Annotated in this window: 41 protein-coding genes and 2 pseudogenes (1 of these 43 running past the window's edge); 28 read left to right on the forward strand and 15 right to left on the reverse strand. The window is 59.3% G+C overall.

The window, feature by feature from the left end; genetic code table 11:
* Positions 1 to 464: 464 nt before the first annotated feature.
* Together HPO_RS15405 and HPO_RS15410 are read right to left on the reverse strand one after the other, a co-directional pair.
* Positions 465 to 2,231 carry an ABC transporter ATP-binding protein/permease gene (locus HPO_RS15405; RefSeq protein ID WP_051612670.1) on the reverse strand — a complete coding sequence of 589 codons (1,767 nt, stop codon included), beginning with the start codon at positions 2,229 to 2,231 and terminating at the stop codon, positions 465 to 467.
* 33 nt (positions 2,232 to 2,264) lie between these two features.
* Entirely contained in the window at positions 2,265 to 3,335 is a 1,071-nt protein-coding gene (locus HPO_RS15410; protein WP_035600670.1) for a sulfotransferase domain-containing protein, read from the reverse strand.
* A gap of 416 nt (positions 3,336 to 3,751) precedes the next feature.
* Here HPO_RS15410 and HPO_RS15415 point away from each other — a divergent pair, with 416 nt between their 5' ends.
* The gene (locus tag HPO_RS15415; RefSeq protein ID WP_157532875.1) at positions 3,752 to 4,990 is read left to right on the forward strand and encodes a radical SAM protein; all 1,239 of its coding nucleotides are present in this window, start codon (positions 3,752 to 3,754) and stop codon (positions 4,988 to 4,990) included.
* A gap of 180 nt (positions 4,991 to 5,170) precedes the next feature.
* Entirely contained in the window at positions 5,171 to 6,052 is an 882-nt protein-coding gene (locus tag HPO_RS15420; RefSeq protein WP_157532877.1) for a hypothetical protein, read from the forward strand.
* Here the strand turns inward: HPO_RS15420 and HPO_RS15425 are convergent.
* A complete protein-coding gene (locus HPO_RS15425) occupies positions 6,038 to 6,652 on the reverse strand; it encodes a 2OG-Fe(II) oxygenase (RefSeq protein WP_035600679.1) in 615 nt (204 codons plus the stop codon). The genes HPO_RS15420 and HPO_RS15425 overlap by 15 nt on opposite strands.
* 90 nt (positions 6,653 to 6,742) lie before the next feature.
* Between HPO_RS15425 and HPO_RS15430 the strand changes: the two genes are divergently transcribed.
* Complete coding sequence (locus HPO_RS15430) at positions 6,743 to 8,146, forward strand: FAD-dependent oxidoreductase (protein WP_035600680.1); 1,404 nt, start codon at positions 6,743 to 6,745, stop codon at positions 8,144 to 8,146.
* A 50-nt stretch (positions 8,147 to 8,196) separates the two neighbouring features.
* Positions 8,197 to 8,649 (forward strand): VOC family protein, encoded by a 453-nt coding sequence (locus HPO_RS15435; protein WP_277813440.1) that lies wholly within the window; start codon positions 8,197 to 8,199, stop codon positions 8,647 to 8,649.
* A gap of 112 nt (positions 8,650 to 8,761) precedes the next feature.
* Here the strand turns inward: HPO_RS15435 and HPO_RS15440 are convergent, their stop codons facing one another.
* Positions 8,762 to 11,248 carry a hypothetical protein gene (locus tag HPO_RS15440; RefSeq protein WP_157532879.1) on the reverse strand — a complete coding sequence of 829 codons (2,487 nt, stop codon included), beginning with the start codon at positions 11,246 to 11,248 and terminating at the stop codon, positions 8,762 to 8,764.
* 305 nt (positions 11,249 to 11,553) lie between these two features.
* On the opposite strand from HPO_RS15440, the pseudogene HPO_RS20360 reads away from it, so the two are divergent.
* From HPO_RS20360 to HPO_RS15475, 6 genes and pseudogenes are all read left to right on the forward strand, one after another.
* A pseudogene (locus tag HPO_RS20360) lies at positions 11,554 to 11,664 on the forward strand (transposase); the annotation flags it as partial.
* A gap of 693 nt (positions 11,665 to 12,357) precedes the next feature.
* Positions 12,358 to 13,209 carry a hypothetical protein gene (locus HPO_RS15455; protein ID WP_035600691.1) on the forward strand — a complete coding sequence of 284 codons (852 nt, stop codon included), beginning with the start codon at positions 12,358 to 12,360 and terminating at the stop codon, positions 13,207 to 13,209.
* Positions 13,210 to 13,364: 155 nt separating this feature from the next.
* The gene (locus tag HPO_RS15460; RefSeq protein ID WP_051612671.1) at positions 13,365 to 13,631 is read left to right on the forward strand and encodes a helix-turn-helix transcriptional regulator; all 267 of its coding nucleotides are present in this window, start codon (positions 13,365 to 13,367) and stop codon (positions 13,629 to 13,631) included.
* Positions 13,624 to 13,950 carry a hypothetical protein gene (locus tag HPO_RS15465; protein WP_035600694.1) on the forward strand — a complete coding sequence of 109 codons (327 nt, stop codon included), beginning with the start codon at positions 13,624 to 13,626 and terminating at the stop codon, positions 13,948 to 13,950. The genes HPO_RS15460 and HPO_RS15465 overlap by 8 nt, the downstream gene beginning before the upstream one ends.
* Complete coding sequence (locus HPO_RS15470) at positions 13,943 to 14,707, forward strand: helicase HerA-like domain-containing protein (protein WP_035600697.1); 765 nt, start codon at positions 13,943 to 13,945, stop codon at positions 14,705 to 14,707. The genes HPO_RS15465 and HPO_RS15470 overlap by 8 nt, the downstream gene beginning before the upstream one ends.
* 557 nt (positions 14,708 to 15,264) lie before the next feature.
* Complete coding sequence (locus HPO_RS15475; RefSeq protein WP_035600699.1) at positions 15,265 to 15,564, forward strand: hypothetical protein; 300 nt, start codon at positions 15,265 to 15,267, stop codon at positions 15,562 to 15,564.
* Between the two features lie 174 nt (positions 15,565 to 15,738).
* Here HPO_RS15475 and HPO_RS15480 read toward each other — a convergent pair whose 3' ends face one another.
* The 5 genes from HPO_RS15480 to HPO_RS15500 all read right to left on the reverse strand — a co-directional run bounded on the left by HPO_RS15480 (position 15,739) and on the right by HPO_RS15500 (position 30,323).
* Positions 15,739 to 17,154 carry an HlyD family type I secretion periplasmic adaptor subunit gene (locus HPO_RS15480; protein WP_035600703.1) on the reverse strand — a complete coding sequence of 472 codons (1,416 nt, stop codon included), beginning with the start codon at positions 17,152 to 17,154 and terminating at the stop codon, positions 15,739 to 15,741.
* Complete coding sequence (locus tag HPO_RS15485; protein WP_035600706.1) at positions 17,151 to 19,334, reverse strand: type I secretion system permease/ATPase; 2,184 nt, start codon at positions 19,332 to 19,334, stop codon at positions 17,151 to 17,153. The genes HPO_RS15480 and HPO_RS15485 overlap by 4 nt, the downstream gene beginning before the upstream one ends.
* A 64-nt stretch (positions 19,335 to 19,398) precedes the next feature.
* Positions 19,399 to 19,878 carry a toxin-activating lysine-acyltransferase gene (locus HPO_RS15490; RefSeq protein ID WP_051612672.1) on the reverse strand — a complete coding sequence of 160 codons (480 nt, stop codon included), beginning with the start codon at positions 19,876 to 19,878 and terminating at the stop codon, positions 19,399 to 19,401.
* 58 nt (positions 19,879 to 19,936) lie between these two features.
* Complete coding sequence (locus tag HPO_RS15495; protein ID WP_084324364.1) at positions 19,937 to 29,104, reverse strand: calcium-binding protein; 9,168 nt, start codon at positions 29,102 to 29,104, stop codon at positions 19,937 to 19,939.
* Positions 29,105 to 29,117: 13 nt separating this feature from the next.
* Positions 29,118 to 30,323 carry a TolB-like translocation protein gene (locus HPO_RS15500; RefSeq protein ID WP_035600714.1) on the reverse strand — a complete coding sequence of 402 codons (1,206 nt, stop codon included), beginning with the start codon at positions 30,321 to 30,323 and terminating at the stop codon, positions 29,118 to 29,120.
* 275 nt (positions 30,324 to 30,598) lie between these two features.
* Between HPO_RS15500 and HPO_RS15505 the strand changes: the two genes are divergently transcribed.
* Positions 30,599 to 31,198 carry a putative periplasmic lipoprotein gene (locus HPO_RS15505; RefSeq protein WP_157532881.1) on the forward strand — a complete coding sequence of 200 codons (600 nt, stop codon included), beginning with the start codon at positions 30,599 to 30,601 and terminating at the stop codon, positions 31,196 to 31,198.
* Positions 31,199 to 31,205: 7 nt separating this feature from the next.
* Here the strand turns inward: HPO_RS15505 and HPO_RS15510 are convergent, their stop codons facing one another.
* Positions 31,206 to 31,484 carry an Abi family protein gene (locus HPO_RS15510; RefSeq protein WP_035600792.1) on the reverse strand — a complete coding sequence of 93 codons (279 nt, stop codon included), beginning with the start codon at positions 31,482 to 31,484 and terminating at the stop codon, positions 31,206 to 31,208.
* Between the two features lie 571 nt (positions 31,485 to 32,055).
* On the opposite strand from HPO_RS15510, the gene HPO_RS15515 reads away from it, so the two are divergent.
* From HPO_RS15515 to HPO_RS15540, 7 genes and pseudogenes are all read left to right on the forward strand, one after another.
* Positions 32,056 to 32,673 carry a type IV toxin-antitoxin system AbiEi family antitoxin domain-containing protein gene (locus HPO_RS15515; RefSeq protein WP_035600719.1) on the forward strand — a complete coding sequence of 206 codons (618 nt, stop codon included), beginning with the start codon at positions 32,056 to 32,058 and terminating at the stop codon, positions 32,671 to 32,673.
* Positions 32,666 to 32,782 (forward strand): annotated as a pseudogene (locus HPO_RS20585) (nucleotidyl transferase AbiEii/AbiGii toxin family protein); the annotation flags it as partial. The gene HPO_RS15515 and the pseudogene HPO_RS20585, both read left to right, overlap by 8 nt.
* 102 nt (positions 32,783 to 32,884) lie before the next feature.
* A complete protein-coding gene (locus tag HPO_RS15520; protein WP_035600722.1) occupies positions 32,885 to 33,133 on the forward strand; it encodes a type II toxin-antitoxin system ParD family antitoxin in 249 nt (82 codons plus the stop codon).
* Positions 33,130 to 33,435 (forward strand): type II toxin-antitoxin system RelE/ParE family toxin, encoded by a 306-nt coding sequence (locus tag HPO_RS15525; RefSeq protein WP_035600724.1) that lies wholly within the window; start codon positions 33,130 to 33,132, stop codon positions 33,433 to 33,435. Before HPO_RS15520 ends, HPO_RS15525 begins: the two co-directional genes overlap by 4 nt.
* 243 nt (positions 33,436 to 33,678) lie before the next feature.
* Positions 33,679 to 34,146 carry a hypothetical protein gene (locus tag HPO_RS15530; RefSeq protein ID WP_035600728.1) on the forward strand — a complete coding sequence of 156 codons (468 nt, stop codon included), beginning with the start codon at positions 33,679 to 33,681 and terminating at the stop codon, positions 34,144 to 34,146.
* A 99-nt stretch (positions 34,147 to 34,245) separates the two neighbouring features.
* Positions 34,246 to 35,256, forward strand: a complete 1,011-nt coding sequence (locus tag HPO_RS15535; RefSeq protein ID WP_035600731.1) for a MarR family transcriptional regulator — start codon at positions 34,246 to 34,248, stop codon at positions 35,254 to 35,256.
* A 129-nt stretch (positions 35,257 to 35,385) separates the two neighbouring features.
* Complete coding sequence (locus HPO_RS15540; RefSeq protein ID WP_206742170.1) at positions 35,386 to 36,036, forward strand: hypothetical protein; 651 nt, start codon at positions 35,386 to 35,388, stop codon at positions 36,034 to 36,036.
* A 354-nt stretch (positions 36,037 to 36,390) separates the two neighbouring features.
* Here the strand turns inward: HPO_RS15540 and HPO_RS15545 are convergent, their stop codons facing one another.
* Positions 36,391 to 36,735, reverse strand: a complete 345-nt coding sequence (locus tag HPO_RS15545; RefSeq protein WP_035600733.1) for a hypothetical protein — start codon at positions 36,733 to 36,735, stop codon at positions 36,391 to 36,393.
* Between the two features lie 593 nt (positions 36,736 to 37,328).
* On the opposite strand from HPO_RS15545, the gene HPO_RS20590 reads away from it, so the two are divergent.
* Positions 37,329 to 37,868 carry a hypothetical protein gene (locus tag HPO_RS20590; RefSeq protein ID WP_157532882.1) on the forward strand — a complete coding sequence of 180 codons (540 nt, stop codon included), beginning with the start codon at positions 37,329 to 37,331 and terminating at the stop codon, positions 37,866 to 37,868.
* Between the two features lie 207 nt (positions 37,869 to 38,075).
* Here the strand turns inward: HPO_RS20590 and HPO_RS15555 are convergent, their stop codons facing one another.
* Both HPO_RS15555 and HPO_RS15560 read right to left on the reverse strand, forming a co-directional pair.
* Positions 38,076 to 38,990, reverse strand: coding sequence for a nucleotidyl transferase AbiEii/AbiGii toxin family protein (locus HPO_RS15555; RefSeq protein WP_035600740.1), 915 nt, complete (start codon positions 38,988 to 38,990; stop codon positions 38,076 to 38,078).
* A 13-nt stretch (positions 38,991 to 39,003) separates the two neighbouring features.
* Entirely contained in the window at positions 39,004 to 39,651 is a 648-nt protein-coding gene (locus HPO_RS15560; RefSeq protein WP_035600744.1) for a type IV toxin-antitoxin system AbiEi family antitoxin domain-containing protein, read from the reverse strand.
* Positions 39,652 to 40,288: 637 nt separating this feature from the next.
* On the opposite strand from HPO_RS15560, the gene HPO_RS15565 reads away from it, so the two are divergent.
* The 3 genes from HPO_RS15565 (at position 40,289) to HPO_RS15575 (ending at position 44,358) form a co-directional block, all read left to right on the forward strand.
* Entirely contained in the window at positions 40,289 to 42,421 is a 2,133-nt protein-coding gene (locus tag HPO_RS15565; RefSeq protein WP_051612673.1) for a TonB-dependent siderophore receptor, read from the forward strand.
* Between the two features lie 127 nt (positions 42,422 to 42,548).
* Positions 42,549 to 43,319, forward strand: coding sequence for an SDR family NAD(P)-dependent oxidoreductase (locus HPO_RS15570; protein ID WP_035600746.1), 771 nt, complete (start codon positions 42,549 to 42,551; stop codon positions 43,317 to 43,319).
* A gap of 169 nt (positions 43,320 to 43,488) precedes the next feature.
* Positions 43,489 to 44,358 carry a pirin family protein gene (locus tag HPO_RS15575; RefSeq protein WP_035600749.1) on the forward strand — a complete coding sequence of 290 codons (870 nt, stop codon included), beginning with the start codon at positions 43,489 to 43,491 and terminating at the stop codon, positions 44,356 to 44,358.
* 53 nt (positions 44,359 to 44,411) lie between these two features.
* Here the strand turns inward: HPO_RS15575 and HPO_RS15580 are convergent, their stop codons facing one another.
* Positions 44,412 to 47,267, reverse strand: coding sequence for a TonB-dependent receptor (locus HPO_RS15580; RefSeq protein WP_035600752.1), 2,856 nt, complete (start codon positions 47,265 to 47,267; stop codon positions 44,412 to 44,414).
* A gap of 218 nt (positions 47,268 to 47,485) precedes the next feature.
* Positions 47,486 to 49,330, reverse strand: coding sequence for a potassium/proton antiporter (locus HPO_RS15585; RefSeq protein ID WP_035600755.1), 1,845 nt, complete (start codon positions 49,328 to 49,330; stop codon positions 47,486 to 47,488).
* A 304-nt stretch (positions 49,331 to 49,634) separates the two neighbouring features.
* Here HPO_RS15585 and HPO_RS15590 point away from each other — a divergent pair, with 304 nt between their 5' ends.
* The 6 genes from HPO_RS15590 to HPO_RS15615 all read left to right on the forward strand — a co-directional run.
* Positions 49,635 to 51,068 carry an efflux transporter outer membrane subunit gene (locus tag HPO_RS15590; protein WP_035600758.1) on the forward strand — a complete coding sequence of 478 codons (1,434 nt, stop codon included), beginning with the start codon at positions 49,635 to 49,637 and terminating at the stop codon, positions 51,066 to 51,068.
* A gap of 4 nt (positions 51,069 to 51,072) precedes the next feature.
* Positions 51,073 to 52,218, forward strand: a complete 1,146-nt coding sequence (locus HPO_RS15595; RefSeq protein WP_035600760.1) for an efflux RND transporter periplasmic adaptor subunit — start codon at positions 51,073 to 51,075, stop codon at positions 52,216 to 52,218.
* Between the two features lie 4 nt (positions 52,219 to 52,222).
* The gene (locus HPO_RS15600; RefSeq protein ID WP_035600763.1) at positions 52,223 to 55,351 is read left to right on the forward strand and encodes an efflux RND transporter permease subunit; all 3,129 of its coding nucleotides are present in this window, start codon (positions 52,223 to 52,225) and stop codon (positions 55,349 to 55,351) included.
* 126 nt (positions 55,352 to 55,477) lie between these two features.
* Positions 55,478 to 56,005 (forward strand): thioesterase family protein, encoded by a 528-nt coding sequence (locus tag HPO_RS15605; RefSeq protein WP_035600766.1) that lies wholly within the window; start codon positions 55,478 to 55,480, stop codon positions 56,003 to 56,005.
* Positions 56,002 to 56,934, forward strand: a complete 933-nt coding sequence (locus HPO_RS15610) for a nucleoside hydrolase (RefSeq protein WP_051612674.1) — start codon at positions 56,002 to 56,004, stop codon at positions 56,932 to 56,934. Before HPO_RS15605 ends, HPO_RS15610 begins: the two co-directional genes overlap by 4 nt.
* Positions 56,931 to 57,671, forward strand: the 5' portion of a protein-coding gene (locus tag HPO_RS15615) for a ribokinase (protein ID WP_035600768.1). The gene runs 102 nt beyond the window's last position; 741 of the gene's 843 nt are visible here — the first part of the coding sequence; its start codon is at positions 56,931 to 56,933; its stop codon lies off the right edge, out of view. Before HPO_RS15610 ends, HPO_RS15615 begins: the two co-directional genes overlap by 4 nt.

Raw genomic sequence — 57,671 nt, forward strand, 5'->3', positions numbered from 1 at the left:
CACCTATGTCTCAGGTCGCTCACAATGCCTTACCGGAAGCACCACATTTCCACAGAAGTACGTGGAAGCACGGTGGAAGCACGAACTTAGAAGCCAGATTTCTACGGCTCCTTTGCTTTTCCGGTCGGCCGCCCCGAAACTTCCCCCCCTTTCGACGAGTTGGCATGCCTGCCAGTGTTCGCAGCGAAGTCGGTGAATTTAAACGCAGCCGCCGGGTTAGCAAATCTGGTGGACCACTGCTGAGGGGCAGGCCATGCTGAGCCCGTGCATGCCGCTCTCGGCGGCACCGTTAAGACAGACTTTCCATTCAATGCGGGACCGGTTGGGCCTCGGGTTACGGAACATCTCGATGCAGTCAAACACGTCATGGCGTGCTTCTTCGCGGGTCTTGCAGCATCTTCTCACCGGGTTACTCGCCACAGGAAGGCTCGATCAAACCGCGCTCCCGGGAAACGCTGTCCAGTTCATGCAACAGGCTGCGCGTCCAGCAGCTTCCTGTCCTTCAGCCACAATGTACGCTCATGAAATTTCGCGACAGTCTGCCTGTGCGCCACGGATATGACGGTGGCGTCCGGCAGGCTTAACTTTATTGCCGCGTAGGCGGCCTCTTCAAACTCCGTATCCAGCTGACTTGTTGCTTCATCGAGGACAATCACCCGCGGCCTGTGCAGCAGGATGCGCGCAAAGGACAGGCGCTGCACCTCTCCTCCGGAAAGTATCTGGAGCCAGTCCGTTTCCTTGCTGGACGCCGAGAGAAGATCTGTCAGCCCCGTCAGTTCAAGGACTTTTTCAATTTCGGCTTCAGTTACCTCCAGGCTGAAATCTGGATAGACCAGCGCATCCCTCAGGCATCCCACCGGAACATAGGGCTTCTGCGGCACGAACATGACCGCATTCGACGCTAGGGAGACCCTTCCCTGCGCATGTGGCCACAGGGTGGCAATGGTTTTCAGAAGCATGGTCTTGCCTGAGCCAGAACGGCCGCTCACCAAAACCCATTCCCCCTCATTGACAACAAGATCTGCCTTGTCGAGGAGGACCTCGCCATCCGGACGAAAGATGCTGAGCGCTTCACATCTTATGGCGACCGGGGATTCTTCTGCCATACGCGTAACACCGCGGGGATACTTCCCGACAGACGCAACGGAGCGTTCAAATCCCGACAGGCGGTCGACCGTTGCCGCAAACGCAGCAAGCACGACGTAATTGTCCACGATCCAGGACAGGTTCTCCACCACCTTGTTCAACGCATTTGCTGTCTGAAAAACTCCTCCCAGCGGTATGGCACCGGAAAAATAGGCCGGGGCAGCTATTATCAGTGGAAAGATCAGATTGGCCTGGGCCAGGCCGGTGACGGAAAAAGTCACCCGCTTGGTCACATTGATCATCTCAGCAAAATTCCCGGCGACGCGTCGGAACGTCGAGCCAAGACGCCGGTTTTCGCGGGCCTCCCCTCCGTGGAAGGCAATACCTTCTGCAAACTCCCGTACTCTGATCAGGGCGAACCGGAAATCCGCTTCAAGACGCTGCTGGTCAAAGCTGAGCCGTATGAGCCGCTGTCCCAGGAAATGCGTCAGCGCCGTGCCGGCTGTCGCATAGAGGATAGCGATCCAGACAAGGGAACCAGGAACCGGAGCTCCGAAGATGCTGACGTCTTCGGACAGTCCCCACAAAAGAACAATGAAGGAGAGCATCGAGACCACATTGCGAAAGAGGCCGAACCCGAGTTCGAGCATTTTTGCAGTGTAGAGATTGATGTCTTCGCTGATACGCTGGTCGGGATTATCAAGCCCTTCGTCCCTCAATTCCAGAAGATAATATGTGTTTCCCGCCAGATAAGCATCTGTCAGCCGTTTCGTCATCCATATCCGCCAGCGAAGCTGCAGGCGCTGCTGAAGGTAAAGCGCATATACGGTGGCGAGGACATGGATGATCAGCAGCGGGGCGAAGCCTATTGTCAGCCCGCCTCCGGCATCGGAAGACCATGTCAGCAACAAGGACAGGAATGTCGTCCAGTCCTTCTGCTCGAGCGCATTGAACAATCCACGCTGCCAGTAGGTGAAGAGAACGGCGACTCCGACCAGGATCAGGGTCAGCAGCAGAACGGAGACCAGCAGGGTCCACGCGGCGATACGCTCCTCGCTTTTGAAGTATGGCCGGGCCATTTCCAACCCCGCGCCAATCGACGCGATCGTCCCCCCTTCCTTCCTGGCCACGTCGCGTTCCCCCATATGCTCCCCCGCCCATACCCTTCGAGCAACGCTCTAGATCCGGCAGTATCCGAACCGGTTCTGAAATCCCCTGAACCTTTGCTGAATATCATCAGCAACGCGCTCGGGAAGTTCGCCCTGCCACGTGCCGCTTTGTCCCACCCTTGCATGCCCTGCGCTCAGACGTGCAGCAACAATGCTGTTGGCATCCTTCAGGGAGTCCCCGATCCTGGATATGGACATCCTGTCAATGCTCTGAAGGAGCGTCGCAGGATCGACACGGATCCTCCAGAAATTCAGAAGACGCATAAGGCATGCTGCTGGATCCGCCAGCATCTCCTCGTATCGCAGAATAGGGACTGCGCGGGCTGCCAGGTAGTTCACCCACCGCTCGAGATCTCCATGGTGGTACAGCGGGTTACCTTCGATCCGGCCAAGGAAATACTCGAAATAGAAAGTTGAGATGTCCGGGTAGCGCGCCGCCTCATAACCGTTCTGCTCGTCGCTTCGGGTGGCCTCATGATACCAAGATACCACGACATCCCTCAAATCCCTGACGAGGGCCACACTCCCCGAACGACCGCAAGCGTGATAGGCGATCTCGATATCCGCGCAATGAACCTGATAGAGCTGCTGGTCCGTTGACAGGCCGAGAACATCGCCAAGCAGGGCCATGAGCCAGATGGACCCTGATTTGGGAAATCCGTTCACTATGAAACGTTCGGATGCCAGAATCTGCCCGGGTGATCGTACTGGCCGGGCATAATGGCCGTGGGATTCCTCAACCGGTCCGTACTTCAGAAGAGACAGCGGATAAAGCTCTCCGCCACGCCGCCTCGATGAAATCTCCCGCAAAAAGCGCTCACCATCGAGGACAAATATCCCGGATGCCGCATCAATGCAGGGCGCCGCCTCACCAGCGAAAACCAGAATGGCGTCACCAGGAAGAGGTGCTTGCTGCACGGCGGAGCCGGACAAATCCGGACTGTTGCCTGCTGTATGCGGAGGAAGCGTCACGGGCCCGGATGACATCCGGCCGATAGCGCCCTCATAGGCCAGTATAGAACGTATCTCCGCCAATGCCTCCGGCAGGACCTGGTCAGGCGCGACAACAAATAATCTCATTCATCCCCATTCCGGTCAAACCGTCCAGTTTCCCTTCGAACAAGCACAAAGTCAGCCGCAGGAAAGATTCTGGCGGCCAAGTCAGCTTTCGATGTTGCAACCTCCCGTTTTTTTTGCAAGCTTTTCATCGGGGGAGACGGTTCCTCCGGAACGAATGTACTGAAGGGAAGACAATGACAAAGTCCAATACCATGACATCCCGTCTGGAGCAGGCGCGCGCTGCTTTCGCAAAGGGCCAGCTTGAGGCCTACAAGCCTCTCGAAACAACTGGTACTGATCATGTCCGCGCAACGGCAGCCGCCTCCTGGGGACCAGCGATGCGTCGCTAGTGGGTAAGGTGTCAGCGGGCCTAAACCGTGAGGGCGCCGGCCCGTTGATGTCTTCTCCGGATGAACCTCTTCAGCTGAAAGTGTCCCTTGGCGGAAGGCTTCATAGCAATGGTAAATGACAAGGCCCTTGTTTCCGGGTTCGGTCCCATCGAGATGGTGGTTCTTCAGGGAACGTCCTACTGCAACCTCAACTGCTCTTACTGTTATCTGTCCGAAGAAAGCCGCCGGCACTCGGCGACCATGACGCTTGAGACGATACAAAGAGCCTTCGAGGAAGTTACATCGAGCCCCTTCACCGGAAGCAGGCTGAGAGTCAGCTGGCATTCGGGGGAACCTCTGGTCCTGAAACCGGATTATTACCGCGCAGCCATAGAGACAGTCCTGAACGTCAGAGACGGGTCCCCGAGGCCTGATCTGGTCATCGATTTTGACTTCCAGACGAATGCGACTCTGATCAATGCCGCGTGGATTGAATTCTTCAAGGAATATGAGGGTTTGGTGACACTCGGGGTGAGTTGTGACGGACCAGCTGAGCTTCATGACCGCCATCGGAAAAACTGGTCGGGCCGGTCGAGCCATGCCGCCACCGAGCGCGGCATGCAGGCACTCAGCGAAGCCGGTATACCGTTTGATGTCACCGCCGTCATTTCTCCAGACGGGCTTGATGAGCCGGAACTCTTTCTGGCGTACTTCGAGCCCTTCGTTCCGTTTATCCGGGAGTTTCACTTCAATCTTCATGACGAGCTCTTCATCGACACCCGGGACAGAGCAGGCGCATCTTCCTATGTGATGCGCTACAAGGCATTCCTCAGCCGCTTGCTGGATCTGATCGCTTCGGGAAACTACAAGACACCGAAAATACGCAACTTCGCCTCGTTCTATAATCGCCTCTTCGTTCCGGCGGCCGAGCGGCCGTCCTATGACGCGCGAAGCATGAGCGCTCCTTTTAAAACCGTAAGCATAGAGATGAATGGGGACCTCACGACCTTCTACGCCGGGCTCACGCTGGACGAATGTGGCGATCAGAAAAACCTCTATGGGGATGGACGGGGTCTCGTGATCGGGAACATCCTCGAAAGTTCACTTTCAGAAATGGCCGGTTCGGAAAAGCTGAAGCTCATGATGCATGATTTTGAAACCAGTCACTCGGCCTGCGAGTCATCCTGCGACTATTTCGATGTCTGCTCAGGCGGTTACAATCTCATCAAGCTCAGACGTCACGGAACTTTCGGCGCCACAGAAACTCCGGAATGCCTCGTACACGTCAAGGCTTTTGCCGACGCTGTGCTTGAACATATGTCCGGGTCCCTGCAAGCGGCCGGCTGACCTATCGCGACATGTAACAACACGGCGGAGCAAACCCTGACCGGACCCACGATGTTCCCGCGCCCATACCTTGCGCTTGACAGATTGTCTGTCGACGGACTGACAGAAGATGACGTACGGGAAAGTCTTCTCCCGCTGATCCGATCCAATCATTATACGGTCGACCAGGAGCGGGGTATCGTGAGGGTGGAGGGTCCGGACACAAGTTATCATGAAATAGATCCTTTCCTTGATCAGGGACTTTCCTATTGCAGGATTGACAGGTCCAAGCAGGATCCGGCGGGCTTCCACATATCGACCCCCCTGTTCGACGTTTGTCTCGAGGACAGCTGGTGCGGCTTTTTTCTCGCAGGCCGGATCGCGCATCTTCCTCCGGAGATGCCTCTAATCATTATCCACCTTGATGATCATACCGACATGATGTCGACCCTGCTTCTCGCCGGGGAGCACCTGACCGACCCCTTCACGGGGGAACAGTTCTTCGCGGACAATCCACAATGCTGGCCCGGAGCGATCGCTTCAGGCGCTGTTGGTATCGGCAGCTTCCTGACACCGTTCTTTTCTCTGGCCCGGCGTCTTCACATCGCCCATCTGAGCGATGGGCCCGGACACGCAGGCCTATACAATGTAGAACCTTCAGTCATACGCCACCCCCTTCTGGAAAGCACAGGCTTTTTCGATATCAATCTTGATCCGAATGATGACAGATTCGTCAGTCTGAGGACGTACTCGAAGTCCGACGATCCGGTAAGACTGATTGAGGGGGCCAGCGCTGATCGTAGCACATATGTCGTGGTTCACATTGATCTGGACTACTTCATAAATGATTTCAACGGGAATCCGGCTCCGGATTCGTATCAGCCCAGCCCTGAACTCCAAACAGCAGCACTCGATAAAATGGATGCGTTCTTCGATGCCCTGAAGGGGCGGCGTGTAAATGTGGACCGATGGATGATCGCCACATCCCCTGGTTTCTGTTCCGGGTATCACTGGGAATTCCTGATTGAGGCCTTGAGCACTCGGATCCGTTCCTGCGCTCGCCCCCGATCAGGCCGGCGCTGAGGTGAAACAAGCCGTCAGCATGAATATGTGTTCTCCTTCCGCGAGGCGGCGGCGGCCATGCAGGACCCGTGAACCAAAGCCCAGCATGATACCTCCCGCCGTCGTTGCAATCGTCTTCCTGGGAACCACTACTCCGCCCTCGTCTTGCCTGTACAGTGTGAGATGCAAACCCGATTCCCCGGGATCATTGCCAGGCGTTGTCGCATCCAGATAGAAAAGCAAGGTTACCTCGCAGTTTTCGACACCATCCAGATGTGCTGCCAGAAAATCACCGGCTTCATAATAGGTGTAGCAACTTGCATTCCATGAGCAGGAAAACTTCCGCCCGAACAGGGGCTCAAGGATCTCCGATGACGCCGCGTTTTCAAGCAGCTCACGCCCTTTCATGCCGAGTGGTGCGAGGGACGAGCGATACTGAAGTTCCCCCTGCCCTTCGGCCCTGAGCGCGGAGTTTCGGGCATCAAGGCATTCATCCTTCAGTTCTCGGAGGAGCGACAAAGGTATTGAATCTGGAATGAACACGAAGCCGTCATTCTCCAGCAAAGAGAGCAGCGCGGCCGACCGTGTACGTTCGAAAAGCGTTGGATCAACTGTTGACATGTATACTCTCCCCCTGAACGCCTTGCGATACCTGCACGTCTCTTCTACCAATATTAGAACAATACATCCTGCAGTGAGGCAAATGAAAAAATGACCGCTCAAGGCGAGGCGTCTCCACGTGTTCAGGACCGGTACTGCGAGGTAGCGATTGTCGGCGGTGGGCTGGCAGGTTCCGTTCTTGCCCGAGAAATCGCTGAAACCAAAGACGTGATTCTAATCGAGCGCGGCGGGCGCGAACAAGGCCCCGTCGACACGGCATGTGAAGAAGGCCAGGTCAGCGGCCTCGACTACCCGCTGGGACTTACACGAGACTTTCGGCTGGGAGGAGCCACTTCGATCTGGGCGGGATACTGCGCCGAGTTTGACGCAGGCGATTTTGAGGAACGCCCCGGAATACCGCTCAGCGGCTGGCCCTTCGCAGCTGGGACACTTGCCCCCTTCAGGCAGCAAGCCGCAAGGATCATGAACCTTTCCGGCGTCAGTTTTGATCCGTCTGTTCTGCTGATGGACGCGAGGAACCCCTTACCATTCTGCCCCAAAGGTCTGGTTGCGACCAGCTGGCGTTTCGGCAAGCCGGTTCTCCGCCTTCTGGAACACTGGAACTGGGATCAGATTGAAGCGGGCGGGGCGCAACTGATGACTTCCACGCGTGTCCTGGAGGTCATCCCTGCTGCAGACAAGTCCGGAGTGGATCATCTGATATGCCTCGACGGGCATGGCCACCGGTTCAGGGTTTTCGCAGATACATATGTGCTTGCCGCGGGCGGGCTTGAAACCGCCCGCCTGTTATTGTCGTCAGACGCTCCAAATGGGGTAAGCAACAGCTCGGGGATGGTCGGGCGAGCTTTTTGCGAACATCCGCATTTCACCGCCGAAGAATTTGTCCTTGAACCTGACCACCCGATTGCCGCCTGGGCTGAACGGGGAACCGACCGGGCAGGTCATGACTTCGCATTCTGCATGGGAGTACCGGACGAGCGTCGCGCAGAGTTGGGAATCCTCAATGCGCGGGCCCATGTGTTCCGTACACCGAAGATGGATATGAGTGAAACTCCGCGGCTGGGACTCTTCCTCGAGCAGGCGCCCGACAGGCAGAGCCGAGTCTCGCTTTCAAGCAAAAGGGATGCTGACGGCGTCCCGCTCCTGAACCTTGAATGGTGCCTGTCGGAGCTTGATAAGCGCACAATTCACGAAACTTACGACTATGTTTCAGAGATGCTGGAGGCGGCGGGCGCCGGGCGGAGGGTCGGGCCGCTGAAGAAAGAAGATATAACTGCAGATCGTATCATGCATTCAAACCATCAGCTGGGGACAACGCGAATGAGCCGTGACCCCGCGTCGGGCGTAGTGGATGAAAACTGCCGCTCACACGAGCTTGACAATCTTTACATCATTGGAGGCAGCGTCTTTCCGACAGTCAGCTGGGCCAATCCAAGCTATACGCTTCTTCAGCTGACCCTGCGCCTAGCAGAACATCTGAAGCTGCAGCATTAACCAGGAAATTCGGAGCGAGCCACATGACACAGGGTTATTCACACATCGGGATGTCAACACACGACATGGACGCAACGATAGCATTCTACACACGTGTGCTGGGTTTTGTTCGCGTGGCAGACCAGGTCACGTCAATCCGAGAAGGTGGGCAGATCAGGCAGGTGTATTTTGATCTTGGCCGGGACGAATACCTCGTCTTCATGGAAGCCCGCGACATCGCAAGCATCCCGCAGGATTACCCGACCGGCATCAACTCGGCCCTTGGGACGCCTGCGGGCATGTACCACCTGGCCTTCAAGGTCGACACGCTGGAAGCCCTGCAGGCAAAGCGCTCGGAGTTGCTCGGGGCCGGAGTGGATGTATCCGACTGCATCGACCTGGGGCACGCGCAGTCAATCTTTCTGGCGGACCCCAACGATCTCCAGATCGAGTTCTGCTGGCACAGCCGACCATTTCGACCGGAGGATCTCGACAGGAAAGACATCGCCAGTATCGCGGCATGAACCTGCGGAAGAAACGGGGAGTGTAACCGAGGCAGTTTACCCCTCGCGACTTGTTGCGTTCCTGCCCTGAACGAGTTTCGCCCATTCTCTATGGAAAACTGGCATTCATTCTTCATTCGAGCCGCCGCTGCAATGTTCCGGAAAAGGTGATGATGGCGAGAGAGACAAGTATCCAGCCGGCTATGGAATAAGCTGCCTTGAAGTACTTCAGGGCGGCGACCTGGACATCGACACTCACGACCCCGAACACTTGAGGGAATGTCGCGAGGCGGGTTGCACCGTTTGCAGCTCCGACCCGGCATTGGGACTCCTGCCGAAAGTCAATCAGAGGCACAAATACGTCTATCGCATAAATAATGGGGTCTATGTTGCGTCCGCACCAGATATTATCGACAATGTCAGTGGACGCCAGCGCTCCGATGCGTGTCTCGGAAACACTGGCTGCAACGGGCTGCTGATCAACCACGAGCAGTTTCTGGGTGTTCGCATACCAGAAGACCCCGGCTCCGAGGACAGCAGCGAAGAACAACGTCATCAATGCATTCACCGGCTTCAGTCCGTCTCCGAACAACCAGTGAAACAGTTGGGAGCATAGCAATATCGTTAGCCTCGGCAAACGGAGGCTGATCGCCCCGCGCTGTATCTCCGCGAACTTTTGCCGACGGTCCCTGTTCTGCTTCTCGATGAACACATCTCTTGCCTCATCCACGCGGCCGTCGCGTGCGAGCATCCGGCTCAGCCACATATAGGGCTGGGGATCGTGCGCAGGCATCCGCGAAAGCCATTTAAGGCGGGCGCTAACGCAGGCAGCGGAATCCCCATTTAAAGGATTCATGCTAGGGTGCAGGAGAGCTTCATATCTGAAGCCGCTCAGATCAATGACTTCGCCGTCCCGGGCGTAACCGGTGGATGTATCACACAAGACCCTGACTTCCGCATGGGCGAGCCGGATCGCTCCAGCGATATCATTTGCCTCTAAAACGAGGTTACCTTTCACGCTGGCCCATCCGAGGTCGAGGATAAACTCCCTGAGCGACGATTCTGAGGCAGGGTCGTCAGAACGCCTGCTCGCCTTGAACCTGTAGAGGCCCAAATCACCGTCGATACGTGCTCGCAGGAGGTTGACGTCCCCGCGAGTGAAAGCGCCTCGTCCGAACAGGAAGCTCTGACCGACATGCAGGTCCATCGCGTCGAGAGCGAGTGTCCTGTTCTCGCCGTCAGCACGTCTTCCAACGAACATGGCCGAATTCGCATCAAGATCACCGCGGATTCTGGCACCAGACAGCTTCACGGTACCGACGCAGCCAGCCGAATGGAGTTCCAGATTGCCTCCGACCGTCGCTTCTTCCAAATCGACGGCAAGCTGCTTCTGTCCCAAAATCCGTGCGCCCCGCAGTAACAGATCGCCCCCTACATCGACCCTGCGCAGATGCAGGCCTCCGCGGGTGCGGCAGTTATCCGAAAGAATAAAATCATCCTCAATGCGGCACGCCTCTGCTGACAACGCACGCGCGTGTCCCTGAATTTTTGTTGGCTGGTTTGCATCAGATTCCAGAAGGGCGTTGCTGAGAATGACACTCCCGCGGACCCGGGCCAGATCGAGATTGAATTCGCCCTTGCAGGCGAACGAAGGAAAGCGTGCGTAAACCCCTCCGACATCGCACGACATCGCATCGAAAGCGCCCCCTTCTCCGGCGCGCAGCCGCGCACCACCGAGCCAGACCTCGCCCTTTACCACTGCCAGGTGCAGATTTATCCCGCCATCGAACACGCTACCATCATTTGCCCTGACAGAGCCCATAATGATGGCACCCGCCAGTTTCAGAGCATAACGTGTATCGTGCGGCGGGAATGTTCCCGGGGCCCTGAGAACGGGTGATCGAAGGACTGAATTGCGGGCAATCAGATCTCCTCCGATGCGAGCGTCCTTCATGTTGATCCAAAAATGAGTTTCCGGGTCATCATCCTGTCCGGCCGCATCATTGCATCTGGCACAGATCGTCTGTATAGGCACTATCTCTTCGGTATAGAGAGCTTCATCGGCCAGGAGACGATCAAACTCTGCCTCGCCGTCGACTTTGTTGCCCGCCACGCCCCAATCGTGATCGCCATTGCTGGACATTGGCCCGGATCTGCTGACGTCCAAGGATCGAGCGATATCGGCGGCAATCGCCCGAAGCTCGGAGAGCCGGCAATTCACGAGGCTCACAGCCCTTATGCAGCAGTCCGAAACATCGACATCTGCATCGCACGGATCGAGTCCTTCGCGGAGAAACTCACAATTCTCAAGCAGCAGGGGCGGGAGGCTGCGCCCCCCGTCACCTTGACACCCACTGAGGTCTATTCCCCCGACGATCCTGCCATTGCGTATCCGGATACCCGATGACGCCTGAGAAGAAAGACAAGCGGCATCGTCGCCCGTACTGGGTTTATCCGGGGCCTGAATGTTCAGGAGCGCCTCGCGAATCAGGTTGCCGCTAAGCACGCCACATCCGGGGGGCTCGCTGGCCAGGTCCAGCCATTCTCCACGAGCCATGAACTCCCTTAGCCTGGCAAGCTGGCCCTGATGCGTTGGTTCATCGCTTGATCCGGCATTCATGGTGTGTCCCTTGGGTGTGGAAGGAGTATATTAGAAGGTCATCTGACGGGACCCCGCAAGCCCCCGAAGCGTTTCTTTCGCGAGTTTCCGTTTCAGCAATTCATAGGGTCTGCTTCTTTCAAGTTTGCTGCAGGCAAAGGCTCAGGCTCCGAGTTCTGCATCTGTCCTTGCGACCGGCGCAGCGCGGCATTCCTGCTTTTGTATCTGGGAGGCAATTTCACAAACTTACTCAGCCCCCAGAGAACTGGATCGTTTCGGTTTAGAGTTTCCGGTATTCTGGAGCCAAGCTGGGAGGAGACAGAAGTATGCGAGCATCGAAGTTCACGGACGCGCAGAAGGCGTTAATTATCAAGCAGGGTGACTCGGGGATTCCGGTGGCGGAGATCTGCCGCAAGGCAGGGATCAGCCAGGCAACACCGCGACGCAACAATCACTAGGCCGCGAAGGTTACAACGCGCTGTACGGCTATTTTTCCGGTCACTACGGCTATGGCACAGTGCTCAAGAACTCGGCGCAAGACAAATGCCTCGCGGGGACCATGAGCCGCGCTTTGTTTGCAAAGTCTCTAAAAGACCTGCGCTGATAGTTAAGCCGGAACTCGAGTCACCGTCAAAGGATCGTGGGCGGCCCGAAAGGCCATGTCAGAATGGTCTCATCCTCCAGTGCAATCGGCAGCGCATCAAATTGCATCGGTCAAGATCGACGCCGCCCTATCGCGTACTTTAATATCCGTTGCGCCTGACCAAGCCCCGATAATGCCTCCAGTCGATGCAAGGATCCGGCCTTCAAGAGAGGGGGCCGGATTCCATACCGATGACGCACCCGTAGCCGTTCGGTCCAGTCAATGCTTGGCGGCCAAATATTTGGCGAAAGCGAATGGCGCATTGGGGCCAAACCCAGTCCCACCGGCTATCCGATAATATCTGCCGATTGATGGTCCGCATCCGCTTCATCGAGGCGCGGTGCTTCTTGTTGGCACTCCGCGCAGAGGCGAGTGTGCGTAGCGTACGGCAACCTGCTCAAGTGCCCACAACCCAAGGGTAATGACTTTCCCTCTATGATGGCACGCTTTCTGCATGGCCCTGCGCAGTCAGCAAAGGGAGCACGCCATGGCCGAGCCCGGTTCGCTTATGGATGCAAGCTGCATCCGCTTCGATGCCGCCAGCGAACTAATCGCGCAGCGCGATCCCGCAATCACGCGCCTTGCGGCCCTCGACCTGCTCGTCCGCGCCGTCTGGAATGGAGACTTCGAGCCGCCTCCGCTGTCATTGGACTGGCCTACCCCTGCACAGCACGAAGCCCGCGCTCATCCTGACGCCTGGATGTTCGTGCCGATCTCGGTACCCCGTGTCCTGCTGACCAAGGAACAGGCTGCGCTCTCGATCCGCCCCGTAGAGCTTTACAAGGCGGGACGCGATACAATCATCAATGTCATGCACTGCAACGGCCATCTGCCGGGCGACGCTGAAGGCTGGCACGCCTTGCTGGACTGGAAGGTCGAAGAGTCTGCGCGGCGACAGGCAGAAGCACTCTCAGCGCTCGCCCGGATTCCGGTGTCCGCCTATAGCGCAGAGGCCCGCGACTATCTTGCCAGTCTGATAATTCCCCGGGCAAAGCTGCAAGCCTGGCTCGATAGCTGCTCAGCGAACTTTCACGGCCTTTTTGTCCCTGCAGAGCGGGCAGCCCCTGCCCCGCCCGATGCTGCCAATGACACGGGCGAAGCGGCCACTAGCCATCGTCGCGGCCGCCCCGTGCTCGCGGCCTGGCCGAGGATCGAGGCGGCCGCCCACCAGATCAACCGGGAACATCCGGATCTGCCGCGCAAGGTCCTCGCGGGACAACTGCATGCGCTTGCCTTGAGCGAGTTTGACGAAGACGACGTCCCCAACGAGGCGACAATCCTGCGCCGGCTTGGAAGCATTCTGGGGGACGCAGGAGCTTCGTCCCAGAACGAGGCCTGACAGGTCGCCGTCCTGCGCGCAGCGCAATTCTGCTGCAGCTCCGTCAGATCTGCGGGACCTTTCTGGGCTCTGCCGGAATAAGACGAAATCATTCCTCTTTTTCGCCTACGGGCGCCGTGCTGGCCTTGGCTCACGCACACTGAGGAGGAAAGGCCTTGAGCAAGCACAATCACGATTTTCCGCCGCTCGATGAGATCCTGAAGGACAATCCCGGCTGGCTCGATGAAGCGATCGACACCCCGGCCGTCTCCAGACTCACAGGTGTTCCGATCTGTACCCTTACGACCTGGCGCTGCCGTGGCGGCGGGCCGCGCTTCCTGAAATTCGGCAAGACGGTGCGCTACCGCCGCCGCGCCGTCCTCAGCTGGATGGCCGAGTGCGAAGCGCCGTATACGGACCGCGATGGGGTGATCCATGGCTGAACCGACACAGCCCCTTTCGATCCGCCTCGCCACCAGCGACATCGACCACCTCACCGAACGCGCCCGGCGCATTTCCGGCACGCCGACCGGCGTTGCCCGCGAACTCATCCGCTCCGGCCTCTCCGACGGCGACCCGTTCGCACAGGCCGAGCGGCTGCTGAAAATCGAACGAAAGCTCGCCTCTCTCGCGCAGGACATGCAGCTCGCCCTGAAGGCCTGTGATCAGACAACAGATAGTCTCGGCCGCCTCGAAACCATGTTCGACGCGCTGCTGCGCGCGCTCGGCGGCGAACCTCCGGAGGGAACGCCCCATGCCTAAAGTCAAACACATCCTCGGCGCCCTGACTTTTGCATGCGCGGGCCTGACCTGGCTCTATCATTGGCAGGCTTTCGAGCGGTCACCGCCCGTCTACGTGGTCGAAGGCCAGCCCTACTATCTTCACCCGGGAAGTCTTGCGACCTGTACAAAAGCCGGAGCCTTTTCACTGCTCTGGGCCCCGGGCGCCCGCGAGGAATACCAAAGTTGCGAAGACTGGTTTCGGCAGAATGGCGTCTGGGACGACGTCCTTCAGCGCTGGCAGGTGCTCGGGGGCGGAGCGGCCCTGACCCTGATCCTGGCTGCCGGGTTTGCGCTGGCCATCAGGTTCGAACCGCCGCCGCCGAAGATCGTGCGCGGCCCGCGGCGTTTCACCGGCCAGAAGGCCCGCAGCGCCATCGGAAGGATCAGCCGACGCGAAGCGCGCCAGACTGGTGGGGGCATCACGTTCCCGCCGGGTATCGCGATGAGCCGCGACCGGGAATCCCGCCACATGCTGATCACCGGCGCGGTCGGGTCGGGCAAGACACAGACGATCCAGCATCTCATTCTCGAAGCGATGCAGTTCGGCGACAAGATGCTCGTGCTCGACACCAAGGGCGACATGACTGAGCGCCTGCCCGGCAAGATCACCCTCATCGCGCCGCAGGATGAGCAATTCAAACAGACGCCGATCGTGTTTCGTCTCGCGCGGCCAGGCAGGCCACATAGACACGCGGCCTCTCAGCCACAGGCAGTGCGCCATCCGGCGCGGTCGTGATCGGGTCTGGCATTTTTCTCGCTCCTTCCCGCCCCGTTCCTCCGCGCATCAGGCGGGAGGGGGCGGCACAAGGCGCGCCGCCGGGGCGTACAAGGCGGGTGTGCACGGGGTCAGGTCGGACGATGCACAGGCTTCACACGGCTCTCCCCCGCCCCCCGTGCATACGCGCCGCGCCCCGGCAAAAGCGACGGGCCGTCTCCTCCCGCCGCACGCGGACACCCTCCGACGCTGCACACGCCCGGCGTCACCTCACGGCCGGACATACGCTGGCACGGCTCACCGACTGACGACGCCTCCCCACGCCCCTGCCAGACCGGATCGCACGGGCGACCCCCTTGGCCCTGCCAATGGGAAGCGTCCGTGCGGCGCCCCGCCGGCGAGCCCCCGCAGCGCGGCGGGCGCCGAACAGGCGCGCGCCACGACCGGAGACGAGCCGGGCCGAAGGGGCCGCCAACGGCGTCCCCATCGAACAGCCCCCTCGCCAGAGGGGCGGGGCGCAGAGGGATCTTAACTTGCGCGCAGCATACCTCTAAGTTGCCGGACTGATGGGGGCCCGAATGACACCGCAAGAATTCATCGATAAATGGCGCCGGGGGCAGCTGAAGGAGCGCACGGCGCCCCAGTCTCACTTCATAGATGTCTGCCGCCTGCTCGGGCTGGCAGACCCCGTGGCGGTCGACCCGGCGGGCGAATGGTTCACGTTCGAAAGGGGCGCGTCCAAAGCGGCGGCGGCGAAGGCTGGGACCGACGTCTGGCGCAAAGACTGTTTTGCCTGGGAGTATAAGGGCAAGCGCAAGGACCTGGATCTTCTCCGCTTCGTCCCAGAAGCGACGTATCCGCTTGCCCGCCATCGATAGATCCGCCCTGGTGTCCACTGTCGATAGTGGGCACCATCACCCTCTATCGAACACACTAGCATGAATGGATCAGGAAGGGCCGCAAGGCCGGTCAGGCCGGACGCTTACCCTTTCGCCGAAGGTGGGCCTGTACCAGAGTGCAATCGCCCACGGCATAGACGGGCTGAAACGAACTTAACGTTCCCGTCCGGCTTCTGAAGCTCTGCGGGCGAGTGGTGAAAGTAGGAACTCAATAATCCGTCGCCGGCCCGTACGGATTTCCGCGGTCACCGCCATACCGGATGATAGATTACTCATCTGATCGCCCACCAGTATTTCAGTTGCGGCGAGTTCAATCCGCGCCGGAAAAACCAATCCCAAATATTCGTCTTGGATCGCATCTCGGCTGATGAAAGCAACACGTCCATCGATCACACCGTAACGGGTGAAGGGAAACGCCTCAAGTTTCACCCGAACGGGCTGCCCTTCTCGAACGAACCCTACGTCCCGATTGAGTACAAGCGCATCGACCTGCAACATCGCACCATGCGGGACGACGACGAGCAATGGATCGGCAGGTCGTACAACGGCGCCAATAGTGTGAACCTGCAACTGTTGTATGATACCACTCGTTGGAGCTCGAATTGTTGTGCGCTGGTTGCGGTCAGTCGCAATCGTGAGTTCTTCTTTTCGTTGTAATGAGACAGCATGAGCTTCATTGAATGCATCAAGCGCCTCCCGCCGAAAGCCCATTTCGATGAAAGATATTCTGTCAGTCGCGGCTTTTTCAGCAGATTTGGTGCGGCCTAATTCTTCCAGCCGGATCGCGAGATCTTGCCGTATTCCTATGGCGCGCTCCTCTACTTCCGCCACTCGAAGGCGCGGAGCGAGCCCTCTCTGTTCGAGCTTTTTGAAACTTTCCAGCTGCTGCTCGACAAGAGGGAGTTGTTGTTCAAGACGGCTTACATCAGCTGCAACCTTAACCCGCTCACTTTGGCTTTGACTGCGCTCTTCAATGAGTGCGGCCCGCTCAGCTTCATACTCAGAGAATCTTGCAAAAATTGCGGATTCCTGAGCTTCGATTTGCGAAGACGTCATACCATCGGGCGGATCGAACACTGGACCCGACTTTGAGTGAGGAGTGACTGAGGGCGCCGCAGATAGTCTCAATAGCGCTTGAGATCTGGCTTTATCTATCTCGGCAATCAGCAAGGCAGTCCGTGCTCTGTCGACTTCGGCTGAAGAAACCGTTGAATCCAGCTCGATTACTGTCTCACCTTCTTCAACCGACTGCCCGTCTCTGACACGGATCGATAGCACTACGCCGTGATCGGGCGCCTGAACTGTCTTAATGCTGCCCTCCGGTACGATACGCCCCTGCGCGCTGGCAACGACGTCTATGTGTCCCAAGCACATCCAACCCAGCGCTATGGCGAGAAAGGACAGCAAAGCCCAGAGCACCCAGCGGCCAACGGGATTGGGCGGTGTTTCGAGCACTTCCAGGACAGCCGGAAGGAATTCTGTGTTGTCTTGCGTGCGGGCGTTCTTCTCGCCTTTGCGGATTGAGAGATAGGCTTCCCACAATGTTTCGAAATGTCGCCGCCAGTTCACACGCCTGCCTCCGCAACAGGTGCAAGGCCCATCTGTTTTGCGTAAAGCTGGGCGTAACGTCCGCCTCGCGCCAGTAGAGTCTCGTGATTGCCGATCTCGGTAATCCGGCCACGCTCCAGCGTGATGATCCGGTCTGCGGATCTCACGGCCGAGAGCCGGTGGGCAATGATGATCAGTGTCCGGCCCGACGCGATAGCCTTGAGGTTGGCCTGAATGATCTCTTCGCTTTCCGCGTCAAGCGCGGAGGTTGCTTCATCAAGAATCACTACACTGGGATCAATGGCTAGCGCGCGGGCAATCGCAATGCGCTGACGCTGACCCCCAGAGAGATTGCCGCCCCGCTCATCAAGCCGGGTGTCATAGGCCTCCGGTAACTCCAGAATAAAATCATGCGCGCCGGCAAGGCGGGCGGCCTTGATCACCCGGGTCATGCTCATAGCCGGATCAGCGAGCGCGATATTTTCCCGAACGGTTCGATTAAAGAGGATATTCTCTTGAAGAACGACCCCGATCTGGCGCCGGAGCCAGGCCGGGTCGGCGAGCGCCAAGTCTACACCGTCCATCAGTACACGGCCCCGTTCAGGAGTATGCAGGCGTTGAATGAGTTTTGTCAGCGTGGATTTTCCCGAACCGGAAGGCCCGACCACGCCCAGTACTTCCCCGGGCGCAACTTCGAGGCTGATATCGGCGAGTACCTCTGGTCCATCAGATCGATAACGGAAAGTAACATGCTCAATCTCTATGTGTCCGGTGAGCGTGGGCAGACTCGCGCGCGACGCGGACAGGGCCGGCTCAGGTGGGGCGTTGAGAATGTCACCGAGGCGATCAACCGCAATGCGGGCTTGTTGAAAATCCTGGACAAGCTGGGCGAGCCGTAGAATTGGCGCGGCCGCCTGCCCTGCGAGCATATTGAACGCAACGAGTTCGCCGACGGTCAATGTACCCTCAATTACCAGTTTGGCGCCGAAAAACAGCAAACCGACTGTGCCTAGCTTCTGCGTCAGCTCGATCGCCTGCCGCCCCCAATTGGCAACCATCGCCGCCTGAAAGCCGGATTTTACATAGGCGGCCAGCTGACCCTCCCAGCGCTGCTGCATCTGAGGCTCAACCGCCATAGCTTTAATGGTTTCGATGCCAGTGACGCTTTCCACCAGGAACGCCTGGTTCTCGGCACCCCGCGCGAACTTTTCGTCGAGCCGTCGGCGCAACACAGGCGCCGTCAGCGTAAGAACCACCGCATAAATTGGCAACGTGATCAGTACAATGATGAACAAAGTCGGGCTATAAAGCCACATCACGATGAGGAAAATGATCGCAAAGAAGAGGTCGAGAACAACAGTGAGCGCTGAGGAGGTAAGAAAATCACGGATTGTATCGAGTTCCCGCACCCGCGCGACAGAGTCGCCTACGCGGCGTGCCTGGAAATAGGCCATAGGAAGCCGAGTCAGATGCGAGAAGAGCCGCGAGCCCAGTTCAGCGTCCACGCGACTTGTCGTGTGAGTAAAGAGGTAAGTCCGCAGCCCCGCGAGTACCACATCAAACACGCTGACGACAAGAAAGCCGATGGCCAGAACTTCGAGCGTGGTCAACCCATTATGCACCAGAACCTTGTCAATCACGATCTGGAAGAAGAGCGGCGTCACCAGCGCCAGAAGCTGAATGAAAAAACTCGCGATAAGGACATCGCGCAGCAGGTGGCGATACTTGACGAGTGAAGGAATGAACCAGGTAATGTCGAACGCACGCTGCACGCCGGCCATCCGCTCCCGTGTGGTCATCAGGAGAAGTGCCCCCTCAAACCTTGCAGCGAACACCTCTTTCGAAATGGTCTCGGGATGCTCCTCACGCGGGTCGAACACAAGGACATCGTCCGATGTCGCTTGTAGCACAAGAAAATAGCCCTCCTTACCGCGCGCGATCGCGGGCAATGGCTGATGCATTAAGCGTTCCGGAGGAAGTGTCACGAGGCGGGCCCTGACCTCGATGCTCTTTGCCAGGCGAAGCAGATCTGCCTCCTCAAGCTGAGCGCCACCTCTGCCCGCCGCATGCCTCAACTGGTCTGCTGAGGCAGGCTTCTGCAAAAGACCGAGCATGAGCACAAAGCAAGCGAGCGCGGTGTCACCGCGCGCCGCTTCCGATTCCGAAGCCGCCTCGTGCACTCCGAAGTCCCCTGCCGTCATCCCCACACCTGTCTATCAGAGTCTCTGAGGCCTGCCGGTTCACCCGTTCCGCCTGTCCGTGCCTTCACAAATGGTTCGAGATAACTGTCCGCTCCCGCCGGCCTGTCGCAACATCCGTTCGAAACACCGAAAAAGGCGTGGCCTTGAAGGGGCTGTTCGCTAGGTCCAGCAGCATCGCTTCGGCAAGTTTGTTTTCTGCATTGGCGTAGGGAGCGACCATTTCGATTACACAGATCTCGTCACCCGATTGCCATTCTGAGGGGGCGATCATTTCTCCGCGCTCCACCTTCTGCAAAGCCTCGGGCGAGAGGCGCGCCCAGACAGCGACGCCAAGGGGCATTTTTTCCAACGACTCCCGGCTGAGACCAAGGTTTTCCAAGGAAGCCATATCGGGCGTCTGCGGCAGCGCGCCAAACCGAAACAGCCGAAATTGCTCGGCGAGGATCGCGGGCATGAAGACTGTTTCAAGCACGCGAATCTTAAGCTCCCGGTGCAAGGGAGATTGCGTCAGCAGCCAGGCGATCTGGCCGAGCGCATCAGCCATTGTAAATGAAGCAGGTCGTGATGTGGGGTCGGGCAATGGGGCCTCTTGAAATTCTGTCTCAGCGGCGTGCTGATACTGCCAGCATGCTATAGCGGTCCCGGCTGCTGTACCAACCCTGTTCCAGTCCATCAGCAGCTGGTTGAACGTCAAACCGCGACATCGCGTCGACCAATCTCAACACTTGGCTGTTGACCTTTGCCTGCCTTGCAAGTTGAGCATCTGCCGCGGGCAACGAGACACGCTCTTTATGCTGCTTAAAACCTGACGGATCCCAATCTTCCTTCAAAACAGCGCGGCGCTCCGGATATCGCAGAAGGCCAAGTTCATTGTTGGCAAGGGGCGCGCGACGGTGGACGATTTTGCCATCGCCTGCCTCCGAAGCGCTCCAGTCGCTTCCTTCACGCTGTTCGCGTCGCGGCAGCTCAGCGCCTGTCTCATAGACCAGAGCCGCATCAGCGAAGGTTCCCACCGCTCCGTCCGTGGTTGTAAACACGCCTGTGTTGACGATGATGTTTTCTCGGTCAGCCCAGGATTGCTCCATCGCGTCTGCATTCAGATTGATGCTGAGGACGCCTTGCTGTTCCAGAGTCCGCCATTCGCCCTGATCAACCAGTGCATCACCGTTGGCGTCCTGCCATACATAGAACTGGCTCCACCGAGCATCGGAGGCATCCAGGACGCCATCAGCATTTGAATCGAACGCGCGCAGACCTTCAAGATCGCTGCGTGCGCCTGGCGCGTCGTCTACGAAGGTGAGTTCGTGGGCTCCTGAAAAGAGGCCATCGCCATTTCGATCAAGGGCCAGAATGCCGTCGCTCGCTCCGAACCAGCCCGTACGGTCTTTGACACCATCACCGTTCCAGTCGAACAGAATATTGCGTTTGTCCCAGCGCGTCAGCGTAACCCCATCTCCGTTGAGGTCGAGGATGATCGGCATCGAAAGATTGACCGTCTGATCACGGAATTCCGCCTGCTCGATAGAAATCAGCGTATCGGTGCCGTCGTCGCCATGAGTGGTCGGCGCATTGTCGACAATCTGGATTGAGCCGCCAGTGGTGGTGATTGAATAGGTCGAATAATTCCCTGAGAATACTGCGCGGTCCGTTCCATCACCGCCGTCCAGCGTATCGTTGCCTGCGCCACCGACAAGCCGGTCATTGCCATCTGCGCCGGACAGTTCATTTGCCTGCGCGTTTCCGGTCAGCGTGTTCGCACCGGCATTTCCGGTGGCGTTGATGGCGCTATTGCCCATGAGGGTGATGTGTTCGACATCGGTCAGAGCGGCAATCGAGAAAGTGATGGAGGATTCGACCGTATCTGTACCACCTCCGGATAGCTCCACGATGGCGTCGCCGACATTGTCCACTACATAGACGTCATTACCGGCCCCTCCGATCATTGTGTCGGCGCCGGCCCCGCCATCGAGACGATCCGCTCCACCGCCGCCGTCGAGGATATTGTCTCCGCTGTTTCCGATCAGAATGTTGGCGTTGTTGTTGCCCGTTGCATCGATATTGGCGGTACCCGTGAGGGTAATATTTTCCACATAGGTGAGGCTCGCGATGGAGAAGGAGATGGAAGACTCCACCCTGTCGGTCCCTCCCCCCGATACCTCTACGACGGAGTCTCCGATATCGTCGACCACATAGACATCATTTCCCGTACCCCCGATCATCGTGTCGGCACCGGCACCGCCATCAAGGCGGTCGGCTCCGCCACCACCCGTCAATGTATTTGCGGCGTTGTTGCCGATGAGAATGTTGGCGCTGTTATTGCCCGTCGCATTAATGGCCGCACCCCCAAGAAGGGTGATGTTCTCAACGTTCGCAAGGCTGGCAATTGTGAAAGTAATGGAGGATTCGACGGTATCGTTACCTGCGTTCGACCCCTCGACGACCGTGTCGCCAATATCATCAACCACATAGGTATCGTTGCCCGCACCTCCGATTATCGTATCCGCGCCCGCGCCACCGTCCAGACGGTCTGCGCCGTTGCCTCCGGTCAGCGTGTTCGTAGCGCCGTTTCCGATCAGGATGTTGTCACCGGCATTGCCAGTTGCATCGATGGAGTCGGTCCCCATGAGAGTGATGTTCTCAACATTCGCGAGGCTGGCGATCGAATACGTAATCCAGGCTTCGATGGTGTCGTTACCTTCACCAGACGATTCGTTGACGATGTCGCCTGCGTCGTCGACGACATAAATGTCGTCGCCCGCGCCGCCGCTCATCGTGTCTGCTCCGGCCCCACCGTCCAGGCGATTGGCCCCGGCGTTGCCGACGAGGGTGTTCGCACCCGAATTCCCAGTCGCAGTCAGGTCCGCTGACCCGAGCAGAATGATAATCTCAAGATTGGGGTCAGCCGCGAGCGAATAGGAGATCGTCGCTTCGACCGTATCAATCCCTTCACCAGAAGCTTCAACAATGACGTCTCCGGCGCTGTCGACCACATAGCTATCGTCTCCGAGGCCGCCTATCATAGTGTCGGCTCCAGCGCCGCCATCGAGACGGTTTGAGCCGGCGTTACCAACAAGAACGTTGTCCAACTCATTGCCCGTCGCGCTCAGAGATCTTGAGCCAAGCAGCGTTATATTCTCGACATTGGCGACACCTGCGATGGACACGTTGACGGTCGCACTCTCGACCCCGTCGACGCCTTGGTCTTCTTCTTCAATGATCACGTCATTGAGGGAGTCGACGACATAGGTATCGTCACCTTCACCTCCGATCATGGTATCGTCGCCCGCACCGCCATCGAGGCGGTCGTTACCGCCGTGGCCTTCAAGGACATCGTCGCCAGCCTGACCGTCGATTAGGTTCGCACTCTCATCGCCGATCAGCGTGTCATTGCGCTGTCCGCCTATGACGTTTTCAATAGAGGTCAGGCTTTCGCTGACTTCGATCGTCTCTGCCGTACCGGCGCCCAGGTCCACCGTCCACCGGGCAAAGGAGTCTGAGAAATCGACCGTGTCATTGCCGGCGCCGCCATCATAAGTATCGATGCCCGCGCCGCCGATCAGAACGTCATCGCCGTCGCCGCCCAGCAGGGTGTCATCGCCGTCATCGCCATAAAGTGTATCATTGCCAGTCCCGCCTTGCAGAACATCGTCACCTGCCTCGCCATAGATCGTATCGTCGCCATCTCCTCCGTTGACTGTATTGTCCGCGTCATCGCCATAGAGCACGTCGGCGCCGGATGTCGCGCCCTGGCTCATATAGGCCAGATGAAGATCTTCACGGTTCCAGACAGGCCCGCCATCGAATTCAAGCAACTCAATTCCGTCACCATTCAATCCCTGGCGGAAGGAGACAGAGCCGCCGCCGACAATCGCAAGGGTCCAGAGGGTGCGGTCGGTTGCCGAACGCACAATTGTGATATCAGCTGGCGCGATACCAGGACCAAGGCGCAACGTGTCAATATCGGAAGACGCCCCCTGATCGATGATTGTGTCGGCCCCATCGCCGATGGCGTAGTAGTAGATGTCACTGCCACCCCCGCCGCGAAGCAGGTCGTTGCCTGCGCCGCCGGCGATGTACTCACCAAAACTGCCGCCTACAATTTCATCGTCACCTGTAGACGTCTGCGCTGTTATCACGCCCTGATTAAGGTCTGCTCGGGTCCAGCTCCCACCGCCGTTAAACTCAACTCGCTCGATACCGCGGCGCGCCTGTCCCTGGTCTTCCAATCGAATTGATCCGCCCTGCGCCAGAGTCAGAAGCAGATCGCCATCGCTCCAGGTGGCCGTAATGTCTGAAGCGCTGATCCCAGCGCTCAAGCGCAGAATATCGAGGTCGCCATCGCCACCGATGTCGGCGATTATGTCGTGCCCGTCACCCACAGCATACTCATAGATGTCAGCGCCTTCCCCTCCTTCGAGGCGGTCATTACCCGCGCCACCGCTGAGTGAATCTGCCCCGACCGTCCCGACAATGAAATCATCGCCAGACGTCGTTTGCGAACTCAACAGTGTCGGGACGATATCAGTCCGCCCCCAAACGGGTCCGCCCGAGAAAGCAATTTCCTCAACGCCGTGGCCATCATACTGACCGTCTAGATAAATCTGATCCTCTGTCCCCTTTATGATCAGAATGGCGTCATTGGTGTCAGAAGGAGAAACCAGGACAAGAATATCCTCCGGCGCGATGCCTGCGCCCAGGACAAGACGATCAATATCGCCCGAAGGGCCGCTGTCGTGGATCCGGATTTGTCCTTCACCGCGATTGAATCTGTAAGTGTCGGAACCTGCCCCGCCATCCAGCAGGTCGTCACCCCCGCGACCCCAAAGTTCATCCGTGCCGGTCGTGCCGAATAAGACATCCCGGGTGGAGAATCCGTAGATACGCTCCCCACCCGCTACAGTTCTCTGAGCCAGGGCATAAAGTTGGTCAGGATACAAACGAGTACCGTCATCAAGCTCGACTGCAATCGTATCCCAGGCCGCAAATGTGCTTCCACCAATATCGTCAATCAGAATGGAATCGGGAGAACCATCAAACTCGATAAGCAATCTCGAACTTGGCAGAATTGTCGCCTTCAGTTCCTCGAGGGCATAGCCTTCGATCTTCACAAGGGCAAACGCGTTTATGTGCGATATCAGACTATAGTGGTCTCGACCATCACCTCGTTTGAATACGATGGTATGGGCACTGCCGGTATTCATAATTGTGTCGACCCGGTCATCTCCCCCGCCAGGGCGAACCGTCAAATTGTGCTCACTGCCAAGATAAATTAAGTCATTACCCGGCGTTGCCACTTGATCCAGATAATTCTGCCAGATCGCTCGCCTATTCCAGACAGTACCGTCTTCAAACACAAACTGTTCGAATCCGTAATAGACCCCGTTCTGGTTCGTAAGGCGGATAGAATCGTTTGTCCCCTCAATGTGAACGGTCAAAGTGCCATTTGACAAAACTGACAGCCGCAAGTCCGAAGGGGCAATACCTTCACCAAATACAACTCGATCCGTGTTACCGTAGTTCGATCCTTCAACATACACATCATGGCCATCACCACGGTTGAATATGTATGTATCGGAGCCACTGGAACTGCCGATGACTGCGTCATCTCCTGGTCCCAATTCATAAGTCTGAGCCCCCGTAGCTCCGCTCACAATATCGTCGCCGGGCAGCCCTACATTGGCATCTGCAAATGCAATAAGTTGAGCCCTTGTCCAAATCGCACCGCCATCGAAATTAACGAAATCTATTCCCTGTGCGGAGGTTGAAGTTGGATATGAAAGATAGATTTGATCCGCCGTCCCAGCAATTGTCAGAATGAGGGAGTTGCTTCCATCCGGATTATGGCGAACCTTTACATCCGTTGGATTTATACCTGCGCCAAATTGCAGAACATCGTTATTTTCCGTGCTGGATCCCGATCCACTATCCGATATCTGTGTGAAACCGTCACCCAGGTTGAAGATATAGGTATCTGCGCCTGCCAATCCATTTATCCAGTCCCAACCACGGCCACTTGCGAGTATATCCGCTCCGCTGGAACCTAGAATGTAGTCATCACCGGAGGTGCCCGCCTGAGCAGCCGCCAAAAGCGGAAGGTCGCTACGAGCCCAGACCGTACTGTCGGCGAATTCAATGAATTCAACACCTGAATTCCCCGACCCGAGATAATTCGTCAGAATAATAACATCGCCATTCCAACCAATGGAAAGCTCTAGATCATTTGATGAGATCAGGCTGACCCTTGCCCGGACGTCAGTAGGCTGTATTCCTACTCCAAAAACCAGTCGATCACCTGTCGACCCTGAATCTGTTATGCGTACGAGACCGTCGCCAGTGTTAAACCGGTAAGTATCACTGCCCCCCGCGCCATTGAGGACGTCATATCCCTTTCCGCCTGACAGGTCGTCATTGCCGTTACCACCCGAAATTGCGTCATCAGACCCAAATCCAACGACAATATCGTCACCTGTTGTCACCGCCTGCGAGAGGTAAGCGCGATCAAGATCCCGACGCGTCCAAATCAGGCCGTCTGAGAAACGCAGCTGTTCAATACCGCTCTGCGGGCCGGCCCAGTGCCCGGTCACAATAATCGAGTCCGAACTGCCAATAAAGGTGAGCAAAAGGTCGTTCGGGTTGTTAGTCGATCGCGCCACACGCACATCCGACGCGGCGATGCCAGTCCCAAACATGATGACATCGATATCGGAATCGAAGCCCGTATCAATGATGACGTCCGAGCCATCCCCTGCGCTGAATATGTAGGTGTCCGATCCGCCTCCCCCCCGCAGCGTATCTGCTCCGCCAGCGCCTTCCAGCACGTCATCACCCGCATCGCCGTTGAGTGCATCAGCTCCTGACGTTCCGAGTACGGTCAAGCCCGTCTCGTTAGCGGCCAACGACAACATATCGGACCGTTCCCAGATCACTCCGTTTGAAAATACAATACGCTCGAGACCACCCGAGCGGCGCACCGCCTGACCCGAGAGACGTATTTCATCGCCCTCGCCCGGCCCGATCACCAAGGTAAGCGCGTCGGAAGATGAGTCGAATCTGACCGAGACGTCAGTCGGCAGAATGCCGTTGCCAAACCTCAATTCATCGGTCGTATCCGAACCATCAGAGTCGATGATGCTATCAATGCCATCTCCTCGATTATAGAGGTAGACATCGCTTCCACCGAAATCCCGGATATCGTCGTCACCTTCGCCGCCCCGATGAATATCATTTCCGCCGCGGTCAATGATCAGATCGTTGCCGGACCCTCCATCGGAAACACCCGATCCAAAGCCCATCCAGACACGATCATCCCCATCGCCGCCAGACGCATAATCACCATCGCCATTGCCGGTATAAATCGTGTCGTTCCCCTCGCCTCCCAAGATCCAATCATCCAAATCGCCCCCAAAGATTAGGTCGTCGCCTGCGCCCCCTTCAAAATCATTGCCCTGGTCCCCTCCCCGGAGCCTGTCTGAAAAGCCTGACCCGACAATGTGCATCGCGACACCGAGGCCGACATCACCTGTAAAAGCCTCGCCATTGACAAGAAGAGTGCCTGATCCAGCTAAGCGCACGCCGAGGCTGGTGACAGCTGTATCTGCATAAACCTGAACCGGCGTACCAGTCGCTTCGACACGGGTTTTCTGGGTCGGGTCGACCGTGTCCCACCAGACGAACACATTTGGATCAGCACCCGCCCTGCTGATCCGCCGTTCGCCATCTTGAAACGAGAATACAGCATCTTCAGGTGCGAGCGCATTTTGCTGGTTGAAAACTGACCACCCACCCAGCCAATCATTAGCATGGCGACGATCAACGCCAAGCTGCGCAGCGCTAAGCAGCGTTGATATCCAAGTTAGCGAAAAGGCTGTATCTGGTTGATCACTGATCAATGCGTTGATGAATACCTTGTTGTTTCGGTAGCTGTCGAAGCTCGCGCCTACGAGCACAGCGCCCATGAGGGCGCTTGTGGCGCCGTCCAGGATTTCGGTGGGACTTGTGCGCAAGAAGGGCGCCGTCGCGGCCAGCGCCCGTTTGATATAGGCATCTCCGCCTTCGAAGGTCATACGGTTGAAGATTTCCAATACGCCATCGGCAAGTACGTCTTCGGGCTCACTCCACGTCCGCACAGGCCCAAGGGCACTCGCGCGGAATTTCAGCTGATCCCCGATATAACCTATCTCGACGCCTTCGAGTTCGAGGCCAATGTTCAAAGCCCCGATTGCTCCGATCAGGCCGTTTAGCTGATCCACAACTGCACTTGCCAATTGACGCGCGACGTCTTTGGAACCGCCATCGCTGGACCGCGCGACACCCACTTCGAACAACTGGTGCTCGCGATTATACTCGATCGCTGCCCAAGCCTCGGGCGGATCTCCAAACAGGTCGCCTAACAGGCCGCCGATTATCTGGCCGAAGAAACCTCCAAGCAGACTTCCCATAAAATATCCGACCGGACCGAAGACCGACCCGGCTGCACTCAGAACCATTTTTGCAATGGTCGTCCCCACTGCGGCGCCAACCTGCGCCCCAATTGCCCCGATATTGGTTTCGGTTTCGACGACCTCACTTGCGAGCTTGCTGCCAAAGAACGACCCGACGGCAAAAACCGCGTTACCTGCAATGTTGTTGAGTGCTTCAGGAATTTGTCCAGTGGCGATGCCGCTAACGATAGTGCCGATAGCGCTTCCCGCTGTCGTTGCCAGCACTTCACCCGCAAGGCCGTCTACGCCCAGAGTTTCCACCAATTCCGCCGTCAAGAATGCTGACAAAGCCCCTGCGGAAGCGTGCACAAAGTTTTCAGCCAACTCCGGAAACGCGTCCCCGAGAGAGTCGGCAACTACAGCCCCGAGGCTTGGAATGTCCGTGTTACCAAGTACGGATAGTGTTAGTCCGTGCGCAATTGATCCGACATTTTGCCCGATTGTACTGAGAGCGGTGCTCTCAATTATGTTGACCCAAGGGTCATCCGATCCAATCGCATTCGCCAGGCTGGCGCCGAATACATGTCCGATAGTCTCACCAGGACGCATATCGAATTCAGCGCGCGCGTCTATTTCCTCGAATATCTCAGGACGCTTGCCGATCTCGGCCAAAAGCTTCATTTCCGCGCGCTGCGCATTCGCTTCTATGTCCGTGAGAGCCGCCGTCTCAGAGTCGAATAACCCCGCCATCAAATGGCCAAGGCCAAGAACCGCCGGCATGACACCGCCGAAGAGAGCGATCGACAAAAGTCGATACACCTGACTCCATAGCGTACTGATAGGATCAAGCCCGGTTGGGACAGGTGCCGCAACTAGTTCACGCACCAGCTGCATATCAGCCTGGAACTTAAGTAGCCGGTACTCCGAGTCTGAAATCCATGACCCTGGCGGGGTTTCGCCGAGAACTACGTGACGCCGCAGATACGCAATACGATAATTCCGGTCATGGTTGTAATAGGCCTGATCCATTGCATCCAAGTTCGAGAATGCGGGGAGAGTTCTATTCACTTCTCGCGTTATGCCGGTGCTTGTATCGACGAGTTCAACGATAAAATCCCCGCCGGGATGCGCCAGATAGCGCTGAAAAGTGTCGAATGTGACGATCTCAGTAGCGTTCTCTAATGTATTAAATGTGATCCCTGGGCCACCGAAGTTGCCGTACTGAGGAATGATCACCTCGCCGGGTTCACGCAGGATCGCAATTCCAGCGTCCGGCGCTTGCGAGTAACTCTGCAAGATCGCTTGTCGTGCAATGGCAATCAGATCGCGGATATCTTGCTCAGTTGCCATTCCCGCCTCCAGCTTACTCGGAGATGTCCAGATCCTGTGGTCTCGAAACGATTTCGTCGAGAAGGACCAGTTCGTTGCTGTTTTCAGTGATAATTCGAAAGGCTGTTTTTAGGACGTCAGGCTCCGATCGGACGACGGTGCGCCAAGCGAAGACCTTCCCGTTTGCGGAGACACACGGATAAGTGCTGGTCTCTCCCGGGACGGATTGAATCAGGTCGACATGCTCTCCGGAGATCCGATAGAACTCCAGAGCTGTTGGCGTTGCGGATCGCGTGGGAGGCGCTGTCTGAACAAACAGAGCGCCCTCTCGATCCACACCGGTAAGAATATCCAGCGATCGTCCTGCAAAATCGATCGGAACTTCTGCTCGGGTTAAATCCTGCGCCTTTGCGCCCCGCGGGACCCGCCAAACACCAGGAAGCACGACGCGCCCGAAGGCTGCTTCGGCATCGTTTGCGGACATAGGCGGAGCCGCGTTGAAGAGCACGCTTTGCCCATCCGGGGCATACCAGAACCGTTCCGCAGAGGCGAACTCCACCGGCGCGAATGCCTCGACCGAGTCGTCGTTCAGATTGAATTCGACAAAATGATTATGAGGAGCACGTACTGTTTCGACGTGTCCGCCCTGGACCGGATTGCGCGAGCGCATCGCACATACCGCGTCTCCCGCAGGCGAAAACACCGGATAGGCGTGTAAGAAACGGCGATCACCGAATCGGCGCGCCGATCCCCCTGCCAGTTCGAAAACGGCGATATCAGCATACTGAAAGAGAGAGGGACGGATCTCCCGCAACATACCAGGATTGGGAGATGCACGCCGCACCGCTACAGCGAGACGACTTCCGTCCTGACTAAACGATGGCGTCACTAAAATGTTCAGTGCGTCTGGAGTTCCAGACGCGACAGGCATTCTGTAGCGCGTGCACATTCGCGTAGCCCGATTGTACACAAACAACTCATGAGGGCTCTGGCCGTTGATGATTTTTCCGTCGAATGCGAGAAGATCGCCATCAGCAGAGAGGCTGAGGTTTCTTGCAACGGCGCCAACAGTCTCACCGTTACCGGCCGATGGGCGTGACAAGAACAAGGGTTCGTGAGTTGGCTCGGAAGCACAGCCAGTCAACGCCTGATTAGCCATGACCAAAGTCCCGCTCAACAGCAGCTTTCGTCTCGAAAAAGCGAGGTCCAGATTGGAATCTGCGCGCCCCTCCACGATCATACCGCCCCTTTTTGCCGAAAGGCAGCGAGCGCGGCTTGTCCCGACCCTCACAACCTCGGGTTCAATATGAACGGTTAATAATTTCGCGCAAGAGGGGAAGTTGCCGTTGGCACAAAGTTTCACGAAAGTGGCAAATCGCCCTTAGTCTCAGACATTGTAGAGCAACAGCTCCGAATTACGCTGGGAATTCCATCGTAGCGAGCGGCCGCTATCTGTTTTGATTTTTTCGGGAACACAAATAGAATCTTAAACCTAATGTGGGAAGCTGATCATGCATGAAATCGAGATTTAGCATGTATCGTTCATACATCATGGCAGCGGTTGCTTCATTTTTCCTGAGCGCTTGTGCCTCGCAGGTTCGAGAAACTTATGCGTTTAACGCAACCAGTGCCAACGCGCTCGTGATGATCGGCGTCAAAAGCGAGGTTGGTCCTTACGGCATCACCTTCAACAAAATGGACTCCGCAACATGTGAGGTTCACCCGCTTGGCCTCGGGCGTTCATTTGATCACAACGCTCCATTCAGCCCCACAGCATATCGCGCCTCGGGCCCACACTATATTCTCGCAAGTTTCGAACCTGGCGACTGGGTCATCGCCAGCATGAGCTATCAGGCTGGCGTGACGCGGGCCGTTCGCTTCGATGAGCGTGGCTTTGCTTTCAATGCCAAGCCTGGAGAATTTATCTACGTCGGCGATATCGTCCTGACGCGGAATGACATTCAGTTTGAAGGACGCAACCGCGCGCACGCCCTTTCTTATCTTCAGGATTATCCGGACATCGCGGTTGCGCCGACCGACGCGCCACACTGGTTGACCCCGTTCCGGCGCGGCGCCCCCGAACCGAATTGCCGCACATCGAGCATCGCGCAATAGCGGGCCGCTATCTCTCGATTGCTTCCGTCACCAGCAAACGAAGCTGCCGGTCGAATGTGTAGATGTCGACAATCGACTCGAACGGCGTATCCGGCGCAAACGTCTTGCTGCGCGTCTGCCCTACCGGCGGCGGCAGCTCATAGGGCAGCCAGTAGGCGCTCAGACGATAGTATCCAACCGTGACCAGCCATCGCCGGACAAGCGCCTCATCGGCGCAAACGAGCCCCCGCCCTTTCAGGAGGGAAATCTGCTCGTCTCCAGAGGTCGGTGGCTTGTCGTACAACATCAAAGAGGCCCTCCCGACGCATTCGAAAGGGCCTCAAAGAAGTAACCCCTCGGTATTGGGCAAGCTCGCGCTCTAGGCCTGAGGGGTGTTGTTGGCTTTGCCCTATGCACGCATTGCCCAACCGTCAACCAACCTTCAGCCTGAAACGGGCCTCGAGGCCGCCATTCCTTGCTGGGTACGAGGCCCACAGCTGTTGCATTCACTACACAAGTCGGAAAAACACGCCGAACCGGGCGCTCATTCCCGCCGCCCGCTACCCTATCTGCACGTCCATCCCCATCGCGCTGGCGACCATGCATGCCACTTCGTTGGCCGCCCGGCCGCGACAAAGCTGTGCCGCAGGTCATGGATGCGCACGTCCTCAATGCCCGCTTCCTGCCGGATCGCGCCAGTCTTTCTGGAACTCCTCCCAGCCAGGTTCCAGGATACCGGAAACTCTAAGTCGGAATGATCCGGTTTGTCGGGGGCAGAGCACCTTCAGAGCGAGCCCTTTTTTCCGGCTGGTTCTTCAGCGCCGCGCACGATACATAATCTCACACTACAAGAATTACAGTGTAAGGTTTTATATCATATGCCCGGCCTCAGATCCCAGCGCGAGAGAGCCCGCGACCTCCTCGCGGCAGGCGGGATCCTGCGCCTGTCAGAATTCCGGGAGGCGGGCATCACCGCCGCCACCCTGAGCCGCATGGAAAAGGACGGAGAGGTTGTCCGCCTCGCCCGCGGCCTCTACCAGCGCCCTGACGCAGACCTCGACGCGCATCACACGCTGGCAGAAGTAGCCAAGCGCTTCCCGAAAGCCGTGATCTGCCTTGTCTCTGCGCTCGCCTTTCACGGCCTGACCGATCAGCTTCCCGCAAAGGTCTGGATGGCCATCGGCCGGAAAGACTGGACGCCCAGGCCCGGAGATATCCCGGTCCGCACACTGCGTTTCGCCGACGACCTGCTTGCCGACAGTGTCGAGACTCATGTTATCGAAGGCGTGCCGGTGAAGGTCTTCGGCGTGGCAAAGACCATTGCGGACTGTTTCCGGCATCGTGGCCGGATCGGACTTCCTGTCGCGCTCGAAGGTCTGCAGGAGGCTCTGCGTCAGCGCAAAGCCACGCCGGCCGAAATTGCCAGGGCTGCGGAGGCAGGCGGGGTCGCCACGGTCATCCGCCCCTATCTGGAGGCGCTGACCGCCAATGGCTAAGGAGATCCGGAATACAGGCGCCTCGGTGCGCGCCCGCCTGCTGAACCTGTCCAAGGCCAGCGGGCAGAGCTTTGACCTCGTCCTCACGCGTTTTGCGCTCGAACGCCTGTCCTCCTGTCCCGGCAGCCCACCTGGAACACCTTCATGGAAAAGGCGTTGAAAGTATGCTATACTGCACCAAAAGTATGATTATTGACGGAAGGAGTATGGAATGACGACCGTTCGAAAAACCATCACGCTCACCGACAAGCAGGACGAGTGGATCAAGTCTCAGATCTCCAGGGGAGCCTACACGAATGACAGCGAGGTGATGCGCGATCTCATCCGGCGGGCCCAGGCCGAATCTGACAGGCTCGAAGCAATCCGCGCCGCGCTGATGGAGGGCGAGCGCAGCGGCCTCAGTGACATGACGCCGGAAGCCATCCGCGCGGCTGTCAGGAAACGCAAATCGCTGAAGTGAGCCCGCCCGCCTACAGGCTCACCAAAGCTGCCGAGGACGATCTTGCGCGGCTCTATGAATGGGGCATCGATCATTTCGGGGCGGAGGCGGCGGACATCTACTATGACAGGATGATCACCCGGCTTGAGTCCATCGCCGAGGAGCCGATGCTCTGGCAGAGTGTGGACCACATCCGTCCCGGCTATCGCCGGAGCGTACTGAAAGCACATTCAATCTACTATCAGATCGCAGCCGAACACGTTCTGATCGTGCGCATACTGAGCCGCGAGAACCCTGCCACCAGTCTTCCGGATGCTGATTAAGGTCAGACTCCGCCCGGTCACGCCGAGACCCTTGAAGACATAGCTGCGTTTCTGATGCCTCACGCGGAACTCGCAGCGAAGCGGCAGTGATAGGTTGGCTCCGCAGATTACTGCCGGGCGGGCCAGGCTGATGGACCCAATGTAACCGATCGTTCCCTTCGACAGATGCGCACGATCGTGCACTTTTCGGTGAGAGCCTACTGGCTTTAGCACCGACTGAATTTTTTCAGTGGCGTTTCGCTCATGGCGAGAATGCAGGCTGTCTTATACAGCACAAGGAACGACTCTGCGGAGTCGGCGAGCTTCGGAATCGATTCAATTCCCCGCTTGAAGCCTGCTCATATCGGCCGCGCGTCGATCGAGAGTGGCGCGCTGCGGAAAGCCCGGGAATCGGATACAAAGCTGGGGGACCAGCGCCGTGAAAATCAAACTCGGGAGGCAATCGTGCTTTTTATCCTGCAACTGACAATACTTCTCTCTGGCTTCACGGCAGCAGCGCTTTGGTGGTGGGCCTCAACACTGAAGAGCAGAACAGTTCCCAGCATGGATGGGGTCATTCTTCGAGACGGAGATCTCGCCTTGAGGTACGAGGCCGACAAGGTTCTGGTCTGGAGAGTGTCGCTTCAGAACAAGCTGAATGCCGGGGCAGCGGTGTCTGCCGCGGTGTCAGTGGCCCTTCAGGCCGCGGCCCCCTTCATCAGCGCAGCCTGATCAACCGATCAGGGAGATCTGATCCGATATTGTGTTATTATACAATACACTAACGTTTTTATTGAATGGTAACACTATCAATGTTAGTGTACGTTTGTGATGTTAGAGTTTGAGCGCAATCCTCCTGACCCTCAGCCGCTAGCGGGCAAGATCGCCCGCTATGCCAGCCAGGTCATGCACGCGCCGATGAGCGTGGTTCAGGAAGCTCCCCTGCCCGGCCTGCCCATCTTTCTGGCCCGCGCTTACAGCTTTTACGAAGTAGACATCGCAGGACGGACCTGCCTGCTGATGACGCCAACCGATGACAACGACAACACAGGCGATGTGATCAAACATGTCCGCCTGGTTGAAGGGCAGACACAGTTCACAGTCATTCTTGGACTGCCCGCTCTGAGCGCGCGGGATCGCGCCCGCCTGATCGGACATCGCATGTCATTCATCGTGCCAGGCAACCAGTTCTATGTGCCCGATCTGGGCGTGGATCTGCGCGAGTATTTCCGGACATACAAAGCAAGTTCGACCGATGCCTTGTCTCCCGCCGCGCAGGCGGTGCTGTTCCATCACCTGCTTCGCCGCAATGAACGGGCGACCACCCCCTCCGAGATTGCAGCAGACCTGCGCTATTCGCCAATGTCCGTTGGCCGCGCGTTTGACGATCTGGTCGCAGCCGAACTCGCTGTTTCGGAAAAGCACGGCAGAGAACGTCATCTGCAGTTCAGGGACGACCGTCGCGACTTACTTGACCGCGCCCTTCCCCTGCTCCGCAGCCCTGTGAGAAGCCGCAAGATGGTATGGGGAGGGCAGAGAAGGCCGCGCCTGCTACTTGGCGGTGAGACCGCTCTGGCAGAGATGACTGATCTCTCACCGCCCAGGCTCGTGACCTATGCCCTTGCTGCCACAGAGTGGCGGAGCTTTTCCGCGCGTCATAATTATCGCGAAGGGGATGCTCAGGAGCCCGAGTTCGCAGTGGAAACCTGGAGCTATGATCCGGCTGGTTTGTCCGACGAAGAGATCGTCGACCCTCTGTCCCTGTACGCGCAATTCCATGACCACGAAGATGCACGGGTGCGAATGGCCGCAGAACAATTGAGGGAACGCGCAGTATGGTAGCGGGGATCGACAAGTTCAGAGAGTTCTTCAAGGACTATCCCGATCACTACGCGATCATCGGCGGCGCAGCCCTGCGACATCCTTTTCGACGCGGCCGGCCTTCCCTTTCGCGCCACGAAAGATATCGACATGGTACTGTGTATCGAAGTGGTCGATAAGGCTTTCGGCGAAATGTTCCGGGACTTCCTCAATGCGGGCGGCTACGAAGCGCGGGAGCAAAGCAGCGGTCACAGGGAATTCTATCGCTTCCACAAACCGAAAGACAAAAACTTCCCCTTCATGGTGGAGCTGTTCTCGAAAGAGCCTGATAAGATTTCGCTACCGGACGACACCGGAATCGTCCGGCTGGAAGTGGAAGCCGATATCGTCAGCCTGTCGGCAATCCTGCTCGACCCGCAATATTTTGAAGCGCTCCAGAACGGCAAGCGTGTCGAGAACGGTGTGACCATCCTCGATCAATCTATCCTTATACCGTTCAAGGCGCGGGCGTTCCTTGATCTGACAGGCAGACGCGACAAAGGCGACAAGATAGTCAAAGGTGATGACATCAAAAAGCATCGCGCCGATGTCTTCCGCCTTTCGCAATTGCTGCCCGGAAATGCCGTAGTGCAGGTCAGCGATCCGCTGCGTGAAGATGTGCGCTCATTTCTTGCGGCCATCGAAGCGGAAGGCACGCTTGATCCCAAGGCTCTCAACATCCCCATGACACGCGAAGAAGCGATCAGCTTTCTTCGCAAAGCCTATGGGATCGCAGAAGATCAGACGGACGACGCTCTATAAGCTTGCTGCGCTGTGACCCAGCCCCCTGAATTCCGGCCATGAGTTTGCAGACTCTCTCGATGAGTGACCGTCTTCTGAAACGCAGCCGTTCGAAGCTTCGCGGACCGACGGAGAACCGCTGATCCAGCTCGCGCAGTAGAACCACGCCCAACTATCCCCTCGATACCGGGCGATCATTGGCTGAAGCAGATCTGCATCGCTGACCTGCCAGGCGTTTAAGTATCAGAAGCAGGTAATCTGTTTGCGGGAGGACAGACGCTGTCCTGTGAGCGCGCGGGAGAGGTCTGAAACAAGCGCACGCGTCGAAAAGCACGCCGAACAGGGCGCTCACTCGCGCGCCACCTGCTTCCCCATCTACACATCCATCCCCATCGCGCTGGCGACCATAAGGAACCGCTCGCACTTGTTGCTAGGCTGAACCTTCACGCCCCGGCATGGATTGCGCGAGATCAGCTCATGATCCTCGGCGTGCGCGAAGACACTGGAGAGGACCCGGATCGCCCTTGCAGCGGTGCCAGCGCCACCTGGCGCATTGCGCACGCCGCGCGCCTTGGTTTTCTTCTTCGAAGCCGTCCGGCCGGACGCGATCGTGTCGCGAAGTATTTCAATGTCGGCCTTGGTCACTTTCGAGAGCCGTTTCGTGCCGAGCACCGGCCGGACATGGATTTCGAGCCGGTCGACATCCCAACCTCCCGCCAAAGCGAAAAGTGTTACCCATGTGTCCGGTACAATCTGTCACCTATGTCTCAGGTCGCTCAATCAATGCCTTACCGGAAGCACCACATTTCCAAAAAAGTACGTGGAAGCACAGTGGAAGCACGAACTTAGAAGCCAGATTTCTACGGCTCCTTTTCTTTTCTGGTCGGCCGCCCCGAAACTTCCCCCCCCTTTTGACGAGCTGGCATCCCTGCCAGTGTTCGCAGCGAAGTCTGTGAATTTAAACGCAGCCCTAGATGAACCCCTTATGTCGATCGGTATTCAATCGACGTGGCAAAGTGACGGCAATATGGTCGGGGGCAGACAGAGCGTTCATCTGCAATCGGGCAAACCCGGACATAGTGAAACTGCGGTGATCCGTAAGTAGTTGGCTAAAGCGGCCAGTCGTCACGTTCACCGATAGGTGAGTACGCGTCGATACATGAACAAGCAGCCGCTACACGAAATGAAACTTCAACCCCATGGAGCCGCCGTCGCATAATCGAAAGTGCGAAAGATTCTGGACACAACCTGCAAGCAGGTGACGCCAGCGCGATTGATATGTAACGTCGCTGTCAGTGAGGGAGGGATGAACAGTGAACCGATTTCTGAGAGCATCAATTTTGGCGCCGATACTGCTTCTGACAGTTCTGCCAATGCCAGCCGCTGCTCAAATCTCAAGAATTGATGCGCTATGCCTATATGTTTCAAGCCGATCTAAAACTAAAGACCCCCATACCGCTTTCGAATATAACTACCAAGTAATTGTCTACGGAGCGGCAGGCATCTCATCTGAAGGCTATGAGATACTCACAGATGAAGAGTTATCCCATAAAGTTCAGGACGTGTGGGACCGCTATATTATACATCAGAGGTGCGGCCCAATGGGAGTGCCCAGCACGGGTGACCCTCTGAAATTCGCGATCCATACTTCATTCGACGATTTCATTAGAGAGGCGATTTCGTTATGGAAAATTGATCTGAACCGGATTGACGAGCACGGAACATATCTTGATTTCCTAGAAGAAAGGATCGCCAGGGCCAGCGGATCTATGAGAAGCAATCTTGAAAGGTACAGACGCAGCTTCATCGAAATGGGGGCTGTTCGATCACAAGATCTTCCGAAGCCTGAATGATTACCAGTGACCCGGCCCCCTGATCCGGACCCTCGCAAGGCGCTGGAAAATATCAAGATCAACCGCTCGCTTCGATTAATACCAGCCGATCTCCAGCTTCGACCCGCTTACCGCACGAGCGAGGAGTACGAACTCAGCAATATTTTCTCGGACTTTTTGCCAGCTCATCCCCCACCCCCAGAAACCTCAGTACCCGTCCGATGTCGCCTACGCGCCAGCAACCCAAGGCCCACCCGGCTGCCACGTCATCCCCACCATGGTGGTGCCCACATTGGTCGTCATCAGGGGCGAGACGAATTCCGCAATGAACGCGATCAGTTCAGGGAGGGGTTCGGGCGCCACGGCGATTGTGGTTCGCTTCAGAAACGCTCGCCACTGAGACTGCTTCCCGGCGTCGCCTGAGAAGGTCCTGGTCAGCGCAACAGGCGCGCCCTGTGGAAGCGCGGTGCCTCGGCGCTCGAACGTTGCGGCGACGGCAGCCGCCAGCGTGGGACCGTCAAACGCGAATGTCTTCGCGATGACCCAGAGGTCAAAGAAGTCTTTCATCCGGCTGTTGCGCATATCGAGCGAGACAAGCGCTTCGAGCTTTTCCGCGACAACAGTTTCTGACGGATAGGCACGCAGAGACGGGGACGGAAAGCCAAGAAGCGACGGGTAGTCGACGTTTGAGGCGCCGGGCGTCACGGCGTCGCCAAATCCGATATCGATCTGGATCGACAGGCGGGCACCCGCAAGCGTAGCCCTCAGCGTGACACGAACACCGCGATAGTCTTCGTCGTCGCGGACACTCTCCGCGCCTACGCTCGCAGCGTCGTAGACAACACCGTCATCCTCGACGGCGGCGGAGCAGATCGCTGAGAATATCGCCGCCATGCGTTCCGGCGCAGGATCGCCGTGACCAAGCAGATCAAGGTCACCGGTGCTGCGATAAGGAACGGGCGCCCAAAGGGAAAACAGCATGGCTCCCTTGAGGACGAATTGATCACGGTAGCCGCTCCGGGCGAGCCGATAGAGGAGACGCTCGATCGCGTAGCGGAGAAAGACACGGTCGACCGCGTCGCCTTGTTGCTTGGCGAGAGCGGTCAGGCGCGCGCGAACGGAAGCAGCAATATTGGCGGCCATGGTCCCGTTCCTCCTAACCCATCGCTTCGAGATAGGGCCGCATATATGTCAGTGCGCGGCGGCGTTCAGCAATACGCCAGACTTCATTCAGGTCGACTTTCCGCTGCCGCCGGGCATCGCGAAGGGCTTCAATCGCCACGTCGAGACCGACTTCGCTGCGTCGTTTAAAACAGTCAACAATCGTCCGTGCCGTGTTGGTGATCTTGACCGGCACGCCGTCGATAACGTGCTCGTCGATCCCGAGTGTCAGCCCGTCCCCGTCCACGCGGAACACTCTGAGCTTGACGGGCGCACGCGCCGGAACACGCGCCTTGCGGCCGATATAGACCCATACTTCATGAGGTACCTGGGTCGTCAGGCCATGGAAGCGAAGCGCCGACAGGAGCGCGACCACGGCATGCGGTGTCCGGCGCGCCACCTCGGCAATCGAGGCTTCCGCCGCCATTTCACCGCCGACGCGGCGATAGAGTCCACGACCGGGTTGCTCGAGTTCACCGCTCTGCACGAGACGGCGCAGCGTTTCACGTGCAATGCCGGCATCGACAAGATCGCGCGCCCGCAGGAGCGGTGTCTTGTCGAGGAGCGCAAGTGCGCGCTCCGCTTGCGTGAGCGCGCGCCCCTTTTTGTTAGATGAACGGAGTTTGCGAGGCGCCTGTGACATAATGTCGGCTTTAATAGCACAAACGCCGACGATTCGTCACCAACGAAAGTGACACTGGACAGTAGGCACAGACTTTCGCGTCAGATATCCGGTCAGCTTCCATGCAGCGCGCGGTAACCGAACGTTCTCTTTGAGAGATGTGCACGATCGTGCACTTTTCGGCGGGAACATACCTGCTGTAGCGCCCGCGCTTGCCATGCGCGCCGGTTGGTGACAGCGGCGAGATTTCATCTGGTCCGATGGGGATACACGCGACCGAGAACTCGGCAAACTCGGCGAGGAACGCGTCGTCCTGTCAGACCTGACGCGACTTCGCAGCAAGGGCCTAGACGGTGATGGCGCCGGATACGACACAACTTAGCCTCATGCCTGCAGCCAACTGACTATGGCCTTGCCGCGAGTACCGATGAACCTCAAGGATGATGGCAGGCACGATCATCGTCGTGCCTGCGCCAGCAGGCCTTAGACGACAGCATTCTCAAGACCCGGCGGATAGCCATATTGCTGCAAGATCCGCCTCAGCATGCCCCGAACGCGCCCATTCGATGGATCAGGCTCAGGAGATGTCAAAGCGCACTTGATTTGTAATGTTATAGTGTTACGCGCTGTTTCCGGACACAAATAGGGGGCTCCTGAAATGGCGACCAAGACGAGATTTCTGGTATCTGCAGCGTTTACTACGGTTGCAGCCTTTACAGCAGGCTCGGCCAGCGCCGAGACAGCAACTGAAACGCGGGACGTTTCTGAGGAAAGCCCACTCATTGCCGATAAGGTCATCGTCACCGGCCAGCGGGCCACCTACGCGCCGCCGACCGCAAGCACAGGCAGCCGTGAACCGGTCTCCATTCTGGAAATCCCCCATTCGATAAGCGTGATCACGCGCCAGCGGATCGAAGACCAGAACATGGCCGCCATTGAAGATGCGCTCAGCCAGGTGATCGGCGTAACCGTTTCGCCCTGGGACACGACCACGTCGCAGTACCGCGCCCGCGGCGCCATTCTGGATCTCTCCTATGATGGCATTGCCGCCTTCAGCACGGGCGGCCAGCCGCAGTTTGATCTTGCGATGTATGACCGGGTGGAAGTGCTTCGGGGCCCGGCTGCCCTGTTCCGCGGCAGCGGCAATCCCTCCGGCTCGGCGGACCTCATCCGCAAGCGGGGACGCGAGACGGCCGGCATCTCTGCCGCCGTGCAGGCGGGCTCCTGGGACAATTACCGGGGCGAGCTGGATTTTGGCGGCCCCCTTTTGGAAAGCGGACAGCTACGCAGCCGTGTGGTGCTGGCCGGTCAGGACCGAAGCTATTTTCATGACCGCACCGGCATGAACAAATGGCTGGGCTATGGCGCGCTCGATTTCGACCTGACGGAAAACACCGTTCTCTCGGTCTCCGCAGCCTATCAGGACAACGCCACCGACTCACCCAGCATGGGCCTGCCCGCCTATACCGACGGACGGTTCCTGGATGTCAGCCGCAGCACGCATGTCTATCCTGACTGGAACCGCTATGCGTACGAAACAGACGAATACACTGTCGACCTGACGCATGAGACATCCGGTGGCTGGATGTTTCGGGCACGGGCAATGACCGGCGCGCAGGACTACGCCTATCAAGACGCTTACCCCTCGACGGGGGTCAATCCGAACACCATGACAACCACTTATATGCGCCGAGCCTGGGATGTGTGGGTCGGACGCGAAGCGCTGGATGCTTATGTTTCCGGCCCGGTCTCACTCTTCGGACAGACACATCACCTGACCTTCGGGTGGGGCACGCAGCTCTACGAATGGAACCAGACAGGCATCGCGACAACGCAGTTTCCCAATGTCTCGATCTTCAATCCCAATGTCATTCCCCAGCCCGCCCTCAACTATACAAGCGGATCTGCCGGGGAAACCAAACAGACCGGCGCCTATGCGCAGGCCCGGATTTCGGTAACCCAAGCCCTGAAACTGATCCTGGGCGGACGTGTCAGCGACTTTGAAAACCGCTCCCGCACAATCCCGCCGGGCACGGCCACAGATTGGCGCACAACGACAAAAGAGACCGGTGAATTTTCACCCTATGCCGGCGTCGTCTATTATCTGCGGCCCAACATTTCGGCCTATGCGAGCTATACGGACATTTTCATCCCCCAATCGGCGCAACAGGTGACTGGCGAGACGCTGGACCCGCGTGTGGGCCTGCAATATGAGGCCGGGCTGAAAGGGCGCTTCTTCAATGACGGCCTGACCGCCGCGATCGCCCTGTTCGAGCTGCGTGAGGAAAACCGCTCCCTCGCCGACACCGCCAATCCGGGCTTTTTCCTGCCCGCAGGCGAAATCGAGGTGCGTGGCTGGGAGTTCGAGATTGTCGGAAATCCGGCCGCCAATATTGATCTGTCCCTTGGTTATTCAAATCTGGAAACTGAATATACCGTACACCCCACACTCGTGGGTCAGGTGACATCCCCCTTTGAGCCTGAGCACACTGTAAAGCTTTATGCGCGCTATCAGTTCACCTCCCCGGGGCTCGAGCGTTTCTTCGCCGCGGGCGGCGCGCAATATAGCAGCGGCATCATCGGAACCGGCGTGGAAGGCCTGCGCGAACAGGGAGCCTTCACGGTCGTCAACCTTCAGGGCGGCCTGCAGATCAACAAAAACACCTCGCTGTCCCTTTCCGTGAACAATGTTCTGGATGAAACCTATTGGGCACGGGTGGGCGGTCTCAACAGCTACAACACCTATGGCGATCCGCGCAGTGTGATGCTGGCCCTCCGGGCGGCCTTCTGAGCGGACCCAATCAGGTCAGGGGCATGTCTCTGGCGCCAGCTTACCGCTCCTGCAAATCCGCGCCGCCCATTGGCCGCGCAACATTTCCCTCCTACAGTCTCCCGCGATAATAAGGGAAGGAAACATCATGGATCTCGGGCTCAAGGGAAAGAATGCCATCATTCTGGGGGGCACGCGCGGCATTGGCCGGGCGATTGCCGACACGCTGGCCAAGGAAGGCGCCAATGTTGCCGTCTGCGCGCGCAATGCCGATCAGGTCTCCGCTGCCGTGGCCGAGCTCAAAGCCCTTGGGGTCAATGCAACCGGCGCCTCAGTGGATGTGACGGACGGGGACGCTCTCAAAGCCTGGATCGCAGAGGCAGCCGGCGCGATGGGCGGGCTCGACATCCTCATCTCGAACGCTGGCGCCATGGCGCAGGGCAATGATGTCGCCGCCTGGGAATCGAACTTCAAGCTTGACGTGCTCGCCGCTGTAAATGCCTTCGACGCCGCCCAGCCTCATCTGGCCAAAGCAGCCGCCGCTTCAGGCGACGCGGCCGTCGTCATCATCTCTTCCATCTCCGCCGCGCAGGCGGACCGGGCAGACTCCTACGGCCCGGTAAAGGCGGCGCTGATCCACATGGCCAAGGGGCTTGCCCGGCAATACGCCAAGATCGGCCTGCGCGTGAATGTTGTCTCGCCCGGCATGGTCTTCTTCGAGGGCGGCGTCTGGCACACGGTGAAAACCAACGCGCCGGATTTCTTCGCCCAGGCGAACGCCCGCAACCCCACCGGCCGCTGCGCGACCCCTCAGGAAATCGCCAACGCAGCCGTCTTCCTCGCCAGCCCCGCCTCCTCCTACACGACCGGCGCCAATCTGATCGTGGACGGAGCGGTGTCCAGCCGGGTCAATTTCTAGACTGGCCCCAGCAGAAGGGGCAAGTTCAGAGAAGTGTTATGCAGGAACCGCATTATTCTGCGGGCCTGTCAGCCCTTTCATGAAGCGCCGGCATACCTATTTGCAGAACAACATGCTGCGCAGGCCGGTCTGACCCTTCAGGCTGGCCGAACAAAAAGGAGGCCAGCTCATGAGCAAGACAGTTCTCGGCCGCTTCGGCACCAACCAGGGCCACTGGGTCGGCGACGGTTTTCCCGTCCGCTCGCTCTTTTCGTATCACTCGCTCGGCGAGCATGCGAGCCCCTTCCTCCTCTTGGACTATGGCGGCCCCCATGTGTTCGCGCCCACAATGCAGCGTCGCGGCGTGGGCCAACACCCCCACCGCGGCTTTGAAACCGTCACCATCGTGTATGATGGCGAGGTGGAGCACCGTGATTCCGCCGGCAATGGCGGCGTCATCGGGCCCGGGGATGTCCAGTGGATGACTGCCGCAGGCGGTATCATCCATGAAGAGTATCACTCGGCAGGCTTTGCCAAGGCGGGCGGACCTTTCAAGATGGTTCAGCTCTGGGTCAATCTTCCGGCCAAGGACAAGATGGCGCCCGCTGGCTATCAGGGCATCGTCTCGGCTGACATTCCGGTGGTTGACCTTCCCGGTCACACCGGAAAGGCCAGGATCATCGCCGGAGAGCTTTACGGCGCCAGGGGCCCAGCCAGAACCTTCACGCCCGTGAATGTCTGGGATGTGCGTCTTGATCCGGATGCGGAGTTTTCTCTGTCTCTGCCCGAAGGCCACACCACCATGCTGGTGGTGCTCAGCGGCCACATGACGGTGAATGGCACTCAGCCGGTTGGCGAGGCAGAGGTTCTTCTGCTGAGCCGGGAAGGCAAGGACGTCAAACTCCATGCCGACGGCGAGACCACATTCCTCGTTCTGACGGGCGAGCCACTGGGCGAACCCATTGTCGGCCATGGCCCCTTCGTCATGAACACGGAAGCCGAAATCCATCAGGCCATTGATGACTTCAACAAGGGCCGGTTCGAACGCCTTCCTGCCTGAAAAGGATCGGCCCCCGGAACACATCCGGGGGCCGATTATTCTATACCGGCAATCTAGAAGTTTGCCTTGAAGCCGAATTTCGCAGTCCAGCCATATTCTTCATACTGAAGCAGGCGTTCGCGGTCCGGGCCCTTCTGATAAGCTGTGTAGGTCGCGTCATTCAGGTTCACGAGCTCGGCAAAGAGCTGGAAGTTCTGGCTGAAGCGGTACTTCGCCGAAGCATCCACCTGGAAGTGCGGCTTCACATACCGGTCGGTGCCTTCATCGCTGCCCAGCTCATCCAGATAGGACGAACGGCCGGCGCCGGAGAGACGCAGGCTGACAGGGCCTTTGTCATAGCCGATGACGATGTTGTAGGTGTGCTCCGAAGACGTCGGCAGCGGGATCGTCCGGCCCAGGACTTCCCCTTCTGCATCGGTGTAGGTGTAGTTGACGTTCGCAATCAGGCCATCAAACGGCGCCGGCAGCATCGTGAAGGCCTGGCCGTATGAGAATTCGAAGCCCCGGACCTCAGCAGACTCGCCATTGATCGGAATGATTGCCTCGTCATAGGCGATCCCGTTGAATACGCCGCTCTCGAACTCGGCATCGACGATGAAGTCGTCAATCTTCTTGTAGAACACGCCGCCCTGGATCACCGCTTCCGGCAGGAAGTAATATTCCAGCGTGGCATCGAAGTTCGTGGCGCGATACGGATCAAGGTCTGGGTTACCGAACGTGCCTGTGCGTTCATTGTCGTCATTCTCTTCGATGATGAAACGCGGGGCAAACTTGCCGAAGCTCGGACGGATAATCGACTGGAACGCGCCGGCGCGTGCCACGATCTTGTCGGTAACATCATAGCGGATGTTGAGGCTGGGAAGAACGTCCGTGTAGTCCTTGCTGACCGAAACCGGCGTGATGAACAGAGTGTCCTCGTCCAGTTCCACGCCGCCCACGACGGCGCCTTCCTCAACCAGTTCGGCGCGGCTGCCATTGGCGTCCACATCCGTCTGCTCGATACGCACCCCGCCGATGACCCGCAGCGGACCGCGCTGATACTTGGCCATCGCATAGCCTGCCAGGATCTGCTCCTCGGCGTCATAGCTTTCGATCGTCGATGCGAAGGCCGAGTCGAGGTCATTGCGCTCGAAGGCGCCCAGACCATTCACCGCAATGAACGCGCGCACCTCCCCCAGATCCGGCAACGCACCCATGTCAGCGAGGCCATACGTCTGTGAACCAAGCACATCGGCCAGCGTCAGATCGCCGTCAAAACCATCATAGATGTCGTAGACAAAGTTCAGCGACTTGTCGCGCTGGCGCAGCTTGGCGCCCGACTTCACTTCAAGCGTGCCATTGGTCAGCGCAAACTCGCGCGCGACATCGAATTTGAAGGAGGCTTCCTTGTCCTTTGCGCGCTCCTGCGTGGTGCGCTCGAGAACAGAGAAACCGTATCTGGACGGATCGTTGAAGTTCGCGGCGCCAAAGTCGAGGGCGTAGCCCGGCTTTTCCATGTCCGAATAGTCGAAGGTCACGCCCAGTGCGCCCGGCGTCTGGAAACGGGCCTGGAAGCGGAACGGGTCGAGCGAACCGTCTTCGGTCTGGTCAGCTTCGGAATAGGCCGCATCATAAGTCAGCGTCCAGGGTCCGGTCTGCGTCTTGCCGCCCGCAGAGATTGTCCGGATGGTCTGGATCTCGCGGCGGTCTTTCAGATCGCGGCGGACCTGGATCCGTCCGTCTGCAGAGTCAAAGCTGGCTGTATCGCCGGTTCCGCTGGCGGGCGCCTCGCTCATGCCGAAGACAAGACGGCGGCGAAGCTCGGTGTCGTCAAATTTGGAATAAAGGCCGCGCACATAGAGATCGGTATTCTCGGTGGCCCGGAAATCGATCCCTGCGGTAAAGCCATAGCGCTCGCGGCGCACGTCATAGTCGCGATACTCGACATCTTCGGCATAGACGACGCCATCATCGCTCGTCTCCCAGCCATCCATCTCGATATTATCGGTCGAGAACTCGCGGTCATAATAGCTGAAGCCGCCCGACAGGCCGATCCGGTCACCGATCAGTTTGATGAAATCGATCGAGCCCTTGGGCGAAGTCTTGCCGTTGAGGTCGTTGTAGGAGCCTTCATAGGAAAGCGAGAACAGATCCTTCTTGCGGTCGAAGGCACTGGTCGTGTTGATCTCGACCGATCCGCCGATCGTGTCGGCGTCCATGTCCGGGGTCAGCGATTTCTTGATCTCGATGGATTCGATCAGCTCCGACGGGATCACGTCCAGGGCAACTGCGCGCTCGTCGCCGCCCGTTGCCAGAACGCGGTTCCCGTTGATCGAGGCGGAGTTGAGGTTGGGGTCGAGGCCGCGCACGGAAACAAAGCGGCCTTCGCCCTGGTCGTTGAGCACGTTGATGCCCGGCGCGCGGCGGAGGGCTTCAGCCACGTTTTGATCCGGGAACTGACCGATTGCGTCGCGCGTCAGAACCGTATCCACCGTATCGGAGGCACGCTGGCGGGCCAGCGAGCTCAGAAGGTTGGCCTGCTGGCCGATGACCAGAACCGTGTCCATCACCGCCGTCTCACCGCCGGCGCCACGGGCAGCCAGGGCAAAGGATTCAACCGTGGTGCTGGTTTCGGTTACCGTGATCACGCGGGTCTGTTCTTCCGCGCCGGGATAACGCACGCGCAGTGTATACGTGCCGGCGGGCACGTTGATGAAGCGGAACGAGCCGTCCTGACCGACTTCAGCGCTCTGGCTGAGTTCGATCAGCGAAACTTCAGCGCCCCGCAGGGTGCGCGTGCCCGTAGCATCGGCGACCTCGCCGGAGATCGTTCCGGCATGCGCGGCGGAAACACCCGCCACAGTGGCAAGCATACTCGACGCAAGGAGGCGCGCCGTCAGGCTGCGGCCGAAGAATGAGGCGTGGAACATTGGGAAACCCTTCCGCTGGAATTTGAAGCGGCGGGTATCAGCGGAGTATTTCAGACTTGCGACGGTTTTGCGTACTTATTGTTGCAACGATTTTGTAGGCTGAAAACCGTGGCGCCACGGCCACGAAGATACATTTTCATGTATATATTTTATGCCTTCTGTATTCGTACGTGTACAGATTGTGACACTTGCGTGACGCTCTAAAAACCAGCCCGGGATCAGGAAGGATCGCCGACATCCTTCGCCGGTGAAATTTCGGACGCAGTAGCGGTTGCGGCCTTGGGCCGGCGGACAACGCCTGCGAGCCGTGTCCCGGCCCGACGCGCCAGATCGGCAGCCAGCGCGCCCACGCCGGGGTCTTCCTCGTCGATCACAATTCCGACCGTACCGACCCCGCCGGCATCGTCGAGCGCGCAGACCACAATATCCACGTCTCCGATAGACACCCGGTCTCCAACAACCGGGCTGCCACTGAAGGATCGCTCCAGGAACTGTCCCGCCGTCACACCCTCGCTGGCATCAATGTCTTCCAGCCCGTACTGGCGCACAAGGTCTGCCATCTTTGTGGACCCCTTTACGCGAAACTGTATGTCGGACTCCGTCGCCATTTCATCCCAGGGGCTGGCATAGATCTGGTCCAGCAGGCGGATGCGGCGGGCAGAGGCAAAGAGGTAGACCTGGTCATTGGCCTGAAGCGGCCCGATCGTGTGGACCGAATAGGAAAGCCCGTCGCGGATCACCATCACCGGCCTTGCCCAGCGGGGTACGCGTTCGCCCTTGGCGATGGCGCTGTCGGGGTGGATCTTGTAACCGACCAGCTCCATCTCGGTCGCCCCGCGCAGCTCCAGCTCCACCCGGTCCACCAGTCCCTGCTCCGAGGGCAGGCTCATCTTCAGAAGCTTCGCCACCGGCTGAAGGGTCCACCCCTGCACCAGCAGGGAGACCAGAACCATCACGAACACGACGTTGAAATAGAAACTGCCATTCTCGATCCCCGCCAGCCCCGGCAGGATCGCCAGCAGGATGGAGACCGCCCCCCGCAGGCCCACCCAGCTGGTGAAGGCAGTCTCACGGGACTTGAACTCAAACGGCAGCAGGCAGAGCCATACGGCGACCGGCCGGGCGACGAAGATCAGGACGGCCGACAGAACGAGGGCCGGGATCAGGATCTGCGGAAATTCTGAGGGAGTCGCCAGGAGGCCGAGCGCCAGGAACATCCCGATCTGCGCCAGCCAGGTCATGCCGACCTGAAACCGCCGCAGCCTCTGGGCAAACCGCACCTTGCGGTTTCCGGCCACGACGCCCGCCACATAGGCGGCCAGAAAGCCGCTGCCGCCAAACAGGGCGCACACGGCGAACACAACCAGCGCCGCAGCCAGCCCGGAAATCGGGTAGAGGCCAGGATCAAGGTTCACCAGCTTGTTGAGTAGCCATGCGATGCCAAAGCCGCCAACAATGCCGAACAGAATGCCCAGGCCCATCTGCTGGATGAAGGTCATCAACACTTCAAAACCGAACAGCGCGTCGGTGCCGGCATTGGCCGCGATCAGTTCGATCAGCAGGATGGTAAGGAAGATGGCCATCGGATCGTTGGCCCCCGATTCGATTTCGAGGGTGGAGCCGACCTTCTCGCGCAGGCGGATGCCCCCTGCCCTGAGCAGAAAGAACACCGCGGCCGCATCCGTGGACGCCACGATCGATCCCAGCAGAAAGGCTTCCAGCCAGCCGACCCCGAACAGGAAATGCGCCGCCACCCCCGTCGCCCCGGCGGTCAGCAGCACGCCAAACGTCGCCAGGCTCAGCGCCGGCGCCGCCGCCACGCGGTAGCTGCGCATCGGCGTCTCGAAACCGCTGTCGAAGAGAATGATCGCCAGCGCCAATGACCCAATGAAATAGGCCGCCGATCCGCTGTCGAACTGGATGCCCAGAAGCCCGTCTTCGCCCGCAAGCAGGCCGATCCCGAGGAAAACGAGCAGCAAGGGCGCGCCGAAGCGCTGCGACACCAGACTCGTCAGAGCGGCCAGCGACACAAGGGCTGCGCCGATCAGGATGGCAATGTTCACAGACTCAAACAGCGTCCGGACCTCCTCTTCTTTGTCACGGCGGGCAAAATGTCATTGTAGACGGGCAGTCTCGTAGCTAAGCTTTGGGCAGCTAATGCGCTAGAGGCGAAGCGGATTTTCCTCTCCCCAGCGTGCATTTCGCGGCTCGCCCGTGCAAAAACATCACGAAAACGTGAGAGCTGCTTAGACGGAATCTTTCGCTTCTTTCGTTTAAGGAAGCGCGCGGCGGGTTAACTGCAAACTGCAGACCGTTGGCTTGATTGGTAATGTTCTTCGTCTAGTTCGGAAAAATATGACTGAAAGAATGGTTCCCCGGTACGCGCGCCTGTCTGGCGCGGCGGCGCTCGCGCTCATTATGGCGGGCTGCGCCTCTGTGCCGGAACGGCCGGTTGCCGAAGCACCCCCGGCGGCCGGAGACGCTTTCCGGGCCGGCGCCAGCGCCGAAGCGGTCAGCGCCGATTGGTGGACAGGCTTTAACGATCCGGTTCTGGCAGGTCTGGTTGATGCCTCCCTGGAGGCTTCTCCGGCCCTGCGCGCGGCTGATTTCTCGGTCGCCGAGGCGGAAGCTGCCCTGCGGCTTGCCCTGCTCGGCGCCAGCCCGACCGCCTCGAGCCGCGCCGGCATCACTGCCGCCCGCCCCACCGGCAGCACCGCTGACCGGATCAATGTCAGCGCAACGGGCACCCTGGCCGCCAGCTGGGAGTTTGACGCGTTTGGCCGCATCGCTGCGCTGGTGGAAGCAGCCCGCTTCGACACCGCCGCCTCCCGCGAGCTGCGCCGCGACATCGCCGTCACCCTCGCCTCGGAAACAGCGCTCGCCTACATCAATCTGCGCGGCGCCGAAGCCCGGCTGGAAGTTGGCCGCCGCAACGCCGAGACCCAGATGGAAGGTCTCGAGCTTGTCCGCACCCTTGTCGACAATGGCCGCGCTACCCAGCTGGACCTTGAACAGGCCGAAACCCAATATCGCACCACGCTGGCATCCCTGCCGGTCTATGAAGCAGACCGCGAAGCGGCCATCAGCCGCCTCGCCGCGCTGACAGCCGCGCCTGCCAGCGCCGCCGATCCGCTGGTTCAGCAACTCGCCGCCACCCCTGGCTTGATCCCGTCTCTCAGCGCGCCGCTCAGCGCCGGCACGCCGGAAGAGCTGCTCCGCCGCCGCCCGGACATTCGCATCGCCGAGGCACAGATCGGAGCAGCCCTGGCGCTTGGCGACGCTGCCCGCGCCGACCTCTTCCCGCGCATCACGCTGAATGCAAACCTTCTGGGCCTCGTGCGCAATACCGGCGTCGCGCTCAGTGATGAGAGCATCGGCTTCGATTTTGGTCCTGCCATCAGCTGGGCCGGGCCAGACCTGCGCGGCGTCTATGCCGGGATCGATGTTGCCGACGCCCGCACGGGCCGCGTGATCGCGAATTACCAGTCCACTGTACTTGATGCCCTTGCAGATGCGGAAACCGCGCTCACCAATCTCGCATCTGAAACCCGCCGCACCACCGATCTTGAGGCAGCCCTTGCCTCGGCCCGCCGGGCCCATGATCTTGCCCGCCTGAGATATCAGGAAGGGCTCGACAGCTACCTGAATGTCCTCGACGCGCAGCGCTCGCTGCTCGACGCGGAAGACCGCCTTGCGGTCAACCGGGCAGAAACCGCCCGGCGCGCCGTCCGGGCTTACAGAAGCCTCGGCGGTATCTGGACCGACGAAGAACTCGCCGCCTTCCGGGCGGGATTAGGATAAGCCAATGCTGAAACTCGTCCGCAAGAACCCGCTCAAGACCGCAGGCGCTGCCCTGGCGGCCGTGCTGCTGATTGCGACCCCTGCCCTCACCCAGCAGCGCGGCGGCGGCCCCGGCGGTCAGGCCGGCGCCCCCCCGCCGAGCAGCGTTTTCGCTGAGCCGGCCCGCGAACAGGTATTCACCAATCGTGTGGAAGCCATCGGCACGCTTGAACCCAATGAGCGGGTAGACCTCACCCTCACCGCGTCCGACCGCGTGACCGCGCTCTACTTTGAAGACGGCGACCGCGTGAAGAAGGGCGCCACCCTCCTCTCGCTCGCCCAGCGCGAACAGGTCGCCCTCGTGGAGTCCGCTGAGGCAGACCTTGCCCAGGCTCGTCAGGACCTTGCCCGCATCGAGCCGCTGGCCGAACGGGGCGCTGTCTCTTCGTCCGAGCTGGACATGGCCCGCCGCAATGTCAGCACCGCCGCCGCTCAGCTGCGCGCGGTTCAGTCGCGCCAGAATGACCGCGTTCTGGTGGCACCTTTTGAGGGCGTGCTCGGCTTCCGCCGTGTCAGTGTCGGCTCCCTCATCCGCCCCGGCGATGTTGTTGCCACGCTGATCGATGACAGCGTCATGCGCCTGGAGTTTGCCGTGCCGTCCGCCTTCATCCGCGTCCTGCGTCCCGGCCTCGAGATTGAAGCCTCGACTGGCGATCTGCCCGGCCAGGTCTTCGCCGGCACCGTCGATTCCATCGACAATGCCATCGACCCCATTACGCGCTCCGTCCGTGTACGCGCCAAGGTGCCCAACCCGTCGGGCATCCTGAAGTCGGGCATGTACATGTCGGTCGGCCTGCAGACCGAGCCGCGCCGCGCCATGTCCGTTCCCGAAGTCGCCCTTCAGCCGCGCGGTCCCGATACTTTTGTCTGGGTCGCTGACTCCAGTGGCGCCCAAACTGTTGCCCGCCGCGTAAAGATCGAGCCGGGCCTGCGCCATAATGGCCGGGTCGAAGTGGTGTCGGGCCTGACCGCCGGTCAGATGGTCATCACCGAAGGCGCGCTCCGCGTCCGGGAAGGCGCCCCGGTGGTCATCCTCGATGAGAAAATCCTTCAGCCCTCTCCCGCCGCCCGCAGCGGCGCCGTGGGCGGCCCCGCCGTGAACCTGGACTAGGGCAATGATTCTTTCGGACACTTCGGTAAAACGGCCGGTCTTCGCTTCTGTCCTGTCGATCCTCCTGATCGTCTTCGGCCTGGTGGCATTCTCACGTCTGCCCCTGCGCGAGTTTCCGGACATCGACCCGCCGGTCGTTTCAATCAGTGTCAACTATCCCGGCGCCTCGGCGTCGGTTGTGGAAACCCGGATCACCCAGGTGATCGAGGAACGCATCGCCGGTATCGGCGGCGTGCGCTTCATCAATTCGCGCTCGCGCGATGGCCGCGCCAACATCTCGATCGAGTTCGACGTCAACCGCGATATTGATGCGGCCGCCAATGATGTCCGCGACAGGGTGTCCAGCGTGGCAGACCGCCTGCCCCCGGAAGCCGACGCGCCCGAAGTCGAGAAAGCCGACGCAGACGATGACGTCATCCTCTGGCTGAACTTCGCCAGCCAGCAAATGACCACCCCGGAACTCACCGACTACGCCAACCGCTTTCTGGTGGACCGCTTCTCCGCAATTGACGGGGTTGCCCGTATCCAGATCGGCGGCTCGCGCGATTATGCCATGCGGGTCTGGCTCGACCGCCGGGCGCTTGCCGCCCGCGGCCTGACCGCCGGAGACGTGGAACGCGCCCTGCGGGCAGAGAACGTCGAGGCCCCCGCCGGAACGCTGGAGTCCGGCGCGGTCAGCTACACCCTGCGGATTGATCGCCCCTTCCGCACCGCCGAAGATTTTGCCGGCCTGGTCCTTGCTCAGGGCGAAGGCTATCTTGTCCGCCTCGGAGATGTCGCCCGCGTAGAGCGCGGCACGGTGGACGACCGCACGATGTTCCGCGGCAATGGCGAGCCAATGGTCGGCCTCGGCATCGTCAAACAGTCGACTGCCAATACGGTCGAAGTCGCCAACGGCGCCAAGGCGCTGATGAACGAACTCAATGCGACGCTGCCCGAAGGCATGCAGCTTTACCTCTCCTTCGACAGCTCGGTCTTCATTGAAGCCTCCATCCGCGAAGTCTGGACCACGCTCGGCATCGCGGTGGTGCTGGTGACGCTCGTGATCTTCCTCTTCCTCGGCAGCTTCCGCACCACCATCATCCCGGCGGTTACGGTTCCGGTTTCGGTGATTGCCACCTTCATCGTGCTCTACAGTCTCGGCTTCACGCTGAACCTCCTCACCCTGCTCGCGCTCGTGCTCGCCATCGGCCTGCTCGTGGATGATGCCATCGTCGTGCTCGAAAACATTCACCGGCGGATGCAGGAGGAAAACGAATCCCCCCTGGTCGCGGCCTTTAACGGCGCCCGCCAGGTCGGCTTCGCGGTGATCGCCACCACCATGGTCCTGATGGCCGTGTTCATTCCCATCACGCTGATGGAAGGCAATACAGGCCGTCTGTTCACGGAATTTGCCGTTACCATTGCCGCCGCTGTTGCCTTCTCGAGTCTTGTGGCGCTCACCATGTCGCCCATGCTGGCGTCCAAGATCCTGAAACCGCATGCCGAATCCCGTTCCGGCCCGCTGTCCAGCTTCATCCAGCGCATCGACCGTTTTGTGGACAAGGTTCGCGGTGTCTACTCCCGCATCTTCGACTTTCTCGTCCGCCGGCCGCTTGCCATTGCGCTGGCCACGCTCGCCATCATGATCGGCAGCTGGTTCATCTTCCAGGATCTCGAAAGCGAATACGCCCCGCGCGAGGATCGCGGCGGCTTCTTCATGTCGATCCGCGGCCCGGAAGGGGCGTCCTTCGAATATATGGAGCGCTATCTCGACGAGATCGAGCGCCGCCTTCTGCCCTACACCGAATCCGGCGAGATCAGCCGCCTCCTTGTCCGCGCGCCCGGCTGGGGCGGCGGTTACAACCAGGGCAACGTCGTGGCCGTTCTGGCAGACTGGGACGAGCGCCGCCCGGCTGACGAGATCATCAACGAGATCAACGGAAAACTCTCCGACCTTCCCGGCATCCGTGGCTTTGCCATGATGCGCCAGGGCCTCGCCGGAGGCGGCGGCAAGCCCGTCCAGTTCGTCATCGGCGGCCCCTCCTATGAGGACCTCGTCGTCTGGCGCGACCTCTTCCTTGCCGCCATCGAAGCGGATAATCCCGGCATCGTCGACATCGACTGGGATTACAAGGAAACCCAGCCGCAATACCGTATCCAGATCAATTACGAGCGCGCCGCAGACCTTGGCGTCACCGTTGCGGAAATCGGCACGACGCTGGAAACCATGCTCGGCTCGCGCCGCGTGACCACCTATCTCGACAATGGCGAGGAATATGATGTCATCGTCGAAGGCATCCGGTCGGAGCAGAACACGCCCACCGATGTGCAGAACATCTATGTCCGCTCTGCCCGCTCCGGTGAGCTGATCCCCCTCTCCAGCGTTGTCACGCTTCAGCCTTTCGCAGACAGCCCGACGCTCAACCGCTACAACCGCGTGCGCGCCATCACCATCGATGCCGATCTTGCCCCCGGCGTCACCCTTGGCACCGCGCTCGACGGCATGGAACGCATCGCCCGTGAGGTGCTGCCCACTGAAGCGACGATCGACTTCAAGGGCCAGTCGCTGGAGTTCCGCTCCGCCGGCGCCTCCATTGCCTTCGTCTTCGTCATCGGTCTGCTGATCGTGTTCCTGGTGCTGGCAGCCCAGTTCGAAAGCTGGATACACCCGCTGGTGATCATGCTGTCGGTGCCTGCCACCCTCGCCGGCGGCCTCCTCGGCCTCTGGCTCACAGGGCAGACCCTCAACATCTACACCCAGATCGGCCTCATCATGCTGATCGGCATCGCGGCCAAGAACGGCATCCTGATCGTCGAGTTTGCCAACCAGTTGCGCGACGAAGGCAAGGATTTCGACGCCGCCCTCAAGGAAGCCGCCCTCGCCCGCCTGCGCCCCATCCTGATGACGGGCCTCACCACGGCGGCCGGCGCCGTACCGCTGATCATTACCAGCGGCGCGGGCGCCGAAACGCGCATCGCCATCGGCATCGTGATCCTCTTCGGCTCGCTCGCCGCCGTGACGGTGGCCCTGATCGTTGTGCCAACCGCGTACACGCTGCTCGCCCGCCGTACAGGCTCGCCGGGGGACGTGACCCGCAAGCTCGAGGAAGAACTCGCCGCGCCCGCGCCAGCGCCGCATCCGGCAGAGTAAACAACAAACCGGCCGGCCCTGCTGCGCTGCGCCTTGCCTTTCCGGCACGGGCTTCGCATAGACATGCCCGCCCCTCGCGCGTCGTTAGGGGCTTGTGAACATCGTCTTGCGTAGAGTTCTGCGGTCATGAACCTCTTTTTCCGGTTCCTTCGGATTTTCCTGCCGGCTTTCTTCAGCCGCGCCCACACGCACCTGATGGACCTGCACATCATCCGCTCCGCCGTCTGGCTGGGCGATCAGGACCCGATGGGCCACATGACCAATTCGCGCTACTCTTCCTTCACTGACCTGGCGATCATGAACTATATGGGCCGCACCGGCGCGCTGAAGGCCTTCCGCAAGCGCGGCTGGCTGCCTGTCATCCAGTACGAATCCTTCGCCTATCTGCGCATGTTGCGCTTCCCCCAGAAGTTCGAGGTTCAAACCCGCCTTGTCGGCTGGGAGGGCACCCGCCTCGTCTTCCAGCACAGCTTCATCGCCGCCGATGGCCGCGTCCATGCCGAAAGCACGATGATTGCCCGCCTCACCGGCCGCAAGAAACTCCGCGTCACCGCCGACATGGCGATGGAAGCCCTCGGCGTCAGCCTCGAAAGCCCGCCCCTCTCCCCCCAGGTTCAGTCCATCCTGGAAGACCTGAAAGCCCGCGCCTCGTGACCAGCCCCCGCCCCCTCATCATCGACTGTGATCCCGGCATCGACGACGCTGTCATGCTGATAATGGCGCTCGGCTCGCCCAGCCTCGATGTGCGCGCCATCACCACCGTCGCTGGCAACGTGCCCCTGCGCCTCACCAGCCGCAATGCCCGCCTTGTCTGCGAGCGGCTCGGCCGTCCGGACATTCCCGTCTTCGCCGGCTGCCCCCGCCCCTTGCTGCGCGCGCCTGTCACTGCCGAAGACTTTCACGGCGAAAGCGGCATCTACGGCATCGAGATTACCGAGCCGGACGTTCCCCTGAGGCCAACCCACGCCGTTGACGAAATCATCCGTCAGCTGAAAGTCATGCCGGACGCCAGCGTCACGCTCGTCGTCACCGGCCCGATGACCAACATCGCCTGCGCCCTTGTCATGGCACCGGAAATCGCCCGCGCCATCGCCGAAATCATCATCATGGGCGGGGCCGATACCGAAGGCGGCAACATCACGCCTTTTGCCGAATTCAATGTCTTCGCCGATCCCCATGCCGCCGCCATTGTGCTGGACACCGGCATCCCCGCCACCATCCTCAGCCTCGACGCCACCCATCAGGTCCGCGCCACAGAGGCCCGCATCGCGCGCCTCGCCGCCATCCCCGGCGAGCGCGCCGCCATGATGGTCTCCCTGCTGAACGCCGCCAACAATCTGGAGGCCCGCGCGCGCCCCGGCACCAAGGTGCCGATGCATGATCCCTCCACCATCGCCTGGCTGATCGCGCCGGAACTGTTCGAGACCCAGCCTTCGCGCGTCAGCGTCAATGTGAAGCCCGGCAAGGAGTTTGGCCGCACGCGCGTCAAGCCGTCGAAGAAAGGCCCCCATCGCTGGGTCACGAAGGTGGACGCCGATGCCTTATTCGCACGGATCGAAGACATTCTTAAGGGCAGCCCATGATCACCGTTGTCGGCTCGGTCAATCTGGATTTTGTCGCCAGCGGCCGCCCCCTGCCCAGGGCCGGCGAAACCGTCACCGGCGCCCGCCTTGCGCGCCATCCCGGCGGCAAGGGCGCCAACCAGGCCCTCGCCGCAAGACGTCTGGGGGCGGATGTTCGCCTCGTCGCCGCCGTCGGCAATGACGATATGGCCGAAGAGGCTCTGAAACTCCTCCGCGCCGCCGGCGTCGATCTCTCCGCCACCCAATATATCAATGGCGAAACCACCGGCGTCGCCCTCATCGCCGTCTCGCAGGAAGGCGAAAACCAGATCATCGTCTGCCCCGGCGCCAATGAGGCGCTTGATCCCGGCGATGTCGAAGGGGCCACCCTCGAGCATATGATGGGCGTGCTCGAAGTGCCCGCCGCCACCCTGCTCGCCGCCGCCGAACGCGCCACCGGCTTTGTCGCGCTGAACCTTGCCCCCGCCATGCCGGTGCCGCCGGAACTCATCGCCCGCGCAGACCTCCTGATCGTCAACGAAACCGAAGCCGCCTTCTATGGCGATGCGCTCCACGCCCCCGGCCGCTATGTCGCCATCTCCCTTGGCGCGGCCGGCGCAGAGCTCTGGAAAGACGGCCAGAAAATCGCCTCGGCCACCCCGCCGCCCGTCAAGGTGGTGGACACGACCGGCGCCGGCGACACCTTCAGCGCCGCCCTCACGGTCAGCCTCATCAAGGGCAAATCCCCCGAAGACGCC

It is taken from the genome of Hyphomonas polymorpha PS728, assembly GCF_000685315.1.
Classification (GTDB): Bacteria; Pseudomonadota; Alphaproteobacteria; order Caulobacterales; family Hyphomonadaceae; genus Hyphomonas; species Hyphomonas polymorpha.

Excerpts from the sequence above, each read along its gene's own strand:
- HPO_RS15570 (WP_035600746.1), top strand. The coding sequence starts at position 42,549 with ATGGATCTCGGGCTCAAGGGAAAGAATGCCATCATTCTGGGGGGCACG.
- HPO_RS15600 (WP_035600763.1), top strand. The coding sequence starts at position 52,223 with ATGATTCTTTCGGACACTTCGGTAAAACGGCCGGTCTTCGCTTCTGTC.
- HPO_RS15575 (WP_035600749.1), top strand. The coding sequence starts at position 43,489 with ATGAGCAAGACAGTTCTCGGCCGCTTCGGCACCAACCAGGGCCACTGG.
- HPO_RS15515 (WP_035600719.1), top strand. The coding sequence starts at position 32,056 with ATGCCCGGCCTCAGATCCCAGCGCGAGAGAGCCCGCGACCTCCTCGCG.
- HPO_RS15430 (WP_035600680.1), top strand. The coding sequence starts at position 6,743 with ATGACCGCTCAAGGCGAGGCGTCTCCACGTGTTCAGGACCGGTACTGC.
- HPO_RS15590 (WP_035600758.1), top strand. The coding sequence starts at position 49,635 with ATGGTTCCCCGGTACGCGCGCCTGTCTGGCGCGGCGGCGCTCGCGCTC.
- HPO_RS15580 (WP_035600752.1), bottom strand. The coding sequence starts at position 47,267 with ATGTTCCACGCCTCATTCTTCGGCCGCAGCCTGACGGCGCGCCTCCTT.
- HPO_RS15560 (WP_035600744.1), bottom strand. The coding sequence starts at position 39,651 with ATGTCACAGGCGCCTCGCAAACTCCGTTCATCTAACAAAAAGGGGCGC.
- HPO_RS15505 (WP_157532881.1), top strand. The coding sequence starts at position 30,599 with ATGAAATCGAGATTTAGCATGTATCGTTCATACATCATGGCAGCGGTT.
- HPO_RS15535 (WP_035600731.1), top strand. The coding sequence starts at position 34,246 with ATGTTAGAGTTTGAGCGCAATCCTCCTGACCCTCAGCCGCTAGCGGGC.
- HPO_RS15455 (WP_035600691.1), top strand. The coding sequence starts at position 12,358 with ATGGCCGAGCCCGGTTCGCTTATGGATGCAAGCTGCATCCGCTTCGAT.
- HPO_RS15410 (WP_035600670.1), bottom strand. The coding sequence starts at position 3,335 with ATGAGATTATTTGTTGTCGCGCCTGACCAGGTCCTGCCGGAGGCATTG.
- HPO_RS15490 (WP_051612672.1), bottom strand. The coding sequence starts at position 19,878 with ATGGCTGATGCGCTCGGCCAGATCGCCTGGCTGCTGACGCAATCTCCC.
- HPO_RS15530 (WP_035600728.1), top strand. The coding sequence starts at position 33,679 with ATGGCGAGAATGCAGGCTGTCTTATACAGCACAAGGAACGACTCTGCG.
- HPO_RS15540 (WP_206742170.1), top strand. The coding sequence starts at position 35,386 with ATGGTACTGTGTATCGAAGTGGTCGATAAGGCTTTCGGCGAAATGTTC.
- HPO_RS15500 (WP_035600714.1), bottom strand. The coding sequence starts at position 30,323 with ATGATCGTGGAGGGGCGCGCAGATTCCAATCTGGACCTCGCTTTTTCG.
- HPO_RS15425 (WP_035600679.1), bottom strand. The coding sequence starts at position 6,652 with ATGTCAACAGTTGATCCAACGCTTTTCGAACGTACACGGTCGGCCGCG.
- HPO_RS15595 (WP_035600760.1), top strand. The coding sequence starts at position 51,073 with ATGCTGAAACTCGTCCGCAAGAACCCGCTCAAGACCGCAGGCGCTGCC.
- HPO_RS15405 (WP_051612670.1), bottom strand. The coding sequence starts at position 2,231 with ATGGGGGAACGCGACGTGGCCAGGAAGGAAGGGGGGACGATCGCGTCG.
- HPO_RS15475 (WP_035600699.1), top strand. The coding sequence starts at position 15,265 with ATGACACCGCAAGAATTCATCGATAAATGGCGCCGGGGGCAGCTGAAG.
- HPO_RS15470 (WP_035600697.1), top strand. The coding sequence starts at position 13,943 with ATGCCTAAAGTCAAACACATCCTCGGCGCCCTGACTTTTGCATGCGCG.
- HPO_RS15520 (WP_035600722.1), top strand. The coding sequence starts at position 32,885 with ATGACGACCGTTCGAAAAACCATCACGCTCACCGACAAGCAGGACGAG.
- HPO_RS15435 (WP_277813440.1), top strand. The coding sequence starts at position 8,197 with ATGTCAACACACGACATGGACGCAACGATAGCATTCTACACACGTGTG.
- HPO_RS15465 (WP_035600694.1), top strand. The coding sequence starts at position 13,624 with ATGGCTGAACCGACACAGCCCCTTTCGATCCGCCTCGCCACCAGCGAC.
- HPO_RS15485 (WP_035600706.1), bottom strand. The coding sequence starts at position 19,334 with ATGACGGCAGGGGACTTCGGAGTGCACGAGGCGGCTTCGGAATCGGAA.
- HPO_RS15440 (WP_157532879.1), bottom strand. The coding sequence starts at position 11,248 with ATGAATGCCGGATCAAGCGATGAACCAACGCATCAGGGCCAGCTTGCC.
- HPO_RS15510 (WP_035600792.1), bottom strand. The coding sequence starts at position 31,484 with ATGTTGTACGACAAGCCACCGACCTCTGGAGACGAGCAGATTTCCCTC.
- HPO_RS15495 (WP_084324364.1), bottom strand. The coding sequence starts at position 29,104 with ATGGCAACTGAGCAAGATATCCGCGATCTGATTGCCATTGCACGACAA.
- HPO_RS15605 (WP_035600766.1), top strand. The coding sequence starts at position 55,478 with ATGAACCTCTTTTTCCGGTTCCTTCGGATTTTCCTGCCGGCTTTCTTC.
- HPO_RS15565 (WP_051612673.1), top strand. The coding sequence starts at position 40,289 with ATGGCGACCAAGACGAGATTTCTGGTATCTGCAGCGTTTACTACGGTT.
- HPO_RS15555 (WP_035600740.1), bottom strand. The coding sequence starts at position 38,990 with ATGGCCGCCAATATTGCTGCTTCCGTTCGCGCGCGCCTGACCGCTCTC.